Source organism: Pseudomonas sp. 22515 (genome assembly GCF_052044625.1).
GTDB lineage: Bacteria > Pseudomonadota > Gammaproteobacteria > Pseudomonadales > Pseudomonadaceae > Aquipseudomonas > Aquipseudomonas alloputida.
The window spans coordinates 61240-104901 of the sequence record NZ_JBQENN010000007.1; the positions used below are offsets into that span (position 1 = coordinate 61240).

Genomic DNA, 43662 nt, shown 5'->3' on the forward strand with positions numbered 1-43662 from the left:
CAAGCCCGCGAAGAGGCCAGACAGGCAACCGCTAGAAAGGTGCATCCCCAAGGATGGTCGCCCGGTGCATCACCCGCCGGTTCGGCCGGTAGTCATCCACCGCAAAATGCTGGGTCACGCGGTTGTCCCAGAACGCCACGTCATGCTCCTGCCAACGCCAGCGAATGCTGAACTCCGGTCGCGTCGCATGGGCGAACAGCAGCCTCAGCAGCGCATCGCTTTCCAGTTCGCTCAGTTCATTGATGCGTGTAGTGAACCCTTCATTGACGAACAACGCCTTGCGCCCGCTCACCGGATGCGTGCGCACCACCGGGTGCGACAGCGGTGGGTTGTTGCGCCGGGTGGCCTCCCAGCGCGTCAGGTCTTCCGGCGTGGTGCCAAAGCGCTCCAGCGGGAACGACTTGGTGAAGTCGTGGGTAGCGGTCAGCCCGCCCAGCATTTCACGCAGCGGCGCCGACAAGGCCTCGAAGGCCGCAATGCCGCTGGCCCAAAGGGTATCGCCACCGTAAGCAGGCAATTGCTTGGCGCTGAGTACCGCGCCCAGTGCCGGGGTCGGCAAAAAGGTCACGTCGGTGTGCCACACGGCGTTGTCGCGCACATCGGTAACCGCCGTGTCGAGCACCAGCACCTGCGGGGTGTCCGGCACGTTGGGGTAAATCGGGTGGATGTGCAGGTCGCCGAAGCGTGCGGCAAAGCGCGCCTGCTGTTCCGGGTTGATCGGCTGGTCGCGGAGGAACAGCACCTGGTGCTGGAGCAGTGCCTGTTCGATGGCATCGCGCTCTTCTGCGCTGATATCGCGGCTGATGTCCACGCCGCTGATCTGGGCGCCGAGTGCTGGGCTTAGGGGAGTGATGGTCAGGCTCATGTCGGTCTCTTCAATCGGGCGCCAGTGTGCTGGCGTGGACAATGGAATTCAGTGAATCTGCCCATGCCAGGGCACCAGCTTGCGTTGCAGGGCACGCAGGCTCATTTCCAGAGCGAAGGCGATCAGGGCGATCAGCAGGATGCCCAGCACCACCACGTCGGTGACCAGAAACTGCGCCGCCGATTGCACCATGAAGCCCAGGCCGCTGGTGGCGGCGATCAGTTCGGCAGCCACCAGGGTCGACCAGCCGACCCCCAGGCCAATGCGGATGCCGGTAAGGATGTCAGGCAATGCACTGGGCAAAATGACGTGGCGGATCAGTTGGGCCTTGCTTGCGCCCAGCGACTGCGCCGCGCGCAGCTTGGCCGGATCTACCGTGCGCACACCGGTGGCTGTGGCAATGGCGATGGGGGCGAAGATTGCCAGGTAGATCAGCAGCACTTTCGACAACTCGCCGATACCGCACCAGATGACGATCAGCGGCAGGTAGGCCAGCGGCGGGATGGGCCGGTAGAACTCGATCAGCGGGTCGAGAATGCCGCGGGCTACGCGGTTGTAGCCGATAGCGATGCCGACGGGTATTGCGGTCAGGGTCGCAGCCACCAGCGCCAGGCCGATGCGGCCCAGGCTTGCGCTCAGGTGCTGCCCCAGGCTGGCATCCATGTAGCCTTGGGTCAGCAAGGTCCATGCCTTGGCCAGGATGTCGCCGGGCGAGGGCAGGAACAGGGGCTCTACCCAACCGGCAGCCGTCACCAGCCACCAGGCCAGTAGCAGGCTGGCCAGGGTCAGGGTGCTGATCCAGCGGGTGGACAGTGGGTGGCGTAGCGTGGCGGCTGGCCGGGTTTGGGTGTTGTGTTTGCCGGCGACCGGCAGGTCCAGGCTGCTCATGCGCGCTCCTGCAGGCTTTGGCGTTGGGAAAACACCCGCGCCAGCACATGCTCGCGGGTTTCGATGAAGGCTGGATCGGACTTGATGGCCCGGGCCGATTCGCCAGCGGCATAGCGCTGGCCGAAGTTCAGCTGCAGGCGTTCCACTACGCGTCCCGGGTTGGGCGCCAGCAGTACCAGTTCGCTGGCGAGGAACACCGCTTCTTCGATGTCGTGGGTAATCAGGAACACCGGCTTGGCGGTGCGTTGCCAAACTTGCAATAGCAGCTCTTGCATCTGCTCACGGGTGAAGGCATCGAGGGCACCGAACGGTTCATCCATCAGCAGTACCCGAGGGGCAGCCGCCAGCGCCCGGGCAAGGCCCACGCGCTGCTTCTGGCCACCGGACAATTGCCAGATACGCCGTTCGCCGAAGCCATCGAGGTCGACCAGGGTGAGCATTTCGCGGGCCTTGGCCTCACGCTGGGCGCGGGGTACGCCAGCCAGTTCGAGGCCGAAGGCGACGTTGCCCAGCACGTTCTGCCATGGCAGCAGGGCATCGTCCTGGAACACCACGCCGCGTTCTGCACCGGGGCCCTGCACCGGCACACCATCGAGGGTGATGTCACCGCCACTGGGGGCGACGAAGCCGGCGATCAGGTTGAGCAGTGAGGTCTTGCCGCTGCCGGAAGGCCCCAGGGCCACCAGCAGTTGGCGTGGTCCCAGGCTCAGGTTGATGTCGGCCAGCACCGGGGTGCTGGCGCCTGGGTACTGTGCGCTGATGCGCTCCAGCTCGAGCAAGGCCATGACGGGCTCCGGATCAGTTTGGAAGGAACTTGGCGCTGACGTACGGCGAGTAGTCCGGCAGCACTGCTTCGACTTTGCCTTGCTGCTTGAGGAAGTTGGCGGTGTCCGTCAGCGCTTGGGTGGTCGGCGCGCCCAGGGCGTTGGCCTGGTCAGCGGCCAGCGGGTAGACGTTGCCCTCCAGCAGCACCGGGATGTCGCTGGCCTTGGCACCGGACAGCTTCACCAGCTTGTCTACGTTGCCCTTGTCGGCCAGCCAGGCTTTCGGGTCCTTGCGGTAGTCGGCGTAGGCATCGAGGGTGACTTTGGCAAAGGCCTTGACCACATCAGGGTGTTTCTCGGCGAAGTCCTTGCGCACGATCCAGGCATCGAAGGTAGGCGCGCCTTTCTGGGCCAGTTCGCCGGAGGTGATCAGGACCTTGCCGTTTTCCTTGGCCACGCCCAGGGCCGGGTCCCACACGTAGGTCGCATCGATGTCGCCGCGCTTCCAGGCGGCAATGATGGCCGGCGGCGCCAGGTTGAGGATCTGTACCTTGGAAGGGTCGATATTCCAGCTTTTCAGTGCGGCAAGCAGGCTGTAATGCCCGGTGGACACGAACGGGACGGCGACCTTCTTGCCGATCAGGTCTTGCGGCGACTTGATGCTGTCACGGGCCACCAACGCTTCACCCGCGCCAATCTGGGTGGCGATGAGGAAGGTTTCAACCGGCAGCTTGCGGGTGGCGGCAGCGGCCAGCGGGCTGGAGCCCAGGTAGCCGATCTGCACGTCGCCGCTGGCCACGGCAGTGATCACGTCTGCGCCGTTATCAAATTTGCGCCAGTCGATGCTGGCCTTGCTGGCTTTTTCGTAGTCGCCATCGACCTGTGCCACTTTGGCCGGGTCGACAGTGGTCTGGTAGGCCACTGTCAGGTCGGCTGCCTGGGCCAACCAGCTGGTGCTGGCGAGGGTCAGGGCGGCGAACAGGCGCAGCGGAGCGTGCGGGATCATGGTTGAACCTCTCGTCAGGCAAGTCGGGTTGGATGACGAGAAGGCTAAATGATCTAAGAAAATTAAAATAAATAACTTTTTTGCATTAGCTTAGGAGCCAAACGCTTTAAAGCCAGGCGTTTCGCAGGCGAACAAGGGGTGAGTGCGCCATGACCCGTGGCGAAATCAGCGAGGCGTGCGAGGCGTTCTAGGCCCGATAGAACGATTTGGCATTAGGTTATGAGCAAACGTTTGCAAATAACCAAAAGTTATTAAACGAGTCGTAGCTACAACGAATTGCAGTAAAGGTTTCTAATATATTCCTTAAAAGTCTTACAAATTCATAAAACGGTCATTTTGGATTTATAGGATTGTCATTATCCTGTAGCGCAGGTGGCGTCTTAGACCAAAGTCGCGAAACGTTTAGAAACGATTGACTTAATAGTCACGCTTTGGGACTAAATCGCCCATCCCGGTGAGCGGGGCATCAGACCCCTCCGCCAGAGATACACAAAAATTAGAACGTAGAGGAGCAAAACATGTACAAGTCCAGCCTGGCTCTGGCCGTGGCACTGGGGGTTCTCGCCCAACAAGCAGGCGCTGCCGGTTTCGTTGAGGACAGCAAACTGTCGCTCAGCTCGCGCACCATGTACTTCAACAACGACAACCGTGAAGATCACGCAAGACCTGGTGCGGAGCGCCCGGATCAGCGTGAGTCGGGCCAGGGCTTCAAGCTCGACTACATCTCGGGCTTTACCCAAGGCACCGTAGGCTTCGGTGTTGATGCCCAAGCGCTGTGGGGTATTCACCTGGATGGTGGCGAGGGTTACCACAAGTCCGGCTTCTTCCCGGATGACGGCAAAGGTTCTGCAGCCCAGTGGGCTCGTTTCGGTGCCAATGCCAAGGCGCGCTTCTCCAAGACCGAAGCGCATTTCGGTAGCGCGCTCGCACCGAACCTGCCGATCCTGGTTTCCAACGATGGTCGTCTGCTGCCACAAACCTTCGAGGGTGGCACCATCCAGTCGAAGGAAATCGATAACCTGACCATCAACGCGGGTCAGCTGACCCACGCCATGGGCCGTGCTTCGAGCAACCGTACCGGTCTGTCTGTCGCCGGTTCCAATGCCGAGAGCAACAAGTTCCGCTATGGTGGCCTGGACTACAAGCTCACTCCAGACCTGACCCTGCAGTACTACTACTCGAACCTGGAAGACTTCTACAAGCAGCACTTCCTGGGCGCGACCCACGTGTTCAAGATCGCTGACGACCAGTCGTTCAAGACCGACCTGCGCTACTTCGACAGCAGCAGCGACGGCAAGAATGGCAACGACAGCGCTTACAACTTCAACAACAACGGTGGCTACGCCAAAAACACCGGCGAGATCGACAACAAGACCTGGTCCGCCATGTTCACCTATACCTTGGGTGGCCACGCGCTGATGCTCGGTCACCAGCAAGTGGGTGACGACGGTGGCTTCGTATGGTTGAACCAGGGCAGCCTGAGCAACGACAGCGGCACCTCGGAAGGTGCTGGCGGCTCCAGCTTCTACCTGTTCACCGACAGCATGATCAACCAGTTCGCCCGTGCTGGTGAAAACACCACCTTCGGTCAGTACTCCTATGACTTCGCGGCGCTGGGTGTGCCAGGCCTGAAGGCATCGGTTGCTTACCTGCGTGGTGACGATATCCGCAACAAGTCGGGCAGCGGTACCTACAATGAATGGGAACGCGATGCGCGCATCGACTACACCCTCCAGGAAGGTGCCCTCAAAGGCTTGGGCTTCAGCCTGCGCCAAGGCGTGTACCGTGGTGCCGGTGAGAGCAGTGCCGACCAGGATCAGGCTCGCTTCATCGTGAACTACACTTACAGCTTCCTGTAAGTCGTAGCCACAAAGAAAGCCTCGCCTAGTGCGAGGCTTTTTTGTGCCTGCTAGTTCGTATGCGTTATGGTTATAAATAAATCGTTATTTATTCTTTTTATTTTTAACTGAATGCAGGCAAATTGAGCCCATACGGTACAGAACCCAGCCCAGGAGCCGCAGCCCATGAGCCTCAAACTCGGCGATATCGCCCCCGATTTCGAACAGGATTCCAGCGAAGGCAAGATCCGCTTCCACGAGTGGCTGGGCAACAGCTGGGGGGTGTTGTTCTCCCACCCGGCCGACTTCACCCCGGTGTGCACCACCGAGTTGGGCCTGACCGCCAAGCTGAAGGACGAATTTGCCAAGCGCGGGGTCAAGGCCATCGCCCTGTCGGTGGACCCGGTCGACTCGCATCACAAGTGGATCGATGACATCAACGAAACACAGAATACCGTGGTCAACTTCCCGATCATTGCTGACGCTGACCGCAAAGTGTCCGACCTTTACGACCTGATCCACCCGAACGCCAGCGACACCCTGACCGTGCGCTCGCTGTTCATCATCGACCCGAATAAAAAGGTGCGCCTGACCATTACCTACCCGGCCAGTACCGGGCGCAACTTCAACGAAATTCTGCGGGTGATCGACTCGCTGCAGCTGACCGACAACCACAAGGTTGCCACACCGGGTAACTGGCAGGACGGCGATGAAGTGGTGATCGTGCCTTCGCTCAAAGACGAGGAGGAGATCAAGCAGCGCTTCCCCAAAGGTTACCGGGCGGTCAAACCCTATCTGCGCCTGACCCCTCAACCCAATCGTTAATGGATTCCTCGTTGCATTGCTCTTAGCCAAGCAGGGATTTTCGGGCCGTTTCGACGGCCCTTTTTTATGCCTGTAAAAAACGGTGGGAGCGGGCGCGCCCGCGAGGAGGTCTTTATGGGTAAAGACAATAATGGAATAAACAAATGAAAAAATATGATTTCTAGATATATGTAGCAGCTGTTAATGTCTCCTCCAACAGAACACAAGGAAGCGCAGCAATGCTGGTCGTCTCAATCGGTGGTAGCCCAAGTCTCCGTTCACGCTCCGGCGTGCTGCTCGAGCGTTCGCGCCAGTGGCTGCAGGATCGCGGCGTTGAAGTGGTGACATTCCAGGTGCGTGACTTTCCCGCCGAAGACCTGCTGCATGCCCGCTTCGACAGCCCGCATGTGCAACACTTTCAGCAGCTGGTGGCCCAGGCCGATGGCCTGATCGTCTCCACCCCGGTGTACAAGGCTTCGTTTTCCGGTGCCCTGAAAACCTTGCTTGACCTGCTGCCCGAGCGCGCCCTGGCCCACAAGATCGTGTTGCCCATCGCCACTGGCGGCAGCATCGCCCACATGCTGGCGGTGGATTACGCATTGAAGCCGGTGCTGTCGGCACTCAAGGCACAAGAGACCCTGCAAGGGATCTTTGCCGACGACAGCCAGGTGGCTTACGCAGAAGGTACAAAGCCCGCGCAGTTGGTACAGGCGCTGGAAGAACGCCTGCACGACTCGCTGGAAACCTTCCACGTCGCCCTGGCCCGTCGGCCGCGCCCCGTGGCCCCTGGCGTACTGAACGAACGTCTGATCAGCGCTCGCTGGAGCATCTGAACGGCATTACCCGCTTCACCACCTTACTCGCCCGTTAACGAGGCAAGCAGGTGCAACCCGAACCCCATTCGCACAGGAGAGCGCCATGCGCACAGTCTTCTTGCGTCGTGGTCTGGTCGCCCTGTTTGCGGCGGCTGTGTCCTTCGGCGCCATTACCCAAGCCCAGGCCGAGAGCCTGCGTATCGGTTACCAGAAATACGGCACCTTGGTGCTGCTCAAGGCCAAGGGCACGCTGGAGAAGCGTCTGGCCGAGCAGGGAGTACAGGTGCAATGGACCGAATTCCCCGGCGGCCCGCAGCTGCTTGAAGGGCTGAACGTCGGCTCCATCGATTTCGGCGTAACCGGCGAGACGCCTCCTGTGTTCGCTCAGGCCGCTGGCGCCGACCTGCTCTACGTGGCCTACGAGCCGCCAGCGCCGCACAGCGAAGCGATCCTGGTGCCCAAGGGCTCGCCGATCCAGTCGGTGAAGGACCTCAAGGGTAAAAAGGTCGTCCTCAACAAAGGCTCCAACGTGCACTACCTGCTGGTCCGCGCCCTGGAAGACGCCGGCCTCAAGTACAGCGACATCCAGCCTGTCTACCTGCCGCCAGCCGACGCCCGCGCCGCCTTCGAGCGCGGCAGCGTGGATGCCTGGGTGATCTGGGACCCTTACCAGGCCGCCGCCGAGCAGCAGCTGCAAGCGCGCACCCTGCGTGACGGCAAGGGCCTGGTCGACAACCACCAGTTCTACCTCGCCACCCGCAACTATGCGACACAGCACCCAGCGGTGATCAACACCGTGATCGAGGAAGTGCGCGCCGTGGGTGAATGGTCCCAGGCCAACCCGCAGGAGGTGACCGACCAGGTTGCCCCGCTGCTCGGCCTGCCTGCCGGCATCACCCTGACCTCTGTCAAACGCCAAGGCTACGGCGCTGCGCCGCTGACCCCAGAGGTGGTGGCCGCGCAACAGAAGATCGCCGACACCTTCCAGGCGCTCAAGCTGATACCCAAGCCGCTGAGCATCAAGGACGTGATCTGGACACCCCCTGCCAAAGTCGCTAGCGCGCCTTGATTGACTGCCAGTGCCGGGGCGCCGCTCCGGCTAGAGCCACCCTTGAGGAGACGACTCCAATGAGCCTTAACATTTTCTGGTTCCTCCCCACCCACGGTGACGGCAAGTACCTGGGCACTTCCGAAGGCGCACGTGCGGTCGACCACGGTTACCTGCAGCAGATCGCGCAGGCTGCTGACCGCCTTGGTTTTGGTGGGGTGCTGATCCCGACCGGGCGTTCCTGCGAGGACTCCTGGCTGGTGGCCGCGTCGCTGATCCCCGTGACCCAGCGCCTGAAGTTCCTTGTAGCCCTGCGCCCGGGCATCATTTCGCCGACCGTGGCAGCACGTCAGGCGGCCACCCTCGATCGCTTGTCCAATGGCCGTGCGCTATTCAACCTGGTGACCGGTGGTGATCCGGACGAGCTGGCGGGTGACGGCCTGCACCTGAACCACCAGGAGCGCTACGAAGCCTCGGTCGAGTTCACCCGTATCTGGCGCAAGGTGCTGGAAGGCGAAAACGTCGATTACGACGGTAAGCACATCCAGGTAAAAGGCGCCAAGCTGCTCTACCCGCCGATTCAGCAACCACGCCCATCGCTGTATTTCGGCGGCTCGTCCGAGGCCGCTCAGGACCTGGCGGCCGAGCAGGTCGAGCTGTACCTGACCTGGGGCGAGCCACCGGCAGCCGTTGCCGAGAAGATCGCACAGGTGCGCGAAAAAGCGGCTGCTCAAGGGCGCGAAGTACGCTTCGGTATCCGCCTGCACGTGATCGTGCGGGAAACCAACGAAGAGGCTTGGGCCGCTGCCGAGCGCCTGATCTCGCACCTTGACGATGACACCATCTCCCGCGCCCAGGCCTCGCTGGCGCGTTTCGATTCGGTGGGCCAGCAACGCATGGCTGCCCTGCACGGCGGCAACCGCGACAACCTGGAGGTCAGCCCCAACCTGTGGGCAGGTGTTGGCCTGGTACGTGGCGGGGCGGGCACCGCACTGGTGGGCGATGGCCCCACCGTGGCAGCACGGGTTAAGGAATATGCCGACTTGGGTATCGATACCTTCATCTTCTCGGGTTATCCACACCTGGAAGAGTCTTACCGCGTGGCGGAGCTGCTGTTCCCGCACCTTGATGTGCAGCGCCCAGAGCAGCCGAAAACCGGTGGTTATGTAAGCCCGTTCGGCGAAATGGTGGCCAACGACATCCTGCCCAAATCTGTGTCGCAGAGCTGAGGGCCTGGCCATGAGTCGTGCAACTTCTTCCAACCTGACCCAGCGCCTGGCGCCGTGGGCGCTGCCAGTGCTGCTGTTGGCCATATGGCAACTGGCGGTCAGCGCTGGCTGGCTGTCGACGCGTATCCTGCCGGCACCTAGCGCAGTGGTAAGCGCGGGCGTCGAGCTGGTGCGCAGCGGCGAAATCTGGACCCACCTGGCCATCAGCGGCTGGCGTGCAGGCCTGGGCTTTGTCATCGGCGGCAGCATCGGCCTGGTACTGGGCTTCATCACCGGCTTGTCGAATTGGGGGGAACGCCTGCTCGACAGCTCGGTACAGATGATCCGCAACGTGCCGCACCTTGCGCTCATACCGCTGGTGATTCTGTGGTTCGGTATCGACGAGTCGGCAAAGATCTTTCTGGTCGCACTGGGCACGTTGTTCCCGATCTACCTGAACACCTACCACGGCATTCGCAACGTTGACCCAGCGTTGGTGGAAATGGCGCGCAGTTACGGCTTGTCCGGCTTCGGCCTGTTCCGCCAGGTGATCCTGCCGGGGGCGCTGCCTTCGATCCTGGTGGGCGTGCGTTTCGCCTTGGGCTTCATGTGGCTGACGCTGATTGTTGCCGAAACCATTTCGGCCAACGCTGGCATTGGTTACCTGGCAATGAATGCTCGCGAATTTCTTCAGACCGACGTGGTAGTGCTGGCCATCGTCCTGTATGCCGTACTCGGCAAGCTTGCCGACCTTGCGGCCCGAGGCCTGGAGCGTGTGTGGCTGCGCTGGCACCCGGCCTATCAAGTTGCCAGGAAGGAGGGCGCATGACCGTGCTCAAGGAACAGCCACCACGCCTGCTGCGTGGCACCCCGCTGGCCTCCAAGGGCCTGCGCAAGACTTTTGGCCAACGCGAAGTTCTGAAGGGTATCGACCTGCACATTCCGGCCGGCCAGTTCGTGGCCATTGTCGGCCGCAGCGGCTGCGGCAAGAGCACTTTGCTGCGGCTGCTGGCCGGGCTGGACCAGCCCACCGCCGGGCAACTGCTGGCGGGTGCCGCGCCGCTGGAAGAGGCCCGTGAAGAAACCCGCCTGATGTTCCAGGACGCGCGGCTGCTGCCGTGGAAGAAGGTGATCGACAACGTTGGCCTTGGGCTGTCTGGTGACTGGCGACAGCGTGCGCTGGAGGCCTTGGATGCGGTTGGCCTGGCCGACCGCGCCAACGAATGGCCGGCGGCGCTCTCGGGAGGCCAGAAGCAGCGCGTGGCTTTGGCCCGAGCCTTGATTCACCAGCCCCGCCTGCTGCTGCTGGACGAGCCACTGGGGGCGCTGGATGCATTGACCCGCATCGAGATGCAGCAACTGATCGAACGCCTGTGGCGTCAGCACGGCTTCACTGTGCTGCTGGTGACCCACGACGTCAGCGAGGCGGTTGCCGTGGCTGACCGGGTGATCCTGATTGAGGACGGCGAGGTCGGGCTCGACCTCACTGTTGACCTGGCACGGCCCCGGGCGCGTGGTTCGCACCGTCTGGCCGCGCTGGAAAGCGAAGTGCTCAACCGTGTTCTGTCCACCCCGGGCACTGCGCCCGAGCCGGATCCTGTAGCCCCTCTGCCCACGCAACTGCGCTGGGCGCACTGAATCCCAAAAGCCAAAAGGAAGCAAACCATGACTATCAAAGCCATCAATGTTCGTAACCAGTTCAAAGGTACTGTGAAAGAAATCCTCGAAGGCCCGGTACTGTCGGAAATTGACGTGCAGACGGCTTCGGGTATCGTCACTTCGGTGATTACCACCCGTTCCGTGCGTGAGCTGGAGTTGCAAGTGGGCAGTGAAGTGATTGCCTTTGTGAAGTCGACTGAAGTGTCTATCGCCAAGCTGTGATGCGGCGGGTCGATATTGGGGCTGCTTTGCAGCCCTTCGCGGGCAAGCCCGCTCCCACNAAGGGCCGCCAAGCGGCCCCAGATTTCTCAGCGGGAACGCTTGGCCAGAAACGGCGGCAGGTACAACCCTAGATACGCCTCGAACACCCGCTTGCCTTCCTCGGCCATGCGCGGGGTGATCGCCTCGTGCAACTGCACCGACCGCGCATACACCCGGTCGCTCAATTCCATGGCCAAGGCAAACACGTCCACATCCAGTGGCATCACCGGCAGGTGAAAATGCTGGTCGAACAACGTGTGCATCAAGTCGCCCAGTTCCATGTCGTGCTGCCGGTCGGCCTGCACCACCTCGCTCAGGCCATGCTGCGCCAGGATCAACTGCCGCGCCGCTGCATCCTCGTGATAGATATCAAGCATGCGTTGTTCGATCAGCCGTGACAGTTCGTGCCAGGTGCTGAACGCGCTGCTGTCGATCGGAGCGCTCAGGGCTTCGCGAAACGCCCGGTGCACATCTGCAGTAAGTGCCTCCAGCAAGGCCGGCACGCTGGCGAAGAAGTGATACACCGACGAAGGCGGAATCTGCGCCCGCTCGGCCACGCTGTAGATAGACAGTGCTGCCACCCCTTGCTCGGCCAACAGCTCACGCGCAGCCGCCAGGATCGCCTCGATCCTGGCCTGGCTGCTGGCGCGCGGTTTGCGCGGGGTGGTGGTGCGGTTCATCAGCTGCTGATTGCCAGGATGCTGGCCTGGTAGGCGCCGACGAACAGGTCGAAATCACCGACTTCGTCTCGCTCCAGCTCGGACTGCCTGGCGAGCGACTCGCGGGCCAGCGTCTCGAATGCTTGCTGCTTTTCGTTGCTCAGCGGTTGCTCGCGGAAAGTCTCGGCGTGCACACGGCTCTGGCGCAGCGAGAACTGGACGAAACTCTCGTCATGCTCGGTCATGCGTGCCAGCACCTGGGCCGACGGGGTCAGCGAGGTGTCGTCGACCTTGGCCTGCTGCGCATCCAGGGCCTTGGCGTGCTCATCAGAACCTTGCGCCTGGTCGAGCAGATTGGCCAATTGGCGGATACGCTCGATCAGCTCGCTGGCCCAGTCTTTCAGGCTGATCGGCTGGCCATTGCGGTGCAACTCCAGGCCCGGACGACGACCTTCCTTAACCACGGTCAGGAAGTTGCTGGTGCACTGGCCGCACTCACCGTTGTCCAGTTGCGGGCTGTCTTCCAAGGCGCAGAACAGCAGGAATGCGTCGAGGAAGCGCGCCTCGGTCAGGTCGATACCGACCGGCAGAAACGGGTTGATGTCCAGGCAACGCACTTCCACATACTGCACGCCCCGCGAGGTCAGGGCCTGGATCGGCCGCTCGCCGGTGTAGGTGACGCGCTTGGGGCGGATGTTCGAGTAGTACTCGTTTTCGATCTGCAGAATGTTGGTGTTCAGCTGAACCCACTCGCCATCCACATGCGTGCCGATTTCAACGTAAGGCGGGTAGGGCGTGCCAACGGCCTTGCGCAGGCTGTCGGTGTAGCTGGCCAGGTTGTTGTAGCAGGGCGTCAGGCCGGCCTGGGCGTTGCTCTGGTAACCCAGGTCGCTCATGCGCAGGCTGGTGGCATAAGGCAGGAACAGGGTTTCGGCATCCAGCTCTTCGAGCTGGTGCGGGCGGCCACGCAGGAAGCCTTTGTCCAGGGCCGGCGAGGCGCCGAACAGGTACATCAGCAGCCAGCTGTAGCGGCGGAAGTTACGAATCAGCGCGATGTAGGCCGACGACTGGTAGTCGCGGTCATTTTCCGTACTGCCTTCGGCTTCGCGCAGCAGTGGCCAAAGCGCTTCGGGCAGCGAGAAGTTGTAATGAATACCGGCGATGCACTGCATGGTGCGGCCGTAACGCAGGGCCAGGCCCTTGCGGTAGACGTGTTTGAGCTTGCCGATATTCGAGCTGCCGTACTCGGCGATCGGGATGTCCTCCTCGGCCGGCAGCGTGCACGGCATCGACGGGCTCCACAAGTATTCGTCGCCCAGCTTGCTGTAGACGAAACGGTGGGTCTCTTCCAGGCTTTCGAGCACCTTGGCCGGATCGGCCAGGGCCGGGGTGATGAACTCCAGCAGCGACTCGGAATAGTCGGTGGTGATCTGCTCGTTGGTCAGCGCCGATCCCAGTGCTTCCGGGTGCGGGGTCTGGGCCAGGCGACCTTCATCGGTCACGCGCAGGCATTCGCGCTCAATACCGTGCAGGCACTGCTTGAGCAGGGGGAGATTGGCGCCGAGCAGGCTCAGGCGGCGGTTGAGGAGTTCGCTCAAGATGTATTCCTTCACGCGTCAGTCGCCCCAATATGGGGGTAGAGATAACGGTCTACAAGGGTAGGAAGAAAGGAACTGGCGTTGTCGCCTGGTTTACGCGGTTCCAGCAGTGCCAGCGCACTGCTGAAAATACCGCAGATACTGCTTGGTGAGCTAGAGAACCGCGAAGGTTCCTTGCGCTTTGGCCACCAGCTTGTCGCCCTGAACTACGTCGGCGTCGACCACCAGGGTGCGCCGCCCGGCGTGCAGCACGCGGGCGCTGCACAGCACTTCGCCGTCGCTGACGGCACGCATGTAGTTGATCTTGCACTCGATGGTGACGCTTTGCTGGTCAAAGCCATGGCTGGCCGAGCAGGCCAGGCCCATGGCGATATCCACCAGGCTGAAGATCGCCCCGCCGTGCAGCTTCTGGCCACGGTTGCGCAACTGGGGCTCCAGTGCCAGGGCTACCTCGGCAACACCTGTGTCCAGGTGTTGCAGGCGGCAGCCCAGCAGTTGGCTGAAGGCGCTTTCGACGTATTCGCGTGGTACGTCCATTACTTCTTCTTCAATTGCTTGGCGTTGGCGAACAGCGAGGCCATGGCATTGTTGGCCGGCGCAGCCGTGGCGGTTTCACGCTGGCGCGGTGCCTGCTGCTGGCGGCTGCCACCATTGCCGCGGTTACCACCGCGGTTGCCTTCGACCTTCTCGCCCGGGGTGTCGCTCATGCGCATGGACAGGCCGACGCGTTTGCGCGGGATGTCCACTTCCATGACCTTGACCTTGACCACATCGCCGGCCTTGACCGCTTCACGCGGGTCTTTGACGAACTTCTCCGACAGCGCCGAGATATGCACCAGGCCGTCCTGGTGCACGCCGATGTCGACGAAGGCACCGAAGTTGGTAACGTTGGTCACCACGCCTTCGAGGATCATGCCCGGTTCCAGGTCCTTGAGGTCTTCGACGCCGTCCTGGAAGGTGGCGGTCTTGAACTCCGGGCGCGGGTCGCGGCCGGGCTTGTCCAGCTCTTGCAGGATGTCGGTGACAGTTGGCAGGCCGAAGGTTTCGTCGGTGAACTTTTTCGGGTCCAGGCGCTTGAGGAAGCTGCTGTCACCAATCAGCGAGCGGATGTCGCGGTCGGTATCGGCAGCAATGCGCTGCACCAGCGGGTAAGCCTCAGGGTGCACCGCAGAGGCGTCCAGCGGGTTGTCGCCGTTCATCACACGCAGGAAGCCGGCGGCCTGCTCGAAGGTTTTCTCACCCAGGCGGCTGACCTTTTTCAGCGCTGCACGGGTAGCAAACGGGCCATTGGCATCGCGGTGGGCGACAATGTTCTGTGCCAGCGTGGCATTAAGGCCGGAGATGCGCGTCAGCAGTGCCACCGAAGCGGTGTTCACGTCCACGCCCACGGCGTTCACACAGTCCTCGACCACCGCGTCCAGGCCACGTGCCAGTTTCAGCTGGGACACGTCGTGCTGGTACTGGCCGACACCGATGGATTTCGGATCGATCTTCACCAGTTCGGCCAGCGGATCCTGCAGGCGGCGGGCGATCGACACGGCGCCGCGGATCGACACGTCCAGGTCCGGGAACTCGCGGGCGGCCAGTTCCGATGCCGAGTACACCGAAGCACCGGCTTCGGAGACCATGATCTTGGTGATTTTCAGGGCTGGATATTTCTTGACCAGCTCGGCCACCAGCTTGTCGCTTTCGCGGCTGGCGGTACCGTTGCCAATGGCGATCAGCTCCACCGAGTGTTTGGCGCACAGTGCGGCCATGATGGAAATGGTGCGGTCCCAGTCGTTCTTCGGCGCGTGCGGGTAGACCGTGGTGTGGTCCAGCAGCTTGCCGGTTGCGTCGACCACGGCGATCTTGCAGCCGGTGCGCAGGCCCGGGTCGAAGCCCAGGGTGGCGCGCGGGCCGGCCGGGGCGGCCAGCAGCAGATCGTGCAGGTTGTGGGCGAACACGTTGATCGCCTCGCCTTCGGCACTGTCGCGCAGCTCGCCGAACAGGTCGGTTTCCAGGTGGGTGTACAGCTTGACCTTCCAGGTCCAGCGCACCACTTCTCCCAGCCACTTGTCGGCGGGTCGGCTGCGGTTTTCGATGCCGACGTGGTTGCCGATCATCAGTTCGCATGGGTGCAGGGTGCCGGGCAGTTCTTCGCCGACCTTCAGCGAGACGCTCAACACGCCTTCGTTGCGCCCGCGGAAGATCGCCAGGGCACGGTGCGATGGCGCCGTGCGCAGCAGCTCGTCATGAGCGAAGTAGTCGCGGAACTTGGCGCCTTCCTCTTCCTTGCCAGCCACGACGCGGGCGCTGAGTACGGCTTCCTGCTTGAGGTAGCTGCGCAGCTTGTCGAGCAGGGCGGCGTCTTCGGCAAAACGCTCCATCAGGATGTATTTGGCGCCTTCCAGCGCGGCCTTCACGTCGGCCACGCCCTTTTCGATATTGACGAAGCGTGCGGCTTCGCTTTCCGGGGCCAGGGTCGGGTCGTTGAACAGGCCATCGGCCAGTTCGCCGAGGCCGGCTTCCAGGGCGATCTGGCCCTTGGTGCGGCGTTTCTGCTTGTAGGGCAGGTACAGGTCTTCGAGGCGGGTCTTGGTGTCGGCCAGCTTGATCTCGCGGGCCAGTTCCGGGGTCAGCTTGCCCTGTTCCTCGATGCTGGAAAGGATGCTGGCGCGACGCTCGTCGAGTTCGCGCAGGTAGCGCAGGCGCTCTTCCAGGTGGCGCAACTGAGTGTCGTCAAGGCTACCGGTCACTTCCTTGCGGTAGCGGGCGATGAAGGGCACGGTCGAGCCTTCGTCCAACAGGCTCACGGCCGCCTCGACCTGCTGCGGGCGTACGCCCAGTTCCTCGGCGATACGGCTGTTGATGCTGTCCATGTAAACCACCTGACATTTGTGAATACGGGGGTCGCCTGTGGGCTTTTTGCCCGGCGGCGCTGGATGAAAGCCGCGCATTATACCCATCGCAAACGGCTTGCGGTGATGGCGCCCGGCCAGCCGGAACTGGCGCCGGGGGAAAAATCTGCTAACAATGCTCACGCAACGTGCAGCAATGGCTACGCCATAATGCGCGGCGATATCAGAGGAGTTATTCATGACCGGCACGCCAAACACCGCTGAAGGTGACAAGATTCTCATCGTCGACGACGATCCGGGGCTTAGCAGCCTGCTGGAACGTTTCTTCACCAGCAAGGGCTACCGTGCCCGTGCGGTGCCCAACACCGAGCAAATGGATCGCCTGCTGCAGCGCGAGGTGTTCAACCTGGTGGTGCTCGACCTGATGCTGCCAGGCGAGGATGGCCTGTCCGCCTGCAAGCGCCTGCGCCAGCAGAACAACCAGATCCCGATCATCATGCTGACCGCCAAGGGCGACGAGCTCAGCCGCATCAAGGGCCTGGAGCTGGGCGCCGACGACTACCTGGGCAAACCGTTCAACCCGGACGAACTGATGGCCCGGGTCAAGGCGGTGCTGCGTCGCCAGGCGCCGAGCGTGCCGGGTGCGCCGGGCAGCGAAGACGAGTCGGTCACCTTCGGCGACTATGAGCTGTCGCTGGCCACCCGCGAGCTCAAGCGCGGCAACGAAGTGCACATGCTCACCACCGGCGAGTTCGCCGTGCTCAAGGCCCTGGTGATGCACGCCCGGGAGCCGTTGACCCGCGACAAGCTGATGAACCTGGCGCGCGGCCGAGAATGGGATGCGCTGGAGCGCTCCATCGATGTGCAGATCTCACGCCTGCGTCGCATGATCGAGCCGGACCCGTCCAAGCCGCGTTACATCCAGACCGTCTGGGGCGTCGGCTACGTGTTCGTACCGGACGGAAACGCCGGAAAATGATGCCTGAACGTCGATGAAAACACCGCTCTGGTTTCCGCAAAGTTTCTTCGCCCGCACCCTGTGGCTGGTGTTGATCGTCGTTCTGTTCTCCAAGGCGCTGACCCTGGTCTACCTGCTGATGAACGAGGACGTGCTGGTCGACCGTCAGTACAGCCATGGTGTAGCGCTGACCTTGCGCGCCTATTGGGCCGCCGACGAAGAAAACCGCGACAAGATCGCCGAGGCGGCAGGTCTTATCCGGGTGACCGGCTCGGGTGTGCCCGAAGGCGAGCAGCATTGGCCCTACAGTGAAATCTACCAACGGCAGATGCAGGCCGAGCTGGGTGACGACACCGAAGTGCGGCTGCGCATTCATGCACCGCCCGCGTTGTGGGTCAATGCGCCAAGCCTGGGTCCGGGTTGGCTGAAAGTGCCGCTGTACCCGCACCCATTGCGTGGGCAGAAGATCTGGAACGTGCTGGGCTGGTTCCTGGCCATTGGCTTGTTGTCCACAGCATCGGCGTGGATTTTTGTGCGTCAGCTCAACCAGCCGCTCAAACGCTTGGTGTTCGCCGCCCGCCAGCTTGGCCAGGGGCGCAGTGTGCGCCTGCCGATCAGCGATACCCCCAGCGAGATGACCGAGGTGTACAAGGCGTTCAACCAGATGGCCGAGGATGTCGAGCAGGCCGGGCGCGAGCGTGAGTTGATGCTGGCCGGGGTTTCCCACGACTTGCGCACGCCACTGACGCGCCTGCGTCTGTCGCTGTCCTTGCTGAACAGCGACAACGAGCTGAGCGATGACATGGTTCGCGATATCGAGGACATGGACGCGATTCTCGATCAGTTCCTGGCCTTCATCCGCGATGGGCGTGACGAGCCGGTGGAAGAGGTCGACCTTGCTGACTTGGTGCGTGAGGTGGTGGCTCCGTACAACCAGCCGGAAGAGCGTGTGCGCTTGTGCCTGGAGCCGATTCCACCGTTCCCGCTGCGCCGGGTTTCGCTCAAGCGCATGCTCGGCAACCTGATCGGCAACGCCCTGCACCATGCTGGCAAGGGGGTCGAGGTGGCTGCCTATGTATCAGGTGATGAGAGTGCGCCGTATGTGGTGCTCAGTGTGCTGGACCGGGGCACCGGTATTGACGAGTCGGAGCTGGAAACCATTTTCAACCCGTTCATTCGCGGTGACCGGGCGCGGGGCGGCAAGGGCACCGGGTTGGGGCTGGCGATCGTGAAGCGGATTGCTGCGCAACATGGCGGGAACGTGGAGTTGCGTAACCGGTCTGGCGGCGGGATCGAGGCGCGGGTCAGGTTGCCGCTGGGGCTGCTGCTGCCGCGTAATGCTGTGTGAGGCTCACTGGCCTCTTCGCGGTTAAAGCCGCTCCTACAGGGACTCTGCAATACCTGTGGCAGCGGCTTAGCCGCGAAGAGGCGGGCACAGGCTTGAATCAGCCTTTGCCCTTGGTCCGGGTCTGATTGGGCCCGCCATTCTTCTCCAGGTGCTCGATGATCATCCCGGCGACGTTCTTGCCGGTGGTGACTTCAATGCCCTCCAGCCCTGGCGACGAGTTTACCTCCATCACCAACGGCCCGTGGTTGGAACGCAGGATATCCACACCCGCCACGCTCAACCCCATCACCTTGGCCGCCCGGATGGCGGTGATGCGCTCTTCTGGGGTGATTTTTATCAGGCTGGCGACGCCACCCCGATGCAGGTTGGAGCGGAACTCGCCCGGTTTGGCCTGACGCTTCATCGAGGCAATTACTTTGTCGCCTACCACGAAGCATCGGATATCTGCGCCACCGGCCTCCTTGATGTATTCCTGAACCATGATGTTTTGCTTGAGGCCCATGAACGCTTCGATTACCGACTCGGCCGCCTGGGGGGTTTCGCACAGCACCACGCCAATGCCCTGGGTGCCTTCCAGTACCTTTATCACCAGCGGGGCACCGTTGACCATCTGGATCAAGTCGGGGATGTCATCCGGCGAGTGGGCGAAACCGGTGATCGGCAAGCCGATGCCGCGCCGCGACAACAGCTGCAACGAGCGCAGCTTGTCGCGCGAGCGGGCAATGGCTACCGACTCGTTGAGCGGGTAGACGCCCATCATTTCGAACTGGCGCAGCACCGCGCAGCCATAGAACGTAACCGAAGCACCTATGCGCGGGATCACGGCATCGAAGCCTTCCAGCGGCTTGCCGCGGTAGTGGATCTGCGGCTTGTGGCTGGCAATGTTCATGTAGGCCCGCAGGGTATCGATCACCACCATTTCGTGGCCACGCTGGGTACCGGCTTCGACCAGGCGGCGGGTGGAATACAGACGCGGATTGCGCGACAGCACAGCGATCTTCATGCAGCACCTGTGACAGGGGAAAGGGTGGCCGGGAAGGCCGGTTTGTCTTGTACGTATTTCAGGCCTGGGTTCACTACCAGCTGGCCGTGTATCAGGGCCTTGGAGCCAAGCAACAGGCGGTAGCGCATGTTCTTGCGGCAGGCCAGGGTGAACTCCACCTCCCACACACCATCACCCAGCGCCAGTGACGTGCGGATGACGTAGCGGGTCTGGGCGTGGCCGTTTGAGCTCTTGATGGTTTTCATGGTCACCAACGGTGCCTCGCAGCGGCGGTGGCGCAACTGCACCACCGAGCCCAGGTGCGCAGTGAAGCGAACCCAGGGCTGGCCGTCGCGCTCGAAGGGTTCCACTTCGGTGGCATGCAGGCTCGACGTACTGGCACCGGTGTCGATCTTGGCGCGCAGCCCGGCCACGCCGAGGTCAGGCAGGGCGACCCACTCGCGCAGGCCGATCACAGTCAAATGGTCAAATGTCTTCACGAAGCGCACCCTGCGAATGAGGTGGAGAACTTTAAGCACGGCGGGGACTTTTTGCATCCGTATGTGAAGGTAGTACAGTTCGATGAAAGACAGAATCCGAGGTAACGGGATGGCACAAAAAGCCGAAGACGACGACAAGGTTCGCCTGGACAAATGGTTGTGGGCGGCGCGCTTCTACAAGACGCGAGCGCTGGCCAAGGCGGCGATCGAGAGTGGCAAGGTGCATTGCCGGGGCGAGCGTTGCAAGCCGGGCAAAGAGCCGCGGGTGGGCGACGAGTTCGTGCTGCGTACCGGCTTCGATGAGCGCACGGTGGTGGTGAAGGCGCTGTCGGTGGTGCGTCGTGGTGCCCCAGAGGCGCAAGCGTTGTACGAGGAAACCGAAGAAAGTGTGCGTCGCCGTGAACAGGCGGCTGAGATGCGTAAGGCCGGGGCCATGGGCGTGACCACCGATGGCCGGCCGACCAAGAAGCAGCGGCGGCAGATTCACCAGCTGCATGGAAGTTACGATTGAATGGGGCTGCTGCGCAGCCCTAGGAATCTAGCGCAACACCGCCATTCGTCCGACCAACGGTAACGTGGACAGCAGCTTGAACAACGGCGCTGTCCAGCGCATCAACGCCTCGCTGCCTTTGGCCGCCAGGGGCGTGTAGTAGCTCCAGCCCAACGCCAGTACGGCCATCAGCAAGCCGCCGATGTAGTCGTCCTGCCCCCAGTGGGCACCGGCCACCAGGCGCGGCAGCATGAACAGCGCTGCGAGCCCCCAGACCACCAGGTATTGCACAAGGCGGCGGCTGAACACGCTCATGAACAGCGCCCAGATCAGCAGCACCGAGGCGTGATCACCCGGGAAACTTTTGCTGGAACGGTCCTTGAGTTCCCAGGCCGCCTCCAGGTTCGGGTAATAGTCACTCAGGTGCACGACGTCGTCGAAGATCATCGATGGGCTCTTGTGTTGCCACCCGGCTGCATCCACCCACTTGGAAAACAGCGCGCGAATCACCACTAAGAGGAGTAGCGTGACCAGAAAGCCGAAAAATGCCTGGCGAACCTGAGCGGCCTTGAACACCCAGTCACCACGAATGAGCACAGCGAGCAGGATCAGGCCGACGACGATGTCGAACGGGCGTAGGCTGCCGATGGTCCAGATGTAGCGCCAGGTGGTGCTATCGGCCAGCGGCGCGTTCAGGCTGCGGAACAGCCACTCGTCGAAAGTCAGGCACAGGATCTGGCCAAAAGGCCATAACCAGAAACACAGTAGAGCGATGGGAAGCAGCGTACAGGCTGCCAATGGCCCCCAGGACCACCTTGCTTGGAACAGTGGTCGATTGTCCATAAAATACCTCTATTGCAAACAGGAATCGGAGCGCCTTGTGAGCGCTCTGTCACGGGTTCTCGCCGATTCTCGACAACCCTTGTAACCATTTTGTCATCATTTTTTAGATAGCCGAAACCTATGAGCGATTTGCCTGATACAGATTTCACCCAACGTTTCATCTTCGACGAGCGCGATGTGCGCGGCGAGTGGGTGTCTCTCGATGACAGCTACGCCGCAGTGTTGGCGCGTCATGAGTACCCCCAGCCGGTCAAGGTGCTGCTCGGTGAGTTGATGGCCGCCACCGCCTTGCTGGTGGGTGCGATGAAGTTCGATGGCTTGCTGATTCTGCAGGCGCGCTCGGCTGGGCCGATTCCGCTGCTGATGGTGGAATGCTCCAGCGAACGCGAGATCCGCGGCATGGCCCGCTACGAAGCGGACCAGATTTCGGCTGATGCCACCCTGTCGCAGCTGATGCCCGACGGCCACCTGACCCTGACCATCGACCCGGTCAAGGGCCAGCGCTACCAGGGGACCGTCGACCTCGATGGCGCCAACCTGTCGGAATGTTTCACCAACTACTTCGTCCAGTCGCAGCAGCTCAATACCCGTTTCTGGCTCGATGCCGCAGGCGGCAAGGCCCGTGGGCTGTTGCTGCAGCAACTGCCGCGTGATCGCCAGCCGGATGATGAAGAGCGCGAAGACAGCTGGCAGCACGTGGTGGCCCTGGCCAAGACGCTCAAGCCTGAAGAGTGGACAGAGGGCAACGAAACCCTGCTGCACCGCCTGTACCACGAAGACGCCGTGCGCCTGTTCGATATCCAGCCACTGCGCTTCAATTGCAGCTGTTCGCGGGAACGCTCCGGCAATGCGCTGGTCAGTCTGGGCGAGCACGACGCCAAGGCGCTGGTGGACGAATGTGGCGGGACGGTAGAGATCGATTGCCAGTTCTGCAACGAGCGCTACTTCTTCGATGCCAGCGATGTGGCGCAACTGTTTGCGGGTGGCGGTACTGACGTGGCCTCAGAAACTCGTCACTGAAACGTTAAATCACAGGATAATCTCCTGTCGAATTGCGCAAAAGCGCAGTTCTGACAGGAGGGGCCTACTTTTTTTGGGCGTTTCTGGCATAATCCGGCCACTTTTTTCGCTGTAGTAGTTTTTTCAAGACAACTACAAAACGTTTGGAGCACTCGGCCTCGGGCCGGATGGGGTATCTCATGACGCAAGCCAACAACACCGTGTACACCGACCTGAGCGTCGATGAGCTGGTAAAAGAAGCGCTGCAACGCGGTGAAGGCGTACTAGCCGATACTGGCGCACTGGTCGTGGAGACTGGTCACCGTACTGGCCGCTCGCCGGCTGACCGTTTCATCGTCGAAGAACCTTCCACCCAGGACGCCATTTCCTGGGGCCCGATCAACCGCAAGTTCCCGGCTGACAAGTTCGATGCCCTGTGGGCTCGCGTCGAGGCGTTCAACAACGCCCAGGATCACTTCGTTTCCTATGTTCACGTAGGGGCCGCAGCCGAGCACTACCTGCCGGTGAAGATGACCACCCAGACTGCCTGGCAGAACCTGTTCGGTCGTTGCCTGTTCATCAACCCGGAGCAGTTCAACCCGGCTGGCCGCGACCAGTGGCAGATCCTCAACGTCGCCAACTTCGTGTGCGAGCCTGAGCGTGACGGCACCAACTCCGACGGTTGCGTGATCATCAACTTCGCCCAGAAGAAAGTGCTGATCGCTGGCATGCGCTACGCCGGCGAAATGAAGAAAGCCATGTTCTCGGTGCAGAACTTCCTGCTGCCGGCTGCCGACGTACTGCCAATGCACTGCGCAGCCAACATCGGCGAAGAAGGCGATGTGACCTTGTTCTTCGGCCTGTCCGGTACTGGCAAGACCACCCTTTCGGCTGACGAAAGCCGTTACCTGATCGGTGACGACGAGCACGGTTGGGGCGAAGGCGTTGTCTTCAACATGGAAGGCGGCTGCTACGCCAAGTGCATCGACTTGTCCGAAAAGAACGAGCCGGTCATCTGGAAAGCCATCAAGCACGGCGCAGTACTGGAAAACGTCGTTCTCGACGCCAACAAGCACGCCGACTACACCGACGTCAGCCTGACTCAGAACAGCCGTGCGGCCTACCCGCTGGAGCACGTTGCCAAGCGTTCGGAAGCGAACCTGGGCGGCGAGCCTAACGCAGTGATCTTCCTCACCTGCGACCTGACAGGTGTTCTGCCTCCGGTTTCGATCCTGAACAACGAGCAGGCGGCCTACCACTTCCTGTCCGGCTACACCGCGCTGGTCGGTTCCACTGAAATGGGCTCGGGCGGCGGCATCAAGTCGACCTTCTCCACCTGCTTCGGCGCACCGTTCTTCCCGCGTCCGGCTGGCGAGTACGCTGAGCTGCTGATCAAGCGTATCAACGGTTTCAACTCCAAGGTCTACCTGGTCAACACCGGCTGGACCGGTGGTGGCTACGGCGTTGGCAAGCGCTTCAGCATCCCCACCACCCGTGCCGTGATCGCTGCCATCCAGAGCGGCGCACTGGTCGGTGCCGAAACCGAGCACCTGGACATCATCAACCTGGATGTGCCGAAGGCCGTTCCGGGCGTTGAAACCGAACTGCTCAACCCGCGCACCAACTGGGCTGACAAAGCGGCCTACGACGAGGCTGCCAAAGGTCTGGCCAAGCTGTTCATCGAAAACTTCAAGAAGTTCGAAGTTTCCGACGCCATCAAAGCCGCTGGCCCGCAGCTGTAAGCCGAGCTCAGCCGCAACGAGAAAGCCGCCCCCAGGGGCGGCTTTTTTGTGGATGCGGGATTACCCGCGAAAAGGCTGGACCTGCTGGCCAATGTCCACCCGCGATTCACCGTCGCAGCCGCCATCGTATTCGCGGGTAAACCCGCTCCTACACACTGACCGGTGGGGGGGGGCAGGCCGTTGTAGGAGCGGGCTTGCCCGCGAAGGGGCCCGCATAGGCAGCGAAAGTCTGGTTTTTCTGTTTCACTGTCAGCATCCATTGCGAAGACAAGAGCCAGCCAGATGACCGAAGCCCCTCAGCGCACTGCCTTCTTCCACTTCCACCCGATCCTCACCCGCCCCCAGGACAACGACCTGAACGGCCACATCGCCGGTGCAACGGTGCACGGTTTTTTCGAAACCGCGATCCAGGCGTTTCTCGTCGAGCAGGCTGAACTGGACCTGCGGCACGGTGAACTGGCCGCCTTCGTGGTCAGTTCGGCTGCGGATTTCTACGCGCTACCGGGCTTCCCGGATTTGTTGGAGGTGGGGTTGGGAGTGACGCGTCTGGCGGGCAGCACGGTAGAGTACCGGCTGGCGCTGTATCGCCCGGGCGAACCGGAGGCGTGCGCAGCAGGCACGGTAGTGCAGGTGTTCATCGAACGCGACAGTGGCCGGCCTGTGGCGTTGCCAGAGGCGCTGCAGGTTATCCTGTCCGGCCTCATGCTGGAGCGGCAGGCATAAAAAAGCCCCGCTGGCAGGGGCGGGGCTTTTGTTGCCGGGGGCAGGGCCCTCAGGCGTTAGTCGCGCCAGTGGCGCTTGTGCTTGCGGTGGCCATAGTGGTGACCACGGTCCCAGTGACGACGGTCGTCGTCGTAGCCGCGACGATAGCGGCGGCCATCGCGGTAATCGTCTTCGTCGGCCTCTTTGCCCAGGTAGTTACCCAGCGCACCACCGGCACCACCGCCGGCTGCCGCGCCAATGTAGCTACCCGTGGTGCCGCCCACGGAGCGACCGACCACGTTACCACCTGCAGCGCCCAGCGCGCCGCCGATAGCGGCCTCACCACGCTGGCGTTTGTCTGCGCCCAGGGCGCCACCTGCCGCACCGCCCAGACCGGCACCAATGGCGCCGCCGGTGCTGCCACCGATGGAGTTGCCCACGACAGAGCCCAGTACCCCACCCAATGCGCCGCCAATGCCGGCCTCGGTGGTGCCGCCTGCCATGGCAACGCCGCTGAGCAAGCTGAAAGACAACAACAGAATCGAGGAGTACTTCTTCATCAAGAGAGCCTCATAGGGATGACGAGGCGAATTTGAGGCTAAGAGACGTGGCTGGCAACGGAAATCCGACGAGTAACACGAGTTGTACACAATTCTCTAACTTGCTGTATTTACTATGAAACTTTATCGTTTTTAGGCTGTCTGAGACTTTTATGACAAAGCCCTGAACCGCCACGGAACAGGGCTTTTTTCATTTTTACAGGATACGCCCGTCCTCGCGCGCACGCTCCAGCTTGATGGCAATGAACTTCGATGTTGGCGTATGGCTACCCACACCAATGCTCTCCAGTGGCACCAGCGGGTTCACCTCCGGGTAATACGCCGCCGCCTGCCCGGCAGGTATGTCGAAGGCCAGCAGGGTAAAGCCTTGCACCCGGCGCACATGTTCATCCCCCCACAGCGAAACGATGTCGACCTTCTGCCCCGGCTGGAAGCCCAGGCGGATGATGTCGGCTTCGTTGGCGAACAGCACCTCGCGTTGGCCGCGCACACCGCGGTAGCGGTCGTCCAGGCCGTAGATCGTGGTGTTGTACTGATCGTGCGAGCGCATCGATTGCATGATCAAGTCTGGCAACTGGCCGCTGGCCCGTACGCGTTCGTCAAGCAGCGTGTCGGGCAGCAGGTTGGCCTTGAAGTTGGCGCGGCCGGTGCTGGTCGCCCATTCGCGGCTGGCCGCGCTGTTGCCCAGATAGAAGCCACCCGGATTACGTAGGCGCTGGTTAAAGCCGCTGAAACCGGCAATGGTATCGCCGATCAGATCGCGAATGCGGTCGTAGTCGGCCACCAGCCAGTGCCAGTCCACCGGTTGCTTGCCCAGCGTGGCGGCGGCGATGCCAGCGATCACTGCAGGCTCCGAGCGCATTTGCGTCGACAGCGGCTTCAGCTGGCCGTTGGAGGCGTGGACCATGCTGAACGAGTCCTCCACCGTGACTGCCTGCGGCCCGTCGGCTTGCAGGTCGATGTCGGTGCGGCCCAGGCACGGCAGGATCAGTGCCTGCTTGCCATGGACCAGGTGGCTACGGTTGAGCTTGGTGCTGATGTGCACGGTCAGCTCGCAGTTGCGCAGCGCCTGGGCGGTACGCTCAGTGTCGGGTGTGGCTTGGGCGAAGTTGCCGCCCAAGCCGATGAAAACCTTGGCCCGGCCATCGAGCATCGCGTGTATGGCTTCGACGGTGTTATGGCCATTGCGCCGCGGCACAGGGAAGCCAAAGCGCTTTTCGATGGCATCCAGCAGCGCCTCTGGCGGGCGCTCGTTGATGCCCATGGTGCGGTCACCCTGCACGTTGCTGTGGCCACGTACCGGGCACAGGCCGGCGCCGGGCGCGCCGATGTTGCCACGCAGCATCTGCAGGTTGACGATTTCCTGAATGGTCGGCACCGAGTGGCGGTGTTGGGTGATCCCCATCGCCCAGCACATGATCACCCGCTTGCCACGGCAGTACATGCGCGCGGCCAGTTCGATGTCGGCCAAGGTCAGGCCGGACTGTGCCTGGATGTGCGACCACGGCGTGGCGTCCACCACGGCCAGGTACTCATCGACGCCATGGCCATGTTCGGCGATGAAGGCGTGGTCGAACACGGCCGGTTCGCCGTTGGCCTGGGCTTCGCGTTCCCATTGCAGGGCGAACTTGGCCATGCCACGCAGCATCGCCATGTCGCCACCCAGGGCCGGGCGGAAGAAGGCGGTGTTGGTCGGACGGTCACTGTTGGTCAGCATTTCCAGTGGGTTCTGGGGGTGCTGGAAGCGCTCCAGACCACGCTCCTTGAGCGGGTTGATACACACCACCTGGGCGCCACGTTTTACCGCATCGCGCAGTGGGTCGAGCATGCGCGGGTGATTGGTGCCGGGGTTCTGGCCCCAGACAAAAATAGAGTCGGCGTGCTCGAAGTCGTCGAAGGTGACTGTACCCTTGCCGACCCCGACGCTTTGCCCCAATGCCACGCCGCTGGCCTCATGGCACATGTTCGAGCAGTCAGGGAAGTTGTTGGTGCCGTAGGCGCGCACGAACAGTTGGTACAGGTACGCCGCTTCGTTGCTGGCACGTCCCGAGGTATAGAATTCGGCCTGGTCAGGGTTGGCCAGCTTGTTCAGTTCGCGGGCGATCAGGGCGAAGGCGGCATCCCAGCTGATCGGCAGGTAACGGTCGCTGGGTGCGTCGTAGACCATCGGTTCGGTCAGACGCCCTTGGTACTCCAGCCAGTAGTCGCTTTGCTGCAGCAGCGAGGTGACGCTGTAACGGGCGAAGAAGGCAGCATCGACACGGCGCTTGGTAGCTTCCCAGTTCACCGCCTTGGCGCCGTTCTCGCAGAACTTGACCATGCCGCTTTCCGGCGAATCCCCCCAGGCGCAGCCGGGGCAGTCGAAACCGCCGTTCTGGTTGGTCTTGAGCAGGGCGCGAATGTTCTTCAGCGCGTTATCGCTGCCGACCCAGGCCTTGGCCACGCTACGCAGTGCGCCCCAACCGCCGGCGGGGCCGTGGTAGGGCTTGTAGCGAGGAGGGGAGGCTGGGGCGTTGTCCGGAAGATGTTGGTACGAGGTCACGACTGTTACGACTCCGCCGCTGGGCTGTAGACCCGCGGTGCGCTGTGCTTGGGCAAATGGATAAGGTTGAGGTTGTGCTTGCGTGCCCATTGCAGGGCAAGGCCGGTGGGCGCTGACAGGCTGACCAGGGTCTGGATGCCGGCACGCAGTACTTTCTGGATCAACTCCAGGCTGCAGCGGCTGGTGACGATGGCCAAGCCACCCTGGCTGTCGATGTGTTGCCGCAGCAGGGCACCAATCAGTTTGTCGAGGGCGTTGTGCCGGCCGATGTCTTCGCGGCCGAGCAGCAGTTCGCCTTGGCGGTCCATGAACAGTGCTGCATGTACGGCGCCGCAATGCTGGCCCAGTGGCTGGAAGGCGTCGATGCGCTCGCGCAGGCCGACCAGCCACTGGGCCGGGGGCAGGGGCGCACCCGGCAACACGGCCAGATCCGGCAGCGCCTGCTCCAGGGCCTCGACCCCACACAGCCCGCAACCACTGGTGCCGGCCAGTTGGCGGCGCTGGTTTTTCAGGTTCCAGAACGCCCGGCTGGAGATTTCCAGGTCGGCGTACATTGCCGAGCCGCTGCCGGAGAGCTTGAGGTCGTAGATTTCTGCGGTGCCTTCGACAATGCCGCTGCCGACGCTGAAACCGACCGCGAAGTCTTCCAGATCGGTAGGGCTGACCAGCATCACCGCCTGGTTGAGGCCGTTATAGACAATGGCCAGGGCCACTTCCTCGGCCAGCGGGGTGCTGTCGCGTTTGGCGTCGCTGAGCTGGACGTAATCGTAGGTGTTGCTGGCGGCGGGCATGGACAAGGGCGATGAGGCCGCGCAGACCGGAGGCTTGCTGTTCATCGGGGCGCTGAATACCGGCGGCTTTCTGATAGCACAAGCCTAGGCGTGCGGGCCGGCGGCGTCTAATCGCTAGGGTCTATGCCTTGATAGACCGCGTCGATTGGTCGCGCAGGGCGGGAGTGGTAAAGCTGGCCTAGACTCCTGTGTCCAAGGTTTCGTCAACAAGGAGAGCGCAATGAGCCTGTTCAGTTTCGTGAAGGAAGCCGGCGAGAAGTTGATCGACCTGCTGACCCCTGGCAACGCCAATGCCGAAGAGCAGCTTAAGAAACACGTGGAAGCTGTTGGCCTGGGCAACCCCAACATCACCGCCACTGTAGAAGGAGACAAGATCATCCTCAAGGGTGAAGTGGCCAGCCAGGAAGAGAAGGAGAAGATCATCCTGGCGGCGGGCAACATCAGCGGCGTGGCCAGTGTCGAGGACCAGATCACCGTGACCGGGCCGGTAGTCCAGGCGGCAAGGTTCGTCACAGTGAAATCGGGCGACACACTTTCAGCCATTGCCATGGTCGTGTATGGCAATGCCAATCAGTACAACAAGATTTTCGAGGCCAACAAGCCGATGCTCAAGCACCCGGACAAGATCTATCCGGGGCAGGTGCTGCGTATTCCTGACTGATCGCTGAAGTCTGTGCCGGCCTCTTCGCAGGCATGCCCGCTCCCACAGGTTGAGCGCCCTCTCACGGCTGGCGCAGTATCTGTAGGAGCGGGTTCACCCGCGAAGAGGGCCTCATAGGCCTACCAGTAACTCCCGGTAATCCTCGACCGCCGCAAACTCTTCAGTATCCCGCGGCCCTGCTTTGCTATCTGGCTGGCGCACCGCCAGCAAGTGCCCCACACCAAACCGCCGTGCACTGCGCAGAATCGCCAGCGTGTCATCAATGAACAGGCTGCGTTCTGGTTCGAAGCCGATATCCGCCTGCAGGGCATCCCAGAACTGCGGGCTTTCCTTCGGGTAGCCATAGTCGTGCGAGCTGATCAGCCGCTCGAAGTACGGTGCCAGCTCCACCCGTTCCAGCTTCAGCGACAGCGAGTCACGGTGGGCATTGGTGATCATCACGACACGCTTGCCGGCCTGGCGAATCGCCGCCAGGAAGGTATCGGCATCCGGGCGCAGGGCAATCAGGTCGGCAATTTCCCGCTTCAGCTCGCGAATCGGCAGGCGTAGCTCGCGGCTCCAGAAGTCCAGGCAGTACCAGTTCAATGTGCCGGCATTGCGTTCGAACAGTGGTTGCAGCTCCATTTCCGCCATGGCCCGGCTTACACCGTGCAGCTCGGCATAGCGCTGGGGCAGGTGGTCCAGCCAGAAGCGGTTGTCGTAATGCAGGTCGAGCAGGGTGCCATCCATGTCCAGCAGGACAGTGTCGATGGCAGACCAGGGAAGAACAGGCATGGGAAACTCTCGATCAGTCGGCAAGCCACGGTATAGTAACCCGTTCACGCCAAGGAGCCGCCCCATGCGCCAGAAACCCACCGTACTCAGCCGCGAAATTGTCGCCAGTAGCCGCCTGTTCCGCGTCGAAGCCGTACAGCTGCGCTTCAGCAATGGCGCCGAGCGCACCTATGAGCGCCTTGTGGGCCGGGGTAACGGCTACGGCGCGGTGATGATCGTGGCCATGCTCGATGCCGAGCACGCCGTGCTGGTGGAGGAGTACTGCGGTGGTACCGATGAATACGAGCTGTCGCTGCCCAAGGGCCTGATCGAGCCGGGCGAAGACGTGCTGGCGGCAGCCGACCGGGAGCTCAAGGAAGAAGCCGGTTTTGGCGCACGCCAGCTGGAGCACCTGACGGAACTGTCGTTGTCGCCGGGCTACATGAGCCAGAAGATTCAGGTGGTGCTGGCCAGCGACCTGTACGAAGAGCGCCTGGAAGGCGACGAGCCCGAGCCGATGCGGGTCGACAAGGTCAACCTGCGTGAGTTGTCGGCCTTGGCCATGCATCCGCAGTTCACCGAGGGCCGCGCCCTGGCGGCGCTGTACCTGGCCCGTGACCTGCTGATTCAGCGGGGGCTGCTGGAGCTATGAACGACCTGCAACTGATGCACGAAGTGGTCAAGCTGGCGCTGACGGCAGGCGAGGCGATCCTGCCATTCTGGCGCGCCGATGTCGCGGTAACCAACAAGGCCGACGATTCGCCGGTTACCGCCGCCGACCTGGCCGCGCACCGGGTAATTGCCGATGGTCTGCTGGCGCTGGCGCCGCAGATTCCGGTGCTGTCCGAAGAGGACTGCAATATTGCGCTGGCCGAGCGTCAGGGTTGGAGCCGCTGGTGGCTAGTCGACCCGTTGGATGGCACAAAGGAATTCATTGCCGGCAGTGAAGAGTTCACGGTCAACATCGCCCTGATCGAGAACGGCGAGGTGGTGTTTGGCGTGGTGTCGATGCCCACCAATGGGCGCTGCTATTTTGGTGGGCGCGGCATGGGGGCCTGGCGTGCAGATGCCGGTGAGGCAGCCCAGCTGATCCAAGTACGCAACGCACCCGCGCAGGGCGAGCGTTTTACCGTGGTGGCCAGCCGTCGGCATTCCAGCCCGGAGCAGGAAGCGCTGTTGGCCGGCCTTGGGGCTGCGGTGGGCGAGCTGGAGCTGGCCAATATTGGCAGCTCGTTGAAGTTCTGCCTGTTGGCCGAGGGCAGCGCCGATTGTTATCCGCGCCTGGCGCCGACTTCGCAGTGGGATACTGCTGCGGCGCAGGGTGTGGTGGAGGGGGCCGGTGGCGAAGTGATCGGGCTGGATGGCTTGCCGTTCCGGTATCCACCGCGCGAGTCGCTGCTCAATCCGCATTTCCTGGCATTGCCTGCCAATGCTGCATGGCGCCAGGCCTTCCTGAACCTCATCTAACTGCCTGGCACGATCCTGTGGGCCTTGTGTCGCGAAAGGGCCGCAAAGCGGCCCCGGCAATTCTGGCGGCGAAGCTGAAATCCTGGGGCCGCTTTGCGGCCTCATCGCGACGCAAGGCCGCTCCCACAAAGGCCGCGTTAGTCGTACTAGCGGTGCAGAACGTATTGGCCGCTGAACCTCACCGCCGGCTCGTCACTGCCGTCATTGCTCACCGTGGTCTCCAACGTCAACCGTGCCCGCCCACGGCGCTGGTACAGGGTCAGGAACCGCTCCCAGGTTTTATCGTCCGGCGCGGCACAACGCGCCACTGCCGTGCCGGTCACTGGCAACGGGTAGCTGATCTGCCCTTCCTGGATGACGATATGCCCGTCATCGATCCCCAGTTCGCGCAGGCGCAGGTGCAGCCAGCCCCAACCCACCAGCACTGCTGCGCAGTACAGGCTGCCGCCGAACATGGTGCTTTTGTGGTTGACGTTGGCCGCCAGCGGCAGTTGCAGGCGCAGGGTGTGCTGCTGCCAATCGATCACTTCCAGGCCCATCTCGCGTGTCAGGGGGATGTCGCTGTGCAGTACGGACTGCAGGTACTGGCTATTGGTGCTCATTAACGGTTGTCCTCTTGATCGTCATGCCCGCCGCTGCCGCCGTCGAAGTTCAAGCCATGCTTGCGCAGCTTGTCATGCAGGGTTTTGCGGGGGATACCCAGTGCTTCGGCCAGGCTCCGCATGGAACCGTGTGGCTGGGCCAGTTCGGCGGCGATCAGCGAACGTTCGAACTGCTCGACCTGTTCGCTGAGGTTGCCGCTGAGCATGGGCGCTGCCGGCGCTGCTGCCGAGGGTGCCTGGCCATCGAGTGCCAGTTCCAGGCCAAGGGCGAAACGCTCGGCGGCGTTCTGTAGCTCGCGGACGTTGCCTGGCCAGTCATGACGCAGCAGCAGGGCGCGTTGCGCGGGTTGCAGCGCATGCGGCGACAGGCCATGACGTTGGCTGGCAGCATCGGCGAAATGCTGGAACAACACCAATATGTCGTCGCCGCGTTCACGCAGTGGCGGAATACGCAGCGGCGCCACGTTCAGGCGGTAATACAAGTCCGCGCGGAAACGCCCTTGGTCGGCAGCCTGACGCAGGTCTTCCTTGGTGGCGGCTATGATGCGGATGTCCAGCGGGATCAACTGGTTGCCGCCCAGGCGTTCGACCACCCGCTCCTGCAGCATGCGCAGTAGCTTCACCTGTACATCCAGGCTCATGCTCTCGATTTCGTCGAGGAACAGCGTGCCGCCGTTGGCAAATTCGAACTTGCCGATACGGCGCTTCTGCGCGCCGGTGAACGCACCGGGCTCGTGGCCGAACAGTTCGCTTTCGACCACCGACTCGGCCAGCGCGCCGGCGTTGATCGCCACGAACGGCCCTTCGCTGCGGCTGGACAGGTCGTGCAGCGCGCGGGCCACCACCTCTTTGCCAGCGCCCGTCTCACCCAGAATCAACACGTCGGCGCGGGTGCCGGCCAAGGCGCCGATCTGCTCGCGCAGGCGCAGCATGGCCGGTGAATGGCCGACCAGGCGGGTTGCCAGTTGCTGGCGGTCGCTCAGTGCCAGGCGCAGGCTACGGTTGTCCAGCACCAGTCGGCGCAAGGCCAGGGCGCGGCGTACGCTGTCGAGCAGGGCGTCTGTGGCAAAGGGTTTTTCCAGGAAGTCATAAGCCCCGGCACGCATCGCCTGCACCGCCAGCGGCACATCGCCATGGCCGGTTATCAGCAGCACCGGCAGTTCGCTGTCGCGGCCGTGCAGTTGTTCCAGCAACTGCAGGCCATCGATGCCCGGCATGCGGATGTCGCTGACCACCACGCCTGGCCAGTCGGCCTCGATACGGTCGGCCAGGCCTTGGGCTTCGGGCAGGGCGACTACCTTGAGCCCGGCCAGGTCCAGGGTCTGGCTCAAGGCTTGGCGCAGGTGGGGGTCATCGTCGACCAGGATGACCTGGGCTCGGCTGTCGATCAGTGTCTCGGTGGTCATGCCGAGGGGTCCTCCGAATTGGGCAAAGTAGCGCCAGATGCGGCCACACGCAGCTGGAGGGTCAGCATTGCACCACCTTCCGGGTGGTTGGCCAGCAGCAGTTCACCGCCCAGGGCGCGCATCAGGCTTTCACAGATGGCCAGCCCCAGGCCCAAGCCCTGGGTACGGGTCTTGGTGGTGAAGAACGGCTCCTTGGCGTGCTCCAGGGCCTGGCGGCTGAAGCCGGGGCCGTTGTCACGGATGTACAGGTAGACGCAGTCATCACGCTGCTCGGCACTTAGCCACAGGCGGCGCGGGTTGGCTTTTTCGGTCAGGGCGTCGAGGGCATTGGCCAGCAGGTTGCCTAGCACCTGGCGCAGGCGGGTTTCGCCTGCCTGTACCCACAAGGTGGCTTCCGGCAGGTCGCGGATCAGCTCTACGGCCATCGCCCGGCGGCGCTTGGCAAGCAGCGCCAGGGCATCGTCCAGGGCCGGCTGCAGGGCAACGCTCTCCGGGGCATGGCGGTCACGACGGGCGAAGGCACGCAGGTGGGCAATGATCGAGGCCATGCGCCCGGTCAGCTCGCCGATCAGCTTGAGGTTGCCGCGGGCGTCTTCGGTACGTTGGTGGTCGAGCAGGATCTCGGCGTTTTCTGCGTAGCTGCGGATGGCGGCCAGGGGCTGGTTCAACTCATGGCTGATACTGGCCGACATGGTGCCGAGCACCGACAGCTTGCCGGCCTGCACCAGTTCGTCCTGTGCGCGCACTGCCTCCTGCTGAGCGTTTTCGCGCTCCAGCACGGCATTTTTCAGGCGGGTATTCAGGCCTTCAAGGTCGGCGGTGCGTTCGGCCACGCGCTTTTCCAGTTCCTGGCGGCCCCGTGCTTCGAAGTCGATGCGGTCGATGTAATGGCGCCGCCGTTGCATCACCAAGCCTGCCAGCAACATCAGTACCAGCAGCGTACCGGCACCGATGGCCATTACCGTCTGCACCGAGCGATCAACCAGCGTGCGCGGGGCAAGGATGCTGACTTGCCAGCCAGTTTCCTTGATGTCGCGGGTCTGGGTGATCCAGGCCTGCGGGTTGAGAACCAGCGGCTGTGGGGCCTGGGTCGGATAGGGCTGGATGGCGATGATGGCCTGGCGCTCGGCGTCGGTTAGCGTGCGGGTAGCACGAAAGCGCCAGTCGGGCCGCGAAGTCAGGATGACCACGCCATTGTGATCGGTCAGCAACAGCTGCTCGGGCGTACGGCCCCACAGGGTTTCGGTGTGGTCGAGATCGACTTTGACCACCAGCACGCCGACGATCCGCTCGCGGTCCCGCACGGCCGCGGCAAAGAAGTAGCCGCGCTTGGCCGAGGTGGTGCCCTGGCCGAAGAAGCGGCCCAGGTGGCCAGCCATGGCTTCGTTGAAGTAGGGGCGGAAGGCGAAGTTTCGGCCGACGAAGCTGTCGTGCTTGTCCCAGTTCGAGGCGGCCAAGGTGTTGCCGCTGACATCCATCAGGTACATCACCTCGGCACCGGTCTGCTGCACGATGTCCTTGAGCAGGCGGTTGGCGTTGGTCACCGCTTCCAGGCGGAAAGGGTCGGCCAGCACGCCACGCAGCGCCGGCAAGTCGCCGAGAATTTGCGGCAAGGTCTCGTAGCGGTGCAGGGTGCCGAGCAGGTTGGCCACATACAGGTCGAGGGTCTGGCGGTTCTGCGAGGCCAGTTCCTCCTGGTAATAGCGTTCGGCCAAGTGATGCAGGGGCCACAGTAATGGGGCCAAGATCAGCGCCAGCAGGGCCAGGCTGCGCCAGCGGGGACGGCGTGGGGGCGTGGGCTTTGCAATCATCAGGTAAATGCGCCAGAAAAGTCTGACGCAATTATGCGCTAGTTAAGGCAGCAGTTCCGCCTCTGCCAATGGCAGGCCCACCTTGTCCTTGTCCGACAACAGCGGAGGCTGCTGCAGCCCCCAGTCGATGGCCAGTTGCGGGTCGTCCCAGCGGATGCAGCGGTCGGCGCCCGGGTTGTAGTAGTCGGTGGTCTTGTAGAGGAACTCGGCCGATTCACTCATCACCGCAAACCCGTGGGCGAAGCCAGGCGGAACCCACAGCTGGCGATGGTTGTCGGCCGACAGGTGCACCGCGACCCATTTGCCGAATGTTGGCGAGCTTTTGCGCACGTCCACGGCGATATCGCGGATCTCCCCGTGCACCACGCGCACCAGCTTGCCCTGGGTGTTTGCCACCTGGTAGTGCAGCCCACGGAGCACGCCCTTGATGGAGCGCGAGTGGTTGTCCTGGACGAACTCCATGTTCACGCCGGTTTGCTGTGAGAACTCACGGGCGTTGAATGCCTCGAAGAAAAAACCACGGCTGTCAGCGAACACCTTTGGCTCGATGATCAGTACTTCAGGGATTGCTGTAGGGATGATGTTCATAGCGGCTCGCTGGTCCTTCGTTCAAGTATTGACACTAGTCGGCCTTGCCGAAAATTTCCGCGCGTAGCTGTAACAGGATGCATAAGGTGGGGCTATGGTGGACGGCAGGCCGTTCCTTTCAACAGACCAGCTCTGATATGTGTCGATTGTTATCGATTTAAATTCGCCGAGTGGCGCGACATTCTTCGATTTTCAGGCTTCAATTATCGATATATATCGGTTATAAATTGACAAACGCCCCAGGCACACCCGGCTCAGGGCCATCACAGAGGTCACCCATGAAAACCCTCAACTCCACGCCCCGTGCCGATGGTTTCCACATGCCCGCCGAGTGGGCCCCGCAGACTCAGGTGTGGATGGTCTGGCCGGAGCGCCCGGACAACTGGCGCCTGGGCGGCAAGCCGGCGCAGGCTGCCCACGTAACCCTGGCCAAAGCCATTGCCCGTTTCGAACCTGTGACCGTCGCGGCCTCCGCCGGCCAGTACGAAAACGCCCGGCGCCAACTCGACCAGCCGAACATTCGTGTGGTTGAAATCAGCAACGACGATGCCTGGGTGCGTGATACCGGCCCGACCTTTGTCATCAACGGCCATGGCGAAGTGCGCGGTGTCGATTGGGGCTTCAATGCCTGGGGCGGCTTCGACGGCGGCCTGTACGCACCCTGGAACCGCGACGAGGAACTGGCCGCCAAGGTGCTGGAAATGGAGCGCTGCCAGCGCTACCAGACCGAAGGTTTTGTGCTTGAAGGTGGTTCGATCCACGTAGACGGTGAAGGCACCGTGATCACCACTGAGGAATGCCTGCTCAACCGCAACCGCAACCCGCACCTGAGCCGCGAGCAGATCGAAGCGGTGCTGCGCGATCACTTGGCGGTCGACACCGTGGTATGGCTGCCTGATGGCTTGTACAACGACGAAACCGACGGCCACGTCGACAACTTCTGCTGTTACGTGCGCCCGGGCGAAGTGTTACTGGCCTGGACCGATGATTCCAACGACCCCAACTATGCGCGCTGCCACGCGGCCATGGATGTGCTGAAGAACACCCGCGACGCCAAGGGCCGCGAGTTCATCGTGCACAAGATGCCGATCCCGGGTCCGCTGTACGCCACCGCCGAAGAGTGCGCCGGTGTCGACCAGGTCGCCGGCAGCCAGGAGCGTGACCCGTCGGTGCGCCTGGCGGGTTCGTACGTGAACTTCCTGATTGTTAACGGTGGCATCATTGCCCCAAGCTTCGACGACCCGGCAGATGCCGAAGCCAGAGCGATCCTGGCAAGGATCTTCCCCGACCATGAGGTGGTGATGATCCCGGGCCGCGAACTGCTCTTGGGGGGCGGCAACATCCACTGCCTGACCCAACAGCAGCCGGCGCCGGTCAAGCGCTGAGCGCGTGATGAATAAAGAAGCCCGTCATGTGACGGGCCTCTTTTTTGCGCGGGCGACGCCCGGAGGCCCGAGCTGGCATACGTTTTGTATTGTTTTTCAAGCAGATAGCGAGATGGCACGGCCAGGCCGCGCCTCTGATCTGTAACAATACCTACGTAAATTAGCCGCTCACGGGCCAGGGAGTACGTGTGGACATGAACGCAGCAAGTGAGTCGGCTTTGCGCCCATCGGCAGTTGATCGCCAATCGCTCAGGCTTTTGGCGAAGCGGTTGAAACACCATGGAAGCATCAGGGTCAGGACGACCGACCCACGACGTCTGCTTGCCGGGCGATACCCCCAAGGGTTGATCAGCGAAGCAGAGATGCAGGCGCTGATGGCAGTGTGGCACTGATTGATTGCACCTGTACCTGCCCCTTCGCGGGCATGCTCGCGAAGAGGCAGGTACAGGCAACTAAGATCAGAAACTGTAGCTACCCGTCACCACAAGGCTACGCGGATCGCCCACCTGGATCTGCGCCGCACTGGTTGCCGAGCTGTAGTAGGTCTTGTCAGCAATGTTGCTCAATGCCGCCCGCACATCCCAGTCATGGGTCCGATACCCCGCCAGTGCATCCCAACGGCCATACCCCGGTAATACCGTGGTGTTCTGGTTGTCCGCATAACGCTCGCCCACCAGTGTGAGCCCGGTTTCGGCGTACCAGCCCAGCTCAGGTTTCCAGGTCACGAACAGGCTGCCATTGCGCTTGGCCACGTCATTGATGCGGTTGCCTTCCTGGCCGTTATTGTCCTTGACGATGGTCGCATCCTGCAGGCCAATGCCGCCGCGTACATACCAGTTGCCGACGATGTTGCCGGTGGCTGTCAGTTCGATGCCGCGCGAACGCTGCATGCCGCTGAGCAAGATGATGTTCGGGTCGTTCGGGTCGCGGGTGCGGCGGTTGTAAAGTTCCAGCTCGTAGATGGCCAGGGTGGTGGTCAGGCGCTGGTCGAGCCAGTCACTTTTCACCCCGATTTCCTTCTGCCGGGTCTGCTCCGGACGGGTGTCGTTGGTATTGCCCGGCGCCCCCGGGGTGATGCCGATCAAGCCTCCGCCCACCGGCGAGAAAGTCTTGCTCCACGAGGCGTAGAACGAATGGTCGCGCCATGGCGTGTAGACCATGCCCAGGCGTGGGCTGGTGCTGTTGCTGTCCTGCGGTTCGCGCAAGCCATCCTTGTTGGTGGTTTCCACTTCGAACTGGTCAAAGCGCACGCCGGCGAGAACCTGCCACTGATCGTTCAGGCGAATCTGGTCTTGCAGATAAACCCCGCGGCTGTCGACCACGGTGTGGTTGTTGCTCGATACCGCCAACGTACCATTGTGCGGCTGGCTGGGTTTGCCCAGGCCTGGCAGGTTCTGGCTGCCGGCGCTGTATAGCAGCGGATCGCGCCGCTGGTTGCCGAACTCCAGGCCTAGCAGCAGCTTGTGTTCAAGGCCCAAAGTGTCGAAGTCGCTCTCGGCCTCCAGGTTGTTGAACAGGTTGCGGGTGTTCAGGTCCTGCTGCCAGCGTTGGCGGGTCAAGGTATTGGTGCCGGCGTTGTAGCCCGTGACATAGGTGTTGTCGAACTCGCTGTCGAGTTTGAACAGGCCCAGGGTGTGGCGCAGCTGCCAGGTTTCGTTCAACTGGTAGTTCAGGCGCGAGCGCAGCGATTGGGCGCGGTCGTCAATGTAGTCGCGATGGTCGCCGTAGGTGGCGCTGCGGCTGACGTCTGCCGGGCGGCCGTTGACACTCGGGATGCCGCGGTCTGGTGTGCGGTTGTAGCGGCTGTATTCATACTGCACCAGCCAGTTCAGGTCGGGGGTGATCTGCCAGCTGATCGACGGGGCGAACAGTTGGCGGCTACCGTCAATACCCTCGCGAAAGCTGTTGTTGTCCTGGTTGCCCATGTTCAGGCGCAGGCTGACCGTGTCGCTGGGGTCGGCGCTGAGGTCGGCATACAGGCTGCGCAGGTCTTCGCTGCCGGCCTGCGCTTCGATGGTCGAGCGGCGACCCGGCTCTGGTGCCTTGCTGACCCTGTTGACGATGCCGCCCTGGCTGCCACGGCCATACAGTACCGCTGCAGGCCCCTTCAGCACTTCGACCCGCTCGATGTTGTGCAGGTCGCGAATGTACTGGCTGTCGTCGCGAATACCGTCCAGATAGAAGTCGTTGCTGGCCTCGAAGCCGCGGATGCGTACGCTGTCAAAACGGGTGTCGGCGCCGCTGCTGACGTTTGGGATACCCTCCAGCGCCTTGCCCAGCGTGTTGCTGCCGTAATCCAGCACATTGGCGGTTTTCACCGTATCGATGGCCTGCGGCACATAACGCACGGGCGTCGAGGTGCGGGTTGCGGTGCTCACCTCCTTGACCCGCGGGTTGTCCTTCTCGCGCTCGCTGTCGGCGGTAACCGACGACTCCGGCAGTGTGGTGGTGGCGGCGCTGGCCAGGCTGGCGCTGAACAGCAGCGACAGGCCAAGCGTCAGGGGTGAAAGACGGCAGGGTACAAGCATGGGCACATCCGGAACGGGCAGTTGAAAATAAAGTGCGGATGGTAATGCTTGTTATTTGCTCTTGCTCGGCTATTTGTAAAGGGTTGTCTTTACATATGTGTCAGTTTGTAACTACCTCTACGGCCACGCTTTGCCTGCTTTCAGGAAATTGTCCGCTCGATCAAAAGGCAATTTCCTACACAAGATAAATTGCCCGCTGATAGCGCAAACCTGCATGGAAATGCACCAGACAGGCCGGTAATTTTGGTTATATCAACCTGCATTTCACGACTTTTTGACATTTGTAATCGCACACGGCTAGGATTCGGCCAACGCCAGCTGGCCATGGTATTGGCCAAGCTGCTGCCAAGGGCCGCCGTGAACTTACCGGTCGGCCCGCCCGGCTGGATCCGCATAGCGTCGAACCTACGAAGGGGCGTTGGTTCCTGGCGTCATATTGCAGAGCGTTTTTGATTAAGAAATAAGGAAAACAACATGTTGAAAACCAGGATCAGCCTGGTCGCCCTGGCGATGATCGCCGCGACCCAGGCTCAGGCCAATGACCAGGCTGACAGCAAGGGCTTCATCGAAGACAGTCACGCCAACGTCCTTCTGCGCAACGCCTACATCAACCGTGACAAGAAGCATGGCACCGACGACCAGATCGAATGGGGCCAGGCGTTCATCGCCAACTTCTCCTCCGGTTTCACCCAGGGCACCGTTGGCGTCGGTGTTGACGCATTCGGCCTGTACGCCGTGCGCCTGGATGGTGGCAAAGGCCACAACGGTGGTGGCGGCGTCGACTTCTTCAAACCGCACGAAACCACCAATGCCGAAGGCAACGCCAGCTCGCCGCACAACCTGGCGCGTGGTGGTGCTGCTGTGAAATTCCGCATTTCCAACACCGTGCTGAAGTACGGTGACCAGATGCCAGCACTGCCAGTGCTGCAGTACGACGATGCACGTCTGCTGCCAGAAAGCTTCACCGGCACCCTGATCACCTCCAAAGAGATCCAGGGCCTGGAACTGAACGCCGGCCGCTTCACCCAGGAAGCGCGCAAGAGCGCCGAGCGCCGTGATGGTGGTGGCCTGAAGTCGATCAACGTCTTAGGTGGCAGCTACAAGTTCACCGACAACTTCACCGCTTCGCTGTACACCGCCGACAACGAAGATGTGATGAAGAAGCACTACCTGGGCTTGAACTACGTCTTCCCGATCGCCAGCGACCAGTCCCTGACCCTGGACTTCAACGGCTACAAGTCGGACATCAACAACAAGTACGTAAAAGCCGCAGGCCTGAACGGCGACTCCAACACCATCTGGAGCCTTGCAGCCACCTACGCGTACGGTGCGCACTCGTTCACCCTCGCTCACCAGCGCAGCACCGGCAGCACTGGCTACAACTACGGCTTCTACCAGAACGCCGGCGGCGTGGGTGACGGTGGTTCCACCATCTACCTGGCCAACTCGTACTGGTCCGACTTCAACGCCGAAGACGAGCGCTCCTGGCAGCTTGGCTACGGCCTGGACTTCGGTGCCTATGGCATTCCGGGCCTGACCTACAAGCTGGCCTACGTGGTGGGTGACAACATCAACACCCGTAACGTCGCCAACCCGCAAGGCTTCGGCGAAGGTAAAGAGCGCGAGATCTTCAACCAGATCCGTTACGTGGTGCAGGACGGCCCGGCCAAGGACCTGTCGATCAAGCTGCGTAGCTCGTTCTTGCGTACCAACAACGCCGTGCAGCAGAACGGTTACAACGACGACGGCAACGAAGTCCGCGTATTCGTCGAGTACCCGATCAGCATCTTCTGATCTGCAGTTGCTTGCATGAGTGCTGGGGCCGCGCTGCGGCCCTTCGCGGGCTTGNCGAGTCTGGCGCTGCACTTGTGGGAGCGGGCACGCCCGGGAAGGGCTGCAGTGCAGCCCCAGTCATGTTTGTCATGCAGGTTCAGTCTCTTCGTGGCGCAGTCTTGATGCCACAGTTCGTGTTGCAGTGTCCCCCGTCTCTGGCGCAAAACTGTCGCTACGCGCCATCCGCCACATCCGCGCATAAAACTCGCTTTCGATCGAGCCACTGAGTAATTCGCCCGGCTTGAGGAATGTGTGCAAGTCCGAAAACAACCCGATTTCACTGGGGCTGATGCGCCGTGCCAGGTGCTTGGGCTTGAGCTCCGAAGGGTGCTCCAGGCCTGCGGCAGCCAACATCTCGGCCAGCGCGTGCAGTGTGTTGCGGTGGAAGCTGGCCACCCGCTCGGCCTTGTCTGGCACCACCAGGGCGCGCTGGCGCAGAGGGTCTTGGGTCGCCACGCCGGTCGGGCACTTGTTGGTGTGGCAGCTTTGCGACTGAATGCAGCCGATGGCAAACATGAAGCCGCGTGCCGAGTTGACCCAGTCAGCGCCGATGGCCAATACGCTGGCAATGTCGAAGGCGCTGACGATCTTGCCCGCCGCACCAATGCGGATGCTGGAGCGCAGGTTCAGGCCGACCAACGTGTTGTGCACGAACATCAGGCCTTCGCGCATTGGCACGCCCATGTTGTCGCTGAACTCGCGAGGTGCCGCGCCGGTGCCGCCTTCCTTGCCATCGACAACGATGAAGTCAGGGGTGATGCCGGTGGCGAGCATGGCCTTGGCAATACCCATGAATTCCCAAGGGTGGCCCAGGCAGAACTTGAAGCCAACGGGCTTGCCGCCCGAAAGCTCGCGCAGGCCGGCTACGAACTGCAGCAGTTCGACCGGTGTGCGGAAGGCGCTGTGCGCCGCCGGCGAGATGCAGTCCTCGCCTACACGTACGCCACGGGTCTCGGCAATTTCGGGGCTGACCTTGTGCCCCGGTAAAATGCCGCCGTGGCCAGGCTTGGCGCCCTGGCTGAGCTTGATCTCGATCATCTTCACCTGTGCCGAGCGGGCCTGTTCGGCGAAGCGCTGTGGGTCGAAACGACCGTCCTCGGTGCGGCAGCCGAAGTAGCCGCTGCCAATTTCCCAGATCAGGTCGCCGCCGTGTTCACGGTGGTATGGGCTGATACTGCCCTCGCCAGTGTCATGGGCAAACCGGCCCATGCGCGCGCCGCGGTTGAGCGCGGCGATGGCGTTGGCGCTGAGGGCGCCGAAACTCATCGCCGAGATGTTGAAGATCGAGGCCGAGTAGGGCATTCGGCACTGCGGCCCGCCGATGGCAATGCGGAACGAGGCAGGGTCTGGCGTGGCCACCGGCAGCATGGAATGGCTGATGAACTCGAAACCAGGTTTGTAGGCGTCGTTGAGCGTGCCGAACGCTTTCTCGGCGCTTTCGTTCTTGGCGCGGGCGTAGACCAGCGAGCGTTGCGAGCGGGAGAACGGCAGCTTGTCGTCGTCACCTTCGATCAGGTACTGGCGGATTTCCGGGCGGATGGTTTCGATCAGGTAACGGATATTGCCCAGGATCGGGTAGTTGCGTCGCACCGCATGGTGGCTTTGACGCAGGTCATTCAGGCCGACCAGGCTGAGCAGCGCGGTGATCAGCGTTACCGGCCACAGCCAGGCATGTTGGGCCAGCAGGGGCAGGCTGGCGAAAGTGAAGACAAGGCAGAGTACGAGGCAGGCGTAGCGGCTGGGAAGAGAGTGTTTCATGGGTCCATCGCAGGCAGGATGACCGGGCATAGGATAGGCAAACGCAGGGGACGGAAAACCTGGGTAATCGGTAAAAGACTGTTACCTGATTGCGAATTCCCAGGTCTGCGCAGCCCTATTTTGTGGGAGCGGCCTTGTGTCGCGATGGGCTGCGCAGCAG

Annotated in this window: 41 protein-coding genes; 20 read left to right on the plus strand and 21 right to left on the minus strand. The window is 62.2% G+C overall.

Annotation, left to right across the window (positions count from 1 at the left end):
* Positions 1-31 precede the first annotated feature (31 nt).
* From tauD to tauA, 4 genes are read right to left on the minus strand one after another with little or no spacing between them, the layout of a single operon-like run.
* On the minus strand, positions 32-865 hold the full coding sequence (gene tauD, locus ACTJJN_RS08880; protein ID WP_019750185.1) for a taurine dioxygenase: 834 nt from the start codon (positions 863-865) through the stop codon (positions 32-34).
* Positions 866-913: 48 nt separating this feature from the next.
* Positions 914-1753: a taurine ABC transporter permease TauC gene (gene tauC, locus ACTJJN_RS08885; RefSeq protein ID WP_014755027.1), complete on the minus strand. Its 840-nt coding sequence runs from the start codon at positions 1751-1753 to the stop codon at positions 914-916.
* Positions 1750-2538 (minus strand): taurine ABC transporter ATP-binding subunit, encoded by a 789-nt coding sequence (tauB, locus tag ACTJJN_RS08890; RefSeq protein ID WP_011953208.1) that lies wholly within the window; start codon positions 2536-2538, stop codon positions 1750-1752. Before tauB ends, tauC begins: the two co-directional genes overlap by 4 nt.
* A 13-nt stretch (positions 2539-2551) precedes the next feature.
* On the minus strand, positions 2552-3523 hold the full coding sequence (tauA, locus tag ACTJJN_RS08895; protein ID WP_003255840.1) for a taurine ABC transporter substrate-binding protein: 972 nt from the start codon (positions 3521-3523) through the stop codon (positions 2552-2554).
* Between the two features lie 518 nt (positions 3524-4041).
* Here tauA and ACTJJN_RS08900 point away from each other — a divergent pair.
* From ACTJJN_RS08900 to ACTJJN_RS08935, 8 genes are all read left to right on the plus strand, one after another.
* Positions 4042-5382, plus strand: coding sequence for an OprD family porin (locus ACTJJN_RS08900; protein WP_011953209.1), 1341 nt, complete (start codon positions 4042-4044; stop codon positions 5380-5382).
* 165 nt (positions 5383-5547) lie between these two features.
* Entirely contained in the window at positions 5548-6186 is a 639-nt protein-coding gene (locus tag ACTJJN_RS08905) for a peroxiredoxin (protein ID WP_003255836.1), read from the plus strand.
* A 218-nt stretch (positions 6187-6404) separates the two neighbouring features.
* A complete protein-coding gene (gene ssuE, locus ACTJJN_RS08910) occupies positions 6405-6998 on the plus strand; it encodes an NADPH-dependent FMN reductase (RefSeq protein ID WP_003255835.1) in 594 nt (197 codons plus the stop codon).
* A gap of 85 nt (positions 6999-7083) precedes the next feature.
* Positions 7084-8049 carry a sulfonate ABC transporter substrate-binding protein gene (locus ACTJJN_RS08915; RefSeq protein WP_010951615.1) on the plus strand — a complete coding sequence of 322 codons (966 nt, stop codon included), beginning with the start codon at positions 7084-7086 and terminating at the stop codon, positions 8047-8049.
* Between the two features lie 59 nt (positions 8050-8108).
* Positions 8109-9257, plus strand: a complete 1149-nt coding sequence (ssuD, locus tag ACTJJN_RS08920) for an FMNH2-dependent alkanesulfonate monooxygenase (RefSeq protein WP_011953210.1) — start codon at positions 8109-8111, stop codon at positions 9255-9257.
* 10 nt (positions 9258-9267) lie between these two features.
* A complete protein-coding gene (gene ssuC / locus ACTJJN_RS08925; RefSeq protein ID WP_003255831.1) occupies positions 9268-10065 on the plus strand; it encodes an aliphatic sulfonate ABC transporter permease SsuC in 798 nt (265 codons plus the stop codon).
* Entirely contained in the window at positions 10062-10874 is an 813-nt protein-coding gene (gene ssuB / locus ACTJJN_RS08930) for an aliphatic sulfonates ABC transporter ATP-binding protein (protein ID WP_003255830.1), read from the plus strand. The genes ssuC and ssuB overlap by 4 nt, the downstream gene beginning before the upstream one ends.
* A gap of 27 nt (positions 10875-10901) precedes the next feature.
* Positions 10902-11117, plus strand: a complete 216-nt coding sequence (locus tag ACTJJN_RS08935; protein WP_003255829.1) for a TOBE domain-containing protein — start codon at positions 10902-10904, stop codon at positions 11115-11117.
* An 86-nt stretch (positions 11118-11203) separates the two neighbouring features.
* Here ACTJJN_RS08935 and ACTJJN_RS08940 read toward each other — a convergent pair whose 3' ends face one another.
* From ACTJJN_RS08940 to ACTJJN_RS08955, 4 genes are all read right to left on the minus strand, one after another.
* Positions 11204-11836: a TetR/AcrR family transcriptional regulator gene (locus ACTJJN_RS08940; protein ID WP_011953211.1), complete on the minus strand. Its 633-nt coding sequence runs from the start codon at positions 11834-11836 to the stop codon at positions 11204-11206.
* A complete protein-coding gene (gene gshA, locus ACTJJN_RS08945; RefSeq protein ID WP_029611781.1) occupies positions 11836-13413 on the minus strand; it encodes a glutamate--cysteine ligase in 1578 nt (525 codons plus the stop codon). The genes ACTJJN_RS08940 and gshA overlap by 1 nt, the downstream gene beginning before the upstream one ends.
* 153 nt (positions 13414-13566) lie before the next feature.
* Positions 13567-13950 (minus strand): PaaI family thioesterase, encoded by a 384-nt coding sequence (locus ACTJJN_RS08950; RefSeq protein WP_440781205.1) that lies wholly within the window; start codon positions 13948-13950, stop codon positions 13567-13569.
* On the minus strand, positions 13950-16274 hold the full coding sequence (locus ACTJJN_RS08955) for a Tex family protein (protein WP_088513472.1): 2325 nt from the start codon (positions 16272-16274) through the stop codon (positions 13950-13952). The genes ACTJJN_RS08950 and ACTJJN_RS08955 overlap by 1 nt, the downstream gene beginning before the upstream one ends.
* 217 nt (positions 16275-16491) lie before the next feature.
* On the opposite strand from ACTJJN_RS08955, the gene ompR reads away from it, so the two are divergent.
* Both ompR and ACTJJN_RS08965 read left to right on the plus strand, forming a co-directional pair.
* Positions 16492-17232 (plus strand): osmolarity response regulator transcription factor OmpR, encoded by a 741-nt coding sequence (gene ompR / locus ACTJJN_RS08960; protein WP_003255821.1) that lies wholly within the window; start codon positions 16492-16494, stop codon positions 17230-17232.
* Between the two features lie 13 nt (positions 17233-17245).
* Positions 17246-18559 (plus strand): ATP-binding protein, encoded by a 1314-nt coding sequence (locus ACTJJN_RS08965; RefSeq protein WP_003255819.1) that lies wholly within the window; start codon positions 17246-17248, stop codon positions 18557-18559.
* A 97-nt stretch (positions 18560-18656) separates the two neighbouring features.
* On the opposite strand, the gene rimK is transcribed toward ACTJJN_RS08965, so the two are convergent.
* Both rimK and rimB read right to left on the minus strand, forming a co-directional pair.
* The gene (rimK, locus tag ACTJJN_RS08970; RefSeq protein WP_003255817.1) at positions 18657-19562 is read right to left on the minus strand and encodes a 30S ribosomal protein S6--L-glutamate ligase; all 906 of its coding nucleotides are present in this window, start codon (positions 19560-19562) and stop codon (positions 18657-18659) included.
* On the minus strand, positions 19559-20041 hold the full coding sequence (gene rimB, locus ACTJJN_RS08975; RefSeq protein WP_004576370.1) for a retropepsin-like aspartic endopeptidase RimB: 483 nt from the start codon (positions 20039-20041) through the stop codon (positions 19559-19561). The genes rimK and rimB overlap by 4 nt, the downstream gene beginning before the upstream one ends.
* 109 nt (positions 20042-20150) lie before the next feature.
* Between rimB and ACTJJN_RS08980 the strand changes: the two genes are divergently transcribed.
* Positions 20151-20552: an RNA-binding S4 domain-containing protein gene (locus ACTJJN_RS08980; protein ID WP_003255812.1), complete on the plus strand. Its 402-nt coding sequence runs from the start codon at positions 20151-20153 to the stop codon at positions 20550-20552.
* 27 nt (positions 20553-20579) lie between these two features.
* Here the strand turns inward: ACTJJN_RS08980 and ACTJJN_RS08985 are convergent, their stop codons facing one another.
* A complete protein-coding gene (locus ACTJJN_RS08985; protein WP_004576368.1) occupies positions 20580-21374 on the minus strand; it encodes a phosphatase PAP2 family protein in 795 nt (264 codons plus the stop codon).
* Between the two features lie 120 nt (positions 21375-21494).
* Between ACTJJN_RS08985 and hslO the strand changes: the two genes are divergently transcribed.
* From hslO to ACTJJN_RS09000, 3 genes are all read left to right on the plus strand, one after another.
* Positions 21495-22394 carry an Hsp33 family molecular chaperone HslO gene (gene hslO / locus ACTJJN_RS08990; protein ID WP_088513473.1) on the plus strand — a complete coding sequence of 300 codons (900 nt, stop codon included), beginning with the start codon at positions 21495-21497 and terminating at the stop codon, positions 22392-22394.
* Positions 22395-22573: 179 nt separating this feature from the next.
* Entirely contained in the window at positions 22574-24115 is a 1542-nt protein-coding gene (locus tag ACTJJN_RS08995) for a phosphoenolpyruvate carboxykinase (RefSeq protein ID WP_003255806.1), read from the plus strand.
* A 282-nt stretch (positions 24116-24397) separates the two neighbouring features.
* A complete protein-coding gene (locus tag ACTJJN_RS09000) occupies positions 24398-24838 on the plus strand; it encodes an acyl-CoA thioesterase (protein ID WP_392493998.1) in 441 nt (146 codons plus the stop codon).
* A gap of 56 nt (positions 24839-24894) precedes the next feature.
* Here ACTJJN_RS09000 and ACTJJN_RS09005 read toward each other — a convergent pair whose 3' ends face one another.
* The 3 genes from ACTJJN_RS09005 to fdhD all read right to left on the minus strand — a co-directional run bounded on the left by ACTJJN_RS09005 (position 24895) and on the right by fdhD (position 28755).
* Positions 24895-25377, minus strand: a complete 483-nt coding sequence (locus tag ACTJJN_RS09005; protein ID WP_003255803.1) for a glycine zipper domain-containing protein — start codon at positions 25375-25377, stop codon at positions 24895-24897.
* A 196-nt stretch (positions 25378-25573) separates the two neighbouring features.
* Positions 25574-27919 carry an FdhF/YdeP family oxidoreductase gene (locus tag ACTJJN_RS09010; RefSeq protein WP_088513474.1) on the minus strand — a complete coding sequence of 782 codons (2346 nt, stop codon included), beginning with the start codon at positions 27917-27919 and terminating at the stop codon, positions 25574-25576.
* 5 nt (positions 27920-27924) lie between these two features.
* Positions 27925-28755: a formate dehydrogenase accessory sulfurtransferase FdhD gene (fdhD, locus tag ACTJJN_RS09015; RefSeq protein ID WP_011953217.1), complete on the minus strand. Its 831-nt coding sequence runs from the start codon at positions 28753-28755 to the stop codon at positions 27925-27927.
* A 175-nt stretch (positions 28756-28930) separates the two neighbouring features.
* Here fdhD and lysM point away from each other — a divergent pair, with 175 nt between their 5' ends.
* The gene (lysM, locus tag ACTJJN_RS09020) at positions 28931-29371 is read left to right on the plus strand and encodes a peptidoglycan-binding protein LysM (protein WP_010951629.1); all 441 of its coding nucleotides are present in this window, start codon (positions 28931-28933) and stop codon (positions 29369-29371) included.
* A 111-nt stretch (positions 29372-29482) separates the two neighbouring features.
* Here the strand turns inward: lysM and yrfG are convergent, their stop codons facing one another.
* Positions 29483-30145, minus strand: coding sequence for a GMP/IMP nucleotidase (gene yrfG / locus ACTJJN_RS09025; RefSeq protein ID WP_003255795.1), 663 nt, complete (start codon positions 30143-30145; stop codon positions 29483-29485).
* Between the two features lie 64 nt (positions 30146-30209).
* Between yrfG and nudE the strand changes: the two genes are divergently transcribed.
* Positions 30210-30776, plus strand: coding sequence for an ADP compounds hydrolase NudE (gene nudE / locus ACTJJN_RS09030; protein ID WP_003255794.1), 567 nt, complete (start codon positions 30210-30212; stop codon positions 30774-30776).
* The gene (cysQ, locus tag ACTJJN_RS09035; RefSeq protein WP_088513476.1) at positions 30773-31591 is read left to right on the plus strand and encodes a 3'(2'),5'-bisphosphate nucleotidase CysQ; all 819 of its coding nucleotides are present in this window, start codon (positions 30773-30775) and stop codon (positions 31589-31591) included. Before nudE ends, cysQ begins: the two co-directional genes overlap by 4 nt.
* A gap of 146 nt (positions 31592-31737) precedes the next feature.
* On the opposite strand, the gene ACTJJN_RS09040 is transcribed toward cysQ, so the two are convergent.
* From ACTJJN_RS09040 to rfbC, 4 genes are read right to left on the minus strand one after another with little or no spacing between them, the layout of a single operon-like run.
* A complete protein-coding gene (locus tag ACTJJN_RS09040) occupies positions 31738-32193 on the minus strand; it encodes a thioesterase domain-containing protein (RefSeq protein ID WP_003255791.1) in 456 nt (151 codons plus the stop codon).
* A complete protein-coding gene (locus tag ACTJJN_RS09045; RefSeq protein ID WP_011953218.1) occupies positions 32193-33599 on the minus strand; it encodes a sigma-54-dependent transcriptional regulator in 1407 nt (468 codons plus the stop codon). The genes ACTJJN_RS09040 and ACTJJN_RS09045 overlap by 1 nt, the downstream gene beginning before the upstream one ends.
* Positions 33596-35410, minus strand: a complete 1815-nt coding sequence (locus tag ACTJJN_RS09050) for a sensor histidine kinase (protein ID WP_004575931.1) — start codon at positions 35408-35410, stop codon at positions 33596-33598. Before ACTJJN_RS09050 ends, ACTJJN_RS09045 begins: the two co-directional genes overlap by 4 nt.
* A 42-nt stretch (positions 35411-35452) precedes the next feature.
* On the minus strand, positions 35453-35998 hold the full coding sequence (gene rfbC, locus ACTJJN_RS09055; RefSeq protein ID WP_011953219.1) for a dTDP-4-dehydrorhamnose 3,5-epimerase: 546 nt from the start codon (positions 35996-35998) through the stop codon (positions 35453-35455).
* 278 nt (positions 35999-36276) lie between these two features.
* Between rfbC and aguA the strand changes: the two genes are divergently transcribed.
* Together aguA and ACTJJN_RS09065 are read left to right on the plus strand one after the other, a co-directional pair.
* Positions 36277-37383 (plus strand): agmatine deiminase, encoded by a 1107-nt coding sequence (gene aguA / locus ACTJJN_RS09060; protein WP_011953220.1) that lies wholly within the window; start codon positions 36277-36279, stop codon positions 37381-37383.
* Positions 37384-37577: 194 nt separating this feature from the next.
* The gene (locus ACTJJN_RS09065) at positions 37578-37775 is read left to right on the plus strand and encodes a hypothetical protein (protein ID WP_011953221.1); all 198 of its coding nucleotides are present in this window, start codon (positions 37578-37580) and stop codon (positions 37773-37775) included.
* Between the two features lie 66 nt (positions 37776-37841).
* On the opposite strand, the gene ACTJJN_RS09070 is transcribed toward ACTJJN_RS09065, so the two are convergent.
* The gene (locus ACTJJN_RS09070; RefSeq protein WP_014755042.1) at positions 37842-39911 is read right to left on the minus strand and encodes a TonB-dependent receptor; all 2070 of its coding nucleotides are present in this window, start codon (positions 39909-39911) and stop codon (positions 37842-37844) included.
* Positions 39912-40385: 474 nt separating this feature from the next.
* On the opposite strand from ACTJJN_RS09070, the gene ACTJJN_RS09075 reads away from it, so the two are divergent.
* The gene (locus ACTJJN_RS09075) at positions 40386-41705 is read left to right on the plus strand and encodes an OprD family porin (RefSeq protein ID WP_003255784.1); all 1320 of its coding nucleotides are present in this window, start codon (positions 40386-40388) and stop codon (positions 41703-41705) included.
* Positions 41706-41831: 126 nt separating this feature from the next.
* On the opposite strand, the gene ACTJJN_RS09080 is transcribed toward ACTJJN_RS09075, so the two are convergent.
* On the minus strand, positions 41832-43502 hold the full coding sequence (locus tag ACTJJN_RS09080) for an FMN-binding glutamate synthase family protein (protein ID WP_020190008.1): 1671 nt from the start codon (positions 43500-43502) through the stop codon (positions 41832-41834).
* Between the last annotated feature and the right edge of the window lie 160 nt (positions 43503-43662).

Bases quoted from the DNA above. Each gene is read 5' to 3' on its own strand.
- ACTJJN_RS09080 (WP_020190008.1), bottom strand. From the start codon at position 43,502: ATGAAACACTCTCTTCCCAGCCGCTACGCCTGCCTCGTACTCTGCCTT.
- ACTJJN_RS09005 (WP_003255803.1), bottom strand. From the start codon at position 25,377: ATGAAGAAGTACTCCTCGATTCTGTTGTTGTCTTTCAGCTTGCTCAGC.
- tauD (WP_019750185.1), bottom strand. From the start codon at position 865: ATGAGCCTGACCATCACTCCCCTAAGCCCAGCACTCGGCGCCCAGATC.
- ssuD (WP_011953210.1), top strand. From the start codon at position 8,109: ATGAGCCTTAACATTTTCTGGTTCCTCCCCACCCACGGTGACGGCAAG.
- ACTJJN_RS08935 (WP_003255829.1), top strand. From the start codon at position 10,902: ATGACTATCAAAGCCATCAATGTTCGTAACCAGTTCAAAGGTACTGTG.
- ACTJJN_RS09040 (WP_003255791.1), bottom strand. From the start codon at position 32,193: ATGAGCACCAATAGCCAGTACCTGCAGTCCGTACTGCACAGCGACATC.
- ACTJJN_RS08950 (WP_440781205.1), bottom strand. From the start codon at position 13,950: ATGGACGTACCACGCGAATACGTCGAAAGCGCCTTCAGCCAACTGCTG.
- tauA (WP_003255840.1), bottom strand. From the start codon at position 3,523: ATGATCCCGCACGCTCCGCTGCGCCTGTTCGCCGCCCTGACCCTCGCC.
- ACTJJN_RS09045 (WP_011953218.1), bottom strand. From the start codon at position 33,599: ATGACCACCGAGACACTGATCGACAGCCGAGCCCAGGTCATCCTGGTC.
- ACTJJN_RS08985 (WP_004576368.1), bottom strand. From the start codon at position 21,374: ATGGACAATCGACCACTGTTCCAAGCAAGGTGGTCCTGGGGGCCATTG.
- tauC (WP_014755027.1), bottom strand. From the start codon at position 1,753: ATGAGCAGCCTGGACCTGCCGGTCGCCGGCAAACACAACACCCAAACC.
- ACTJJN_RS08900 (WP_011953209.1), top strand. From the start codon at position 4,042: ATGTACAAGTCCAGCCTGGCTCTGGCCGTGGCACTGGGGGTTCTCGCC.
- rimK (WP_003255817.1), bottom strand. From the start codon at position 19,562: ATGAAGATCGCTGTGCTGTCGCGCAATCCGCGTCTGTATTCCACCCGC.
- ompR (WP_003255821.1), top strand. From the start codon at position 16,492: ATGACCGGCACGCCAAACACCGCTGAAGGTGACAAGATTCTCATCGTC.
- rfbC (WP_011953219.1), bottom strand. From the start codon at position 35,998: ATGAACATCATCCCTACAGCAATCCCTGAAGTACTGATCATCGAGCCA.
- ssuC (WP_003255831.1), top strand. From the start codon at position 9,268: ATGAGTCGTGCAACTTCTTCCAACCTGACCCAGCGCCTGGCGCCGTGG.
- ACTJJN_RS09075 (WP_003255784.1), top strand. From the start codon at position 40,386: ATGTTGAAAACCAGGATCAGCCTGGTCGCCCTGGCGATGATCGCCGCG.
- ssuB (WP_003255830.1), top strand. From the start codon at position 10,062: ATGACCGTGCTCAAGGAACAGCCACCACGCCTGCTGCGTGGCACCCCG.
- nudE (WP_003255794.1), top strand. From the start codon at position 30,210: ATGCGCCAGAAACCCACCGTACTCAGCCGCGAAATTGTCGCCAGTAGC.
- tauB (WP_011953208.1), bottom strand. From the start codon at position 2,538: ATGGCCTTGCTCGAGCTGGAGCGCATCAGCGCACAGTACCCAGGCGCC.
- ACTJJN_RS08955 (WP_088513472.1), bottom strand. From the start codon at position 16,274: ATGGACAGCATCAACAGCCGTATCGCCGAGGAACTGGGCGTACGCCCG.
- ACTJJN_RS08995 (WP_003255806.1), top strand. From the start codon at position 22,574: ATGACGCAAGCCAACAACACCGTGTACACCGACCTGAGCGTCGATGAG.
- cysQ (WP_088513476.1), top strand. From the start codon at position 30,773: ATGAACGACCTGCAACTGATGCACGAAGTGGTCAAGCTGGCGCTGACG.
- ACTJJN_RS09050 (WP_004575931.1), bottom strand. From the start codon at position 35,410: ATGATTGCAAAGCCCACGCCCCCACGCCGTCCCCGCTGGCGCAGCCTG.
- ACTJJN_RS09065 (WP_011953221.1), top strand. From the start codon at position 37,578: ATGAACGCAGCAAGTGAGTCGGCTTTGCGCCCATCGGCAGTTGATCGC.
- ACTJJN_RS08915 (WP_010951615.1), top strand. From the start codon at position 7,084: ATGCGCACAGTCTTCTTGCGTCGTGGTCTGGTCGCCCTGTTTGCGGCG.
- ACTJJN_RS08965 (WP_003255819.1), top strand. From the start codon at position 17,246: ATGAAAACACCGCTCTGGTTTCCGCAAAGTTTCTTCGCCCGCACCCTG.
- lysM (WP_010951629.1), top strand. From the start codon at position 28,931: ATGAGCCTGTTCAGTTTCGTGAAGGAAGCCGGCGAGAAGTTGATCGAC.
- ssuE (WP_003255835.1), top strand. From the start codon at position 6,405: ATGCTGGTCGTCTCAATCGGTGGTAGCCCAAGTCTCCGTTCACGCTCC.
- aguA (WP_011953220.1), top strand. From the start codon at position 36,277: ATGAAAACCCTCAACTCCACGCCCCGTGCCGATGGTTTCCACATGCCC.
- ACTJJN_RS08980 (WP_003255812.1), top strand. From the start codon at position 20,151: ATGGCACAAAAAGCCGAAGACGACGACAAGGTTCGCCTGGACAAATGG.
- hslO (WP_088513473.1), top strand. From the start codon at position 21,495: ATGAGCGATTTGCCTGATACAGATTTCACCCAACGTTTCATCTTCGAC.
- yrfG (WP_003255795.1), bottom strand. From the start codon at position 30,145: ATGCCTGTTCTTCCCTGGTCTGCCATCGACACTGTCCTGCTGGACATG.
- ACTJJN_RS08940 (WP_011953211.1), bottom strand. From the start codon at position 11,836: ATGAACCGCACCACCACCCCGCGCAAACCGCGCGCCAGCAGCCAGGCC.
- ACTJJN_RS08905 (WP_003255836.1), top strand. From the start codon at position 5,548: ATGAGCCTCAAACTCGGCGATATCGCCCCCGATTTCGAACAGGATTCC.
- ACTJJN_RS09070 (WP_014755042.1), bottom strand. From the start codon at position 39,911: ATGCTTGTACCCTGCCGTCTTTCACCCCTGACGCTTGGCCTGTCGCTG.
- ACTJJN_RS09000 (WP_392493998.1), top strand. From the start codon at position 24,398: ATGACCGAAGCCCCTCAGCGCACTGCCTTCTTCCACTTCCACCCGATC.
- fdhD (WP_011953217.1), bottom strand. From the start codon at position 28,755: ATGAACAGCAAGCCTCCGGTCTGCGCGGCCTCATCGCCCTTGTCCATG.